General features: G+C 64.1%; 47 protein-coding genes (2 of these 47 only partly in view). 18 read left to right on the forward strand and 29 right to left on the reverse strand.

Going from position 1 to position 57,523, the window contains the following annotated elements; all coding sequences use genetic code 11:
• Together AC6JA3_RS04065 and AC6JA3_RS04070 are read right to left on the reverse strand one after the other, a co-directional pair.
• Window positions 1-903, reverse strand: partial view of a glycosyltransferase family 2 protein gene (locus AC6JA3_RS04065; RefSeq protein ID WP_026541968.1) — the 5' portion only. Its footprint begins 255 nt before the window's first position; only the first 903 of its 1,158 coding nucleotides appear in the window; its start codon is at window positions 901-903; the stop codon falls past the left edge of the window.
• A 304-nt stretch (window positions 904-1,207) separates the two neighbouring features.
• Window positions 1,208-1,378: a hypothetical protein gene (locus AC6JA3_RS04070; protein ID WP_202900181.1), complete on the reverse strand. Its 171-nt coding sequence runs from the start codon at window positions 1,376-1,378 to the stop codon at window positions 1,208-1,210.
• Window positions 1,379-2,587: 1,209 nt separating this feature from the next.
• Between AC6JA3_RS04070 and AC6JA3_RS04075 the strand changes: the two genes are divergently transcribed.
• Window positions 2,588-4,621 (forward strand): rhamnogalacturonan lyase, encoded by a 2,034-nt coding sequence (locus tag AC6JA3_RS04075; protein WP_347782635.1) that lies wholly within the window; start codon window positions 2,588-2,590, stop codon window positions 4,619-4,621.
• An 87-nt stretch (window positions 4,622-4,708) separates the two neighbouring features.
• On the opposite strand, the gene AC6JA3_RS04080 is transcribed toward AC6JA3_RS04075, so the two are convergent.
• The 4 genes from AC6JA3_RS04080 to AC6JA3_RS04095 are packed head-to-tail and all read right to left on the reverse strand — an operon-like array spanning window position 4,709 to window position 8,401.
• Complete coding sequence (locus AC6JA3_RS04080) at window positions 4,709-5,251, reverse strand: hypothetical protein (protein WP_347782636.1); 543 nt, start codon at window positions 5,249-5,251, stop codon at window positions 4,709-4,711.
• Between the two features lie 34 nt (window positions 5,252-5,285).
• Window positions 5,286-6,518 carry a metal-dependent hydrolase family protein gene (locus AC6JA3_RS04085; protein WP_347782637.1) on the reverse strand — a complete coding sequence of 411 codons (1,233 nt, stop codon included), beginning with the start codon at window positions 6,516-6,518 and terminating at the stop codon, window positions 5,286-5,288.
• Entirely contained in the window at window positions 6,519-7,007 is a 489-nt protein-coding gene (locus AC6JA3_RS04090) for a GAF domain-containing protein (RefSeq protein ID WP_051421620.1), read from the reverse strand.
• 5 nt (window positions 7,008-7,012) lie between these two features.
• Window positions 7,013-8,401, reverse strand: a complete 1,389-nt coding sequence (locus AC6JA3_RS04095) for an MFS transporter (protein ID WP_091552069.1) — start codon at window positions 8,399-8,401, stop codon at window positions 7,013-7,015.
• Between the two features lie 109 nt (window positions 8,402-8,510).
• On the opposite strand from AC6JA3_RS04095, the gene AC6JA3_RS04100 reads away from it, so the two are divergent.
• The gene (locus tag AC6JA3_RS04100) at window positions 8,511-9,389 is read left to right on the forward strand and encodes a MurR/RpiR family transcriptional regulator (protein WP_091552067.1); all 879 of its coding nucleotides are present in this window, start codon (window positions 8,511-8,513) and stop codon (window positions 9,387-9,389) included.
• Between the two features lie 257 nt (window positions 9,390-9,646).
• Here the strand turns inward: AC6JA3_RS04100 and AC6JA3_RS04105 are convergent, their stop codons facing one another.
• A complete protein-coding gene (locus tag AC6JA3_RS04105; protein ID WP_497919907.1) occupies window positions 9,647-12,433 on the reverse strand; it encodes an exo-rhamnogalacturonan lyase family protein in 2,787 nt (928 codons plus the stop codon).
• A 148-nt stretch (window positions 12,434-12,581) separates the two neighbouring features.
• Between AC6JA3_RS04105 and AC6JA3_RS04110 the strand changes: the two genes are divergently transcribed.
• The 3 genes from AC6JA3_RS04110 (at window position 12,582) to AC6JA3_RS04120 (ending at window position 14,113) form a co-directional block, all read left to right on the forward strand.
• Window positions 12,582-12,947, forward strand: coding sequence for an ArsR/SmtB family transcription factor (locus AC6JA3_RS04110; protein ID WP_347782639.1), 366 nt, complete (start codon window positions 12,582-12,584; stop codon window positions 12,945-12,947).
• A complete protein-coding gene (locus tag AC6JA3_RS04115) occupies window positions 12,944-13,432 on the forward strand; it encodes an SRPBCC family protein (RefSeq protein WP_026546932.1) in 489 nt (162 codons plus the stop codon). Before AC6JA3_RS04110 ends, AC6JA3_RS04115 begins: the two co-directional genes overlap by 4 nt.
• A gap of 102 nt (window positions 13,433-13,534) precedes the next feature.
• Complete coding sequence (locus tag AC6JA3_RS04120) at window positions 13,535-14,113, forward strand: adenylate kinase (RefSeq protein ID WP_347782640.1); 579 nt, start codon at window positions 13,535-13,537, stop codon at window positions 14,111-14,113.
• A gap of 15 nt (window positions 14,114-14,128) precedes the next feature.
• Here AC6JA3_RS04120 and AC6JA3_RS04125 read toward each other — a convergent pair whose 3' ends face one another.
• Genes AC6JA3_RS04125 through AC6JA3_RS04135 form a run of 3 tightly spaced genes read right to left on the reverse strand, consistent with a single transcriptional unit; the run spans window position 14,129 to window position 17,327 of the window.
• Window positions 14,129-14,896, reverse strand: a complete 768-nt coding sequence (locus AC6JA3_RS04125) for a glycosyltransferase family 2 protein (protein ID WP_347782641.1) — start codon at window positions 14,894-14,896, stop codon at window positions 14,129-14,131.
• Window positions 14,893-16,251: a PIG-L family deacetylase gene (locus AC6JA3_RS04130; protein WP_347782642.1), complete on the reverse strand. Its 1,359-nt coding sequence runs from the start codon at window positions 16,249-16,251 to the stop codon at window positions 14,893-14,895. The genes AC6JA3_RS04125 and AC6JA3_RS04130 overlap by 4 nt, the downstream gene beginning before the upstream one ends.
• Window positions 16,245-17,327, reverse strand: coding sequence for an acyl-CoA dehydrogenase family protein (locus AC6JA3_RS04135; RefSeq protein ID WP_347782643.1), 1,083 nt, complete (start codon window positions 17,325-17,327; stop codon window positions 16,245-16,247). Before AC6JA3_RS04135 ends, AC6JA3_RS04130 begins: the two co-directional genes overlap by 7 nt.
• Window positions 17,328-17,554: 227 nt before the next feature.
• Between AC6JA3_RS04135 and AC6JA3_RS04140 the strand changes: the two genes are divergently transcribed.
• A complete protein-coding gene (locus tag AC6JA3_RS04140) occupies window positions 17,555-19,852 on the forward strand; it encodes a SulP family inorganic anion transporter (protein ID WP_347782644.1) in 2,298 nt (765 codons plus the stop codon).
• 239 nt (window positions 19,853-20,091) lie between these two features.
• Window positions 20,092-20,688 carry a DnaJ family domain-containing protein gene (locus AC6JA3_RS04145; RefSeq protein ID WP_026541956.1) on the forward strand — a complete coding sequence of 199 codons (597 nt, stop codon included), beginning with the start codon at window positions 20,092-20,094 and terminating at the stop codon, window positions 20,686-20,688.
• Between the two features lie 80 nt (window positions 20,689-20,768).
• Here AC6JA3_RS04145 and AC6JA3_RS04150 read toward each other — a convergent pair whose 3' ends face one another.
• Both AC6JA3_RS04150 and AC6JA3_RS04155 read right to left on the reverse strand, forming a co-directional pair.
• Complete coding sequence (locus AC6JA3_RS04150) at window positions 20,769-22,091, reverse strand: ammonium transporter (protein WP_347782645.1); 1,323 nt, start codon at window positions 22,089-22,091, stop codon at window positions 20,769-20,771.
• A gap of 174 nt (window positions 22,092-22,265) precedes the next feature.
• Window positions 22,266-23,507, reverse strand: a complete 1,242-nt coding sequence (locus AC6JA3_RS04155) for an MFS transporter (RefSeq protein WP_431768456.1) — start codon at window positions 23,505-23,507, stop codon at window positions 22,266-22,268.
• 144 nt (window positions 23,508-23,651) lie between these two features.
• Here AC6JA3_RS04155 and AC6JA3_RS04160 point away from each other — a divergent pair, with 144 nt between their 5' ends.
• The 3 genes from AC6JA3_RS04160 to AC6JA3_RS04170 all read left to right on the forward strand — a co-directional run bounded on the left by AC6JA3_RS04160 (window position 23,652) and on the right by AC6JA3_RS04170 (window position 25,951).
• Window positions 23,652-24,383, forward strand: a complete 732-nt coding sequence (locus AC6JA3_RS04160) for a glutamine amidotransferase (RefSeq protein ID WP_497919908.1) — start codon at window positions 23,652-23,654, stop codon at window positions 24,381-24,383.
• A gap of 62 nt (window positions 24,384-24,445) precedes the next feature.
• Window positions 24,446-25,090, forward strand: coding sequence for a dihydrofolate reductase family protein (locus tag AC6JA3_RS04165; protein ID WP_347782646.1), 645 nt, complete (start codon window positions 24,446-24,448; stop codon window positions 25,088-25,090).
• A 93-nt stretch (window positions 25,091-25,183) separates the two neighbouring features.
• Entirely contained in the window at window positions 25,184-25,951 is a 768-nt protein-coding gene (locus AC6JA3_RS04170) for a phosphatase PAP2 family protein (RefSeq protein WP_497919909.1), read from the forward strand.
• 52 nt (window positions 25,952-26,003) lie between these two features.
• On the opposite strand, the gene AC6JA3_RS04175 is transcribed toward AC6JA3_RS04170, so the two are convergent.
• The 4 genes from AC6JA3_RS04175 to AC6JA3_RS04190 all read right to left on the reverse strand — a co-directional run bounded on the left by AC6JA3_RS04175 (window position 26,004) and on the right by AC6JA3_RS04190 (window position 30,051).
• Entirely contained in the window at window positions 26,004-27,632 is a 1,629-nt protein-coding gene (locus AC6JA3_RS04175; protein ID WP_497919910.1) for an FAD-dependent oxidoreductase, read from the reverse strand.
• Window positions 27,629-28,723 carry an alcohol dehydrogenase catalytic domain-containing protein gene (locus tag AC6JA3_RS04180; RefSeq protein WP_497919911.1) on the reverse strand — a complete coding sequence of 365 codons (1,095 nt, stop codon included), beginning with the start codon at window positions 28,721-28,723 and terminating at the stop codon, window positions 27,629-27,631. Before AC6JA3_RS04180 ends, AC6JA3_RS04175 begins: the two co-directional genes overlap by 4 nt.
• Window positions 28,724-28,731: 8 nt before the next feature.
• Window positions 28,732-29,043 carry a YciI family protein gene (locus tag AC6JA3_RS04185; protein ID WP_497919912.1) on the reverse strand — a complete coding sequence of 104 codons (312 nt, stop codon included), beginning with the start codon at window positions 29,041-29,043 and terminating at the stop codon, window positions 28,732-28,734.
• A gap of 111 nt (window positions 29,044-29,154) precedes the next feature.
• Entirely contained in the window at window positions 29,155-30,051 is an 897-nt protein-coding gene (locus AC6JA3_RS04190) for a LysR family transcriptional regulator (protein ID WP_497919913.1), read from the reverse strand.
• A 91-nt stretch (window positions 30,052-30,142) separates the two neighbouring features.
• On the opposite strand from AC6JA3_RS04190, the gene AC6JA3_RS04195 reads away from it, so the two are divergent.
• The 5 genes from AC6JA3_RS04195 (at window position 30,143) to AC6JA3_RS04215 (ending at window position 38,893) form a co-directional block, all read left to right on the forward strand.
• On the forward strand, window positions 30,143-30,949 hold the full coding sequence (locus tag AC6JA3_RS04195; protein WP_497919914.1) for an IclR family transcriptional regulator: 807 nt from the start codon (window positions 30,143-30,145) through the stop codon (window positions 30,947-30,949).
• A 242-nt stretch (window positions 30,950-31,191) separates the two neighbouring features.
• A complete protein-coding gene (locus tag AC6JA3_RS04200) occupies window positions 31,192-32,604 on the forward strand; it encodes an MFS transporter (RefSeq protein WP_254779410.1) in 1,413 nt (470 codons plus the stop codon).
• A 135-nt stretch (window positions 32,605-32,739) separates the two neighbouring features.
• Window positions 32,740-33,900, forward strand: coding sequence for a Gfo/Idh/MocA family protein (locus AC6JA3_RS04205; protein WP_497919915.1), 1,161 nt, complete (start codon window positions 32,740-32,742; stop codon window positions 33,898-33,900).
• A gap of 2 nt (window positions 33,901-33,902) precedes the next feature.
• Entirely contained in the window at window positions 33,903-37,133 is a 3,231-nt protein-coding gene (locus AC6JA3_RS04210) for an FAD-dependent oxidoreductase (RefSeq protein WP_497919916.1), read from the forward strand.
• Window positions 37,130-38,893, forward strand: coding sequence for an FAD-dependent oxidoreductase (locus tag AC6JA3_RS04215; RefSeq protein WP_347782656.1), 1,764 nt, complete (start codon window positions 37,130-37,132; stop codon window positions 38,891-38,893). The genes AC6JA3_RS04210 and AC6JA3_RS04215 overlap by 4 nt, the downstream gene beginning before the upstream one ends.
• Before the next feature lie 90 nt (window positions 38,894-38,983).
• Here the strand turns inward: AC6JA3_RS04215 and AC6JA3_RS04220 are convergent, their stop codons facing one another.
• From AC6JA3_RS04220 to AC6JA3_RS04255, 8 genes are all read right to left on the reverse strand, one after another.
• A complete protein-coding gene (locus AC6JA3_RS04220) occupies window positions 38,984-41,179 on the reverse strand; it encodes a transglycosylase domain-containing protein (protein WP_347782657.1) in 2,196 nt (731 codons plus the stop codon).
• Between the two features lie 107 nt (window positions 41,180-41,286).
• Window positions 41,287-41,787, reverse strand: coding sequence for a sensor histidine kinase (locus AC6JA3_RS04225; RefSeq protein ID WP_223943705.1), 501 nt, complete (start codon window positions 41,785-41,787; stop codon window positions 41,287-41,289).
• Window positions 41,788-42,227: 440 nt separating this feature from the next.
• A complete protein-coding gene (locus AC6JA3_RS04230) occupies window positions 42,228-43,889 on the reverse strand; it encodes a carbohydrate-binding domain-containing protein (RefSeq protein WP_347782658.1) in 1,662 nt (553 codons plus the stop codon).
• A 44-nt stretch (window positions 43,890-43,933) separates the two neighbouring features.
• Window positions 43,934-44,695: a polyphosphate polymerase domain-containing protein gene (locus AC6JA3_RS04235; protein ID WP_497920618.1), complete on the reverse strand. Its 762-nt coding sequence runs from the start codon at window positions 44,693-44,695 to the stop codon at window positions 43,934-43,936.
• 23 nt (window positions 44,696-44,718) lie between these two features.
• Window positions 44,719-45,468, reverse strand: coding sequence for a DUF4956 domain-containing protein (locus tag AC6JA3_RS04240; protein WP_347782659.1), 750 nt, complete (start codon window positions 45,466-45,468; stop codon window positions 44,719-44,721).
• A complete protein-coding gene (locus AC6JA3_RS04245; protein ID WP_347782660.1) occupies window positions 45,468-46,613 on the reverse strand; it encodes a GtrA family protein in 1,146 nt (381 codons plus the stop codon). Before AC6JA3_RS04245 ends, AC6JA3_RS04240 begins: the two co-directional genes overlap by 1 nt.
• Window positions 46,614-46,615: 2 nt before the next feature.
• Window positions 46,616-47,605 (reverse strand): phosphodiester glycosidase family protein, encoded by a 990-nt coding sequence (locus AC6JA3_RS04250; RefSeq protein WP_347782661.1) that lies wholly within the window; start codon window positions 47,603-47,605, stop codon window positions 46,616-46,618.
• Window positions 47,606-47,670: 65 nt separating this feature from the next.
• Window positions 47,671-48,258, reverse strand: coding sequence for a DinB family protein (locus AC6JA3_RS04255; protein WP_347782662.1), 588 nt, complete (start codon window positions 48,256-48,258; stop codon window positions 47,671-47,673).
• Between the two features lie 491 nt (window positions 48,259-48,749).
• On the opposite strand from AC6JA3_RS04255, the gene AC6JA3_RS04260 reads away from it, so the two are divergent.
• Window positions 48,750-49,064, forward strand: a complete 315-nt coding sequence (locus AC6JA3_RS04260; protein WP_497919917.1) for an MmcQ/YjbR family DNA-binding protein — start codon at window positions 48,750-48,752, stop codon at window positions 49,062-49,064.
• 85 nt (window positions 49,065-49,149) lie between these two features.
• Window positions 49,150-49,461 (forward strand): hypothetical protein, encoded by a 312-nt coding sequence (locus tag AC6JA3_RS04265; protein ID WP_497919918.1) that lies wholly within the window; start codon window positions 49,150-49,152, stop codon window positions 49,459-49,461.
• 103 nt (window positions 49,462-49,564) lie between these two features.
• Here the strand turns inward: AC6JA3_RS04265 and AC6JA3_RS04270 are convergent, their stop codons facing one another.
• From AC6JA3_RS04270 to AC6JA3_RS04285, 4 genes are read right to left on the reverse strand one after another with little or no spacing between them, the layout of a single operon-like run.
• Window positions 49,565-50,377, reverse strand: a complete 813-nt coding sequence (locus AC6JA3_RS04270; RefSeq protein WP_026546909.1) for a bifunctional allantoicase/(S)-ureidoglycine aminohydrolase — start codon at window positions 50,375-50,377, stop codon at window positions 49,565-49,567.
• A 14-nt stretch (window positions 50,378-50,391) separates the two neighbouring features.
• Window positions 50,392-51,654, reverse strand: coding sequence for a DUF6986 family protein (locus AC6JA3_RS04275; protein WP_347782665.1), 1,263 nt, complete (start codon window positions 51,652-51,654; stop codon window positions 50,392-50,394).
• A gap of 1 nt (window position 51,655) precedes the next feature.
• Window positions 51,656-53,269: a malate synthase A gene (aceB, locus tag AC6JA3_RS04280; RefSeq protein ID WP_347782666.1), complete on the reverse strand. Its 1,614-nt coding sequence runs from the start codon at window positions 53,267-53,269 to the stop codon at window positions 51,656-51,658.
• Window positions 53,270-53,287: 18 nt separating this feature from the next.
• Window positions 53,288-54,688, reverse strand: a complete 1,401-nt coding sequence (locus AC6JA3_RS04285; protein WP_091552026.1) for an NAD-dependent malic enzyme — start codon at window positions 54,686-54,688, stop codon at window positions 53,288-53,290.
• 221 nt (window positions 54,689-54,909) lie between these two features.
• Here AC6JA3_RS04285 and AC6JA3_RS04290 point away from each other — a divergent pair, with 221 nt between their 5' ends.
• Window positions 54,910-55,665 (forward strand): IclR family transcriptional regulator, encoded by a 756-nt coding sequence (locus AC6JA3_RS04290; protein ID WP_026546905.1) that lies wholly within the window; start codon window positions 54,910-54,912, stop codon window positions 55,663-55,665.
• A gap of 504 nt (window positions 55,666-56,169) precedes the next feature.
• Here the strand turns inward: AC6JA3_RS04290 and AC6JA3_RS04295 are convergent.
• Window positions 56,170-57,523 carry the 3' portion of a nucleobase:cation symporter-2 family protein gene (locus tag AC6JA3_RS04295; RefSeq protein WP_026541934.1) on the reverse strand. Its footprint extends 155 nt past the window's final position, so the window shows 1,354 of its 1,509 coding nt (coding positions 156-1,509); the start codon falls outside the window, past its right edge — the gene reads right to left on this strand; the stop codon is at window positions 56,170-56,172.

Genomic DNA, 57,523 nt, shown 5'->3' on the forward strand with positions numbered 1-57,523 from the left:
GCCGATCATGGACAGGAACTGTCGTCCCCAGTAGGGCCTGGTGATTTTTGTCCACCCGTACTGGACGCAGTTCTCAACAGCACCGCGCTTCCAGCGAAGCCGCTGTGCCCAGAGTTCACGCCAGGTGGGCATGACCTCCGTGACCAGCGTGCAATTCGAGGGTGACGCGATCCGGTAGCCGAGGGTCAAGAGTGCGAAGGAGAGCTCGTTGTCCTCAGTCAGCACCGAGGTATCGTAAACGCCGCCCTTGCCATTGCCGGGAGGAAGCGTGCCCTCCAGTCGGGCTGAAACCACGTCACGGAGTGTCTTGACCCGGAACAGTGCTGCCGTTCCGGTAACTACCAGGCACTTTCCGTGAAGGCGCTTCACATCGCGGGCGTAGCGGGCGTATTCGTTGCGCTGCAGGTGACCCACGAAACCACCACCGGGACCGCCGCTGAATACTCCGCCCACTGCGCCGAGGAGTTCGTCGGTCAACAGGTTCTTGGTGGCATTCTCGATGAAATTGAGGGCCAGTTGTGAGTCCGCATCCTGCACCAGGAACAAGTCCTCGGGGTCGGCGTAGGGAAGCAGCTCACTGAGGGCGAAGTTCAGGGCTCCGGCCTTCTTGTCCTTGTTGCCAACAGTCCGCATGACCTCGACGCCCTGGGCAAGCGCGAGAGTCTCGGTGTCGTCGGTGCAGTTGTCCGCCACCACGATGATGCGGTCCGGGCGGCGGGTCTGGTTGTTCAACGAGGTGAGGGTCTCGGTGATGCCGGCGGATTCGTTGTGGGCAGGAACCAGAACGGTGACTACGCCTCCGGCTGCACGGCGGGAGCCGCGGGGTGCGGTGGCCGTTGCCAGTGAGTCTGTGCCGGACGTTTGTTCAGCGAGTTCCCTGACTTCCGTGATTTCCGCGAGCATTGTGATCCCTCCGTTCGTGCGTTGAAGCGTTGACTCACTTAGAGTTCCAACGCCAACGCAAGATCCGCACAGGGAAAGCGTCAAGGAAATATCAAGTTTTGCTCAGGACTTGAGGAATGCCGTCACGAACGGCTCCAAAGGGGTACTAATGCCCAATTTCCGGCCGCTCTGCGGCTATCGACCCACCAACTTGCCTCACATCCCGGGGAAGGCGGTGGCCATTGCCTCAAGGCAGCAGCCTTTAACGCAAGAGGACGACGCCGGTAAGTTCCGGCGTCGTCCTCTTGCGTTGCGTGTGAGCTGCTTAGCGCGCGAGGCTCACAGTGAAGGTCTTCGGTCCGCTGAGGGTCACTTCGATTCCGCAGTTTTCTGCAGCTGCACGGTGTGAGAGGGACTGGATGGCGGCGTCGATGGTGTGGTCGATGGCCGACTTGTCCCAGATCTTCAGCGTGATGGAGTCAGTATGTGTCGTCATTGTCAGTACTTTCACTCAGGCCGTTAACAGCCCCAAGCCTCTTCGCCCGGGGCCGCATCCTCGTCGGTGAGGATTGCTGATTCAGCTTGTATGGGAACGAATTCCCTCATTCATGGTTCATGCTGCCCACCATGGTTGACAAGCGAATCCAGCCAAGTGTGACCGATTACACGTTGCTGGTTACGCTGTGTAACCCGTGCTGACGGTTCCGGGTACGCCCAGTGCTTCCGCGTTCAAGCGCTCTCTCACGTCCCCCATGTTTGGGCCGAACGCTCTTCCACGTCCCCCGGGTTTTGGGGGTGTCCATCTCTCACGTCCCCCGGGCCTGGGCCTAAGGTTCTTCCACATCCCCCGCGCCTGAGCCAAACGCTCTTCCACATCCCCGGGGTTGGGGTTTGAATCTGGGGGATGTGATTGGGGGTTGGAGTTCACCCCAGGGGATGTGATTGGGGGTTGGGGTTGGAACCTGGGGGATGTGATTGGGGGTTGGGTTGGAACCTGGGGGATGTGATTGGGGGTTGGGTTGGAACCTGGGGGATGTGATTGGGGGTTGGGTTGGAGCCTGGGGGATGTGATTGGGGGTTGGGTTGGAGCCTGGGGGATGTGATTGGGGGTGGGGTTGGAGCCTGGGGGATGTGATTGGGCGTTGGAGCTCAACCCAGGGGATGTGATTGGGGGTTGGAGTTCACCCCAGGGGATGTGATTGGGGGTTGGAGTTCACCCCAGGGGATGTGATTGGGGGTTGGGTTTGAGCCTGGGGGATGTGATTGGGGGTTGGGGTTTGAACCTGGGGGATGTGATTGGGGGTGGGGTTTGAACCTAGGGGATGTGATTGGGGGTGGGGTTTGAACCTAGGGGATGTGATTGGGCGTTGGGGTTCGAACCTAGGGGATGTGATTGGGCGTTGGAGCTCAACCCAGGGGATCTGATTGGGGGTTGCGGCTGGAGGAGCCTCGTCATAAGAGCCCCTGCCCCGGGGACAAAACCCGATCACACTTGTGAACAATAAACACCGAAATCTCACAGTCATTTCTTGTCAAACCCTTGACGGTGCCGTGGAACCGCTGGTAAACCTTGTGTGCGGAAAGCGTTTTCTGAGCTACGCCCCCCACCCCCTTATCCCGAATAAGTGGATCGGGCCGAAGTTGTGAAACGTTCCAACAATGAGCGCGCAGACCCACTGCCGCCTCGCATCAAAGGAGATGTTCTTTGGCCTACCCCTCGAAATGTTCCTACGGCACTCCTAGTGGTCGTGCATGGAAAGCAGTCCCGCTTGCGGCCTCGGCTTCCCTCGCTGCCGCCGCCATTGCACTGACGGGCGTCCCGCTCGCGCAAGCAGCCCCCACCCAACCCGCGCAGGCAGCGCAAGCCAACCTTCCCGGCGTCGTGCCTGCCGCGAAGGACCCGGCAACGCTCAAGCGCCAAGTGGAAAACCTCGACCGCGCACCGGTGGCCGTCCTGACTGACCAAGGCGTCACAGTCAGTTGGCGCATGCTCGGCCTGGACAAAGACAGCGTGGGCTTCCAGGTCCTGCGCGACGGCGTCAACATCACTCCCGAACCCGTCCGGAACGCGACCATGTTCCTGGACGCCGCCGGCACCGCAAACTCCAGCTACGTCATCAAGACGGTGGGTAATGGCCAAGGCCAGGACAAGCTCACCGAACCTGTGAAGCCGCTGGCGCAAAATTACCTGGCCATCAAGCTGGACAAGCCGGCAGATGGTGTCACGCCCGACGGCAAGCCCTATACCTACTCGGCCAACGATGCCACCGTGGCGGACCTCGACGGCGACGGCAAGTACGAGGTCATCCAGACGTGGTCGCCGTCCAATGCCAAGGACAACTCCCAATCCGGCTATACGGGCAACGTCTACGTAGATGCCTACAAGCTGGACGGCACCAAGCTGTGGCGCATCGATCTTGGGCGGAACATCCGCGCCGGCGCGCACTACACCCAGGTCCTGGCTTACGACTTCGACGGCGACGGCAAGGCCGAGGTTTCGCTCAAGACCGCCGACGGCACCAAGGACGCGGCGGGTACGGTGATTGGAAACCCCGACGCCGACTTCCGCAACACCGCTGGATACGTCCTGTCCGGTCCCGAATTCCTCACCGTCTTCAAGGGTGAGAGCGGCACCATCATGGACACCGTGGCCTACGAGCCCGAGCGCGGAGCGGTCACCGGTTGGGGCGACAACTACGGCAACCGGGTGGACCGCTTCCTGGCTGGCGTGGCCTACCTGGATGGCGAGCATCCGTCCATGATGTTCAGCCGCGGCTACTACACCCGTACAGTGCTGGTCACCTACGACCTCGTCAACGGCAAGCTGGTGAAGCGCTGGACCTTCGATTCGAACCAGGCCGGTGACGAATATAAAGGGCAGGGAAACCACAACCTCTCCGTGGCCGACGTCGACCAGGACGGCAAGGACGAGTTCGTCTTCGGTTCAATGACCATTGATGACAACGGCCAGCCGCTCTACAACACCAAGCTCGGCCACGGCGATGCCATCCACACCAGTGACCTGGATCCGTCGCGGCCCGGACTGGAAACCTTTGCCGTCCACGAAAGCATGGGCCAGAGCGGCAATCGCGGTGCAACATTCCGCGACGCCGCCACCGGCGAGGTGCTGTGGAGCATCCCGGCCATCAAGGACACCGGTCGTGGCGCAGCAGGGGACATCGATCCCCGGTACGCAGGGGCTGAAGGGTGGGCCATTGGCGGTTCTGCGGCATGGGATTCCCCTGTTGGCCAGCTGATGTCTGCAAAGGGCGAGCTGATTGCCGAGAAGATCCCGGCCGCCAACTTCCTGGCGTGGTGGGACGGTGACCTGCTCCGCGAAATCGTGGACCACGATTACGACGCCAGTGTGTCGCGGGGCGTGCCTACTATCTCCAAATGGAACTGGGAAACGGAAACCAGTGATCGGCTCCTGACCGCCGACGGCGCCCGCAGCAACAACACCACCAAGGGCAACCCGTCCATCCAGGCCGACATCCTGGGTGACTGGCGTGAAGAGATCGCGTGGCCATCAACGGACAGCACCGAGCTGCGGATCTACACCACCACGGCTCCCACCGAGGTGCGCTTGCGGACTCTGATGCACGACACCGTGTACCGGACGGCTGTTGCCCGCGAGAACGTGGCGTACAACCAGCCGCCACACCCGAGCTTCTTCATCGGTGAGGGTATGCAGGCTCCGGCGATTCCCGCCGTCGTCTATACCGGCACTGCCAAGTAAGCCCGGATGAAGAGCAACGCGGGGTCACTTAAGGCCCGTTACGGCGCCCGGAGGGGACCACAAGTGACCCCGCGTTGCTCTTGAAGGTCAGCGTTGGCCGGGGAGCCCGCCGCTCTGGGGCGGGATGAAGCCGAGCCCCGGGCCGTGGTCGTCATCATTGCGCTCCGCGGCGCTGCGGGTGTCGCTTTCCGCGGTTCCGTCCGAGTCCCCGTCCACGTCGGCCAAACCGTTCGTCTGGTCAAAGGGGTGGGTGATCGGGTCGACCTCCGGCGCCTCCCGGGAGGCCTCGACCGCTGGAGCGGCGCCGGGCGCCGCACCGGGCTCCGAAGCGGCCCGCTCCCGGGCGGCCTCGGCCGCCGGAGTCGCGCCGGCCGGAGCCGCGCCGGCCGGAGCCGCACCGGACTCCGACTCCGGCTCCTGGTTCTCGATGTACTCCCTGAACTTTTTCAATTCCGACTCAGCCTGCCTCTCAACAACATGGAGTTTGCCGCCCAGGTCCAGGATGCGTTGAAGCGCGTCCGCTGCCTGTAGGCCGCACTGATCGCAGCGATGACCAGTACTTGGCAACTTCCGTGGCCATGCTGCCCTCCTCGGCTCAATAATGATCAGTACCCTTACATTATTGACCATGGTGGAGGGTTAATACAGGCCCGGCAAGAGCGAATCAGTTGATGATCCGGCCATTCTGGACCAGGTATTCCAAGTGCTCGGAGATGTCGGCCAGCACGGCGATGTCCGCCACCGGATCGGCGTCCAGGACCAGCATGTCAGCATCGGCTCCCGGTGCAATCACACCGATTTCCCCTTCGCGCTCCAGCAGCTCTGCCGCCGTCGTGGTTGCCGAACGGATGGCGTCGATCGCCGGCTGCACCTTCCCCAGCAGCCTGAATTGCTCGTTCTGGTGGCGGTGCATGCCACCCAGGAGGTCCGAGCCGAACGCCATTTTGACGCCGGCTTCGTGCGCGCGCTCAATCGCTTCAAGGCCGCTGGTGAGGACGGAATCCACTTTGGCCCACATTTCCTCGGTGAGCCCGAACTCTTTGCCCTCTTCCTTCAGCGCCCAATACGTGACCAGGGTGGGAACCAGGAAGGCGTCCATTTCCAGGAACAGGTTGAGGCTTTGTTCATCCAGGAGGTTGCCGTGTTCGATCGAGCGGACGCCGGCTTCCAACGCGCGGTTGATGGCTTTGGCGGTGTAGGCGTGCGCGGCGACGTACCGGTTGGCGGCCTGGGCTTCTTCCACCGCGGCCCGCATCTCTTCCATGGAGTACTGGGTGGAATCGATGCGGTCCGTGGGGGAGGAGACGCCGCCGGACGCCATGATCTTGATGTGGTGGGCACCCTTGCGGATCTCGTCCCGGGCGGCGGCGCGAACAGCGTCAACGCCGTCGGCCACCCGGCCAATGCCGCAGCAGCCCCGGCCGTTGGGATCGTGGTCTTCACCGGGCAGGCGCATGTCGCCGTGGCCGCCGGTCTGGCTCAGGGCGTGGCCGCAGAAGTGGATCTTCGGCCCCTCCAGCAATCCCTCCTCCTGCGCCATCGCCAGCCCGAAGTCGGCGCCGGACAAGTCGCGGACCGTGGTGAAACCGCGACGCAGCATCGCCCCCATGATTTTGGCGGTCTGGGCGTAAACGTAGGACGGCGGCGTATAGGTCAGCGACCGGAAGTCGGCGCTGGAGGCGACCACATGGACGTGGGCATCGATCAGGCCTGGGATCACGAACTTGCCGGTGCCATCGATGACCCGCGCACCGGCAGGTGCCTCGGCGTTCGGTTCGACGCTGCTGATCTTCCCGTCAACGCTGACGACGTCGGCAGTTGAGTAGCTGCCGGCCGCAACGTCCAGGACGCTTGCGTTGCGGATGATCAGGGGAGTGCTTTCTGGGGCGGTGCTCATTTAGATGGTGTCCTTCGCGGGGGCTTCGGGGACTTCTGGGATTTCCGTGGGATGGGCTTCAAAAGCCTGGACGAGTTGGGCAAGGTTGGAGTTAACCACGTCGACGGCGGTTTCCACACTGTGTTGGGTGTATTTGCCTTCGGCGTCGAGGAGCGCGAGGACGCCCACTACGTTCTCCTGCTGGTCGAGGACCGGCACGTTGATCACGGCGCCGCAGCCGAGTTGCTGGATGAGTCCGGAGTCGGAGAAGACGTTCCGGAGCGCTTCCAGGTCCGGGGCGAGGAAAGGCTTCTTGTCTTCGATGACCGTTCCCAGCCAGCCGGGGGAGATCTCCACTGTTTTCTCACCTCCCACCGGGTACTCGGCCGGGTGGCTGGTGTAGAGCCGCTTGAGGCTGGAGCGTTGCGGAATCCACTGCAGGACTGTGAAGAGGACAACTCCGGGGTCCTGTTCCATGGCGTGGAAGGTCTGCTCGAAAACGGAGGTCATGGCGTTCACTTGCTTCCTGCCGCTGCGGGATCGTGTTCGGTGCGGGCGTTGATGTCCTCCAGGGACTTCCCTGCCGTGGAGGCGCCGAAGATCACTACGCCCAGGACGCCGATGGTCAGCACCACGGTGGTCATGGTGAACACTCCGCCGAAGCCAAGGGATGCGGCGAAGATGCCGATGATGGAGGGCGCAAGGATGCTGCCGATGCGGCCCACTGCGCTGGCCAGGCCGACGCCGGTGGCGCGCATCCACGTGGGGAAGAGCTCGGGGGTGTAGGCGTAGACGCCGGCGTAGGTGCCGTTGAGGAAGAAGGACAAGGTTGCCGCGGCGACCAGGATCATGCCGGAATCGTTGGACTGGCTCAGCCAGAAGGCGCTGATGGCCGATCCTGCCAGGTACAGGGCGATGGTGTTCTTCCGGTCGATCCGGTCGCACAGCCAGGCCGCTGAGAAATAGCCGGGGATTTGTGCCAAGTAGATGAGGATGGAGAACTCGAAGCTCTTGGTGATGGTGATTCCGCGGCCCACCAGCAGGGTGGGGATCCAGGAGAAGAAGCCGTAGTAGGAGAACGTGATCACGAACCAGATCAGCCAGATCACTGCTGTCCGGCGTCGCATGGCCTTGGACCACATGAACTTCAGGGCGTTCCAGATGTTGATCTTCTGTTCGTGCTTGACGATCTCTTCTTCCGCGGCGGGCAAGGGCTCCAGCGGCTTTCCGGTGGCTTTGATGACGCTTTGCTCAAAGCGGTCTACGACTTCGGTTGCTTCGGCCACGCGGCCGCGGCTGATGAGGTAGCGGGGGGATTCAGGCAGGCTGCGGCGCCACCATAGGAGAAGGAGGATGGGGATTGCGGTGAGGACCTGGGCCCAGCGCCAGCCGTCTTCGCCCAGGGGAACAACGAACCGGCCGATCAGTGCGGCGGCCACAAAGCCGAAGGAGAAGAAGCCGGCCAGGGTTCCAATGAACCATCCGCGGCGCTTTGGGGGAATGAATTCGGAGAGGAACGGCGCGATGATGACACTCTCGGCGCCTGCACCCAGTCCCGCAAAGATCCGTGCAATCAGGAAGATCTCGAAATTCGGGGCCATGGCTGCCACCACGGACATGAGGCAGTAAAAAGCCAGCGCCCACAACATGACCTTTTTCCGGCCGAAGCGGTCACCGAGCCAGCCGGCCAGGATTGCGCCGAAGAAGAAGCCGAACGGGGCGGCCGACCCTACCAGGCCCAGGCTGGCGGTGCTGAGACCCCAAAGTTCCTGGATGCGTGGGAGGAGGAAGGCCACAACGGCGCCGTCCATTCCGTCGAAGGAGTAGCCGAGGCCTCCAATGAGGAGAAGCTTGTAGTGTGGTCGACTGAGAGCCAGACGATCAAGGCGTGCTGTGAGAGACATTGGGGATTCCTGCCAAAGTGGGCCAAGTTGTACATTTTTAGGAATATGCACGGATCTGTGCAGAAGCGATGTATCGAAGTTACGGCCAAAGTGTGAGGTAGGTCAATAGGTGGAAGAAGATTTCGACTCGTCAACGTTGACCGAGTGGCTGGACAGCCGTGTCCAGGGACGCAAGCTCGCGGCACGCCAGATGCAGGTCATCGGCATCCTCCGCTCGCAGCCCCGGCTGGCCTCCTACGGCTCCGTCAGTGACATCGCCGCAGTGGCTGCCTCCAATGCCTCAACGGTCACAAGAACCGCGCAAACACTGGGCTTCAAGGGGTGGGCGGACTTCCAGTACGAACTCAGGTCCCGTTTCCTGGCATCCCTCAGCGCCGTGGAAGTCGCGGCGGAACACAACGGCCACCTGAGCAGTCCTGCACAGGCGGCAGTGTCCACGGACAGGGCAAACCTGGCTCATTTTGAGCGCACTTTGGACGCCGGAACACTGCACAACATTGCGAAGGCGATCGCCGGTGCGCGGCAAACCTTCATTGTGGCCGCGGGAAGTTACGCCATCCCCGGCAAGGCGCTGGAGCACAACGCGATCATTGCCGGCTACAACGTCAGGCTCCTGGATGCCGACGTCGCAGCCCTCACCAATGCCATTGCACGACTCGGTGCAGAAGACCTGGTGATCGCCATCAGCCTGTGGAGGGTTTACGACAGCACCATGCGCGCCGTGGAAATCGCCCACAATCTCGGCACGCCCATCGCATCGATCACCGACAGCGCGGGCTCACCGGTCGCAGTGCACGCCGATCACAGGATTGTGGTGCCCACCGAGGGCGCCGGCTTCTTCCCGTCCCTGACAGGTGCGGTGACCGCGGTCCAGGCGATCGCCGTCGAGCTTGCCTCCCTGGACCGCGAACGCTCCAACCAGAACATCGCCGCTTCGGAGCGGACCTGGGATCAGATGCGCATCATGCACCCGCGCTCAACTTCCTAGGGCCGTGTCTTCCTGACCCTCTTTGGGTCCACCGGGACCAAAAAACAACCCCTTCGGGTTACTTTGCGGCCGCGGCGGCGCCAAAGAAGGTGGGGAAGCAACAGAAATTACGACGCCGGGATCTCCTGCGGCGCATGGGCCGCCGTCGGCTGGTGCTGACCCGCCGCCGGGGGGGTACAGAAATTACGACGCCGGGACCTCCTGGGGTGGATGGGCCGCCGCCGGCTGGTGGTGTCCCGCCGCTGGAGGTACGGAGATTACGACGCCGGGACCTCCTGCGGTGCATCGGCCGCCCCAGGCTGATGGTCACCCGCCGGGAGGTGGTCACCGACCAGGGCCAGGTTCTGGATGACGGCCAAGCCGAACTGGGCGGTGTCGTTCGTGGAAACTGTAGGTGCCTCATCCACGGGCTGGAGTACGTAAGGCGGCAGGATCTTCTTCAGCGTGAAGGCCTCGGCATGGTTGAGGTTCTCCCCGCCCTCGGCAAAGCTCTCCCATGCCAACTCCGCCAGTTCCGGAGACCCCAACCGGGCCGCCGCATAGGCCGTCAGCCGACTGTGAGCCTGGGTGAGGTAGATACCGGCCAAGGGCTGGCCCACCTCCGCGATCTGCTCCTCCGGGGTGGCAAGGAACAGCCGGCAGTACTGCATCCAGGCCTCCTCGAAATCCTTGTCTGGCACCAGGCTGATCAGTTCGCTGCAGATTTCCACCAAACCGAACACGGCACTCAGGTGCGAGACGCTGATGGCTTCCCTGCCGGCGTCGAACCTTCCCGCATCCAGGTCGTAGAGCGCTTCACCGGTCAGGAAGCCGTACTTCAGGGCGCCGATGTCGGCCATGGTTCCCAGCAGCCGATCGCGGGAGCGCGGGTTGCCGGTCCGTTCCCAATCGGTGAGCCAGGTGGCGGCAAGCGAGCCCCAGTCCGTGCCGAGTCCCACGCCCAAGGCGCCACGGTCCGGGCGGTAGGTATCGGCGTCGGGCCTGACTTTCCGGACGGGATCCAGTCCGAGGAAATTCTGGTCGCTGTCCACGAGTTCGGTGAGGAGATCGCCCGTGCGCTCATCCGCGGTCAGGTAGTAGTGGAAGCGCCGGTAGGCGGGGGTGCTGATGCGCAACTGCTTGGCGCTGCAGCCCCAGTGCTGGACGTTGTGCCGTGACCCCAGGCCGCGCCAGGGCCCGAGGTGGTAGACGTCCACCTCACCGGTGTGGCGGGTCATGGCCTCGGCGTAGCGGAAAACGTCCCCGCGGCCCGTCCGGAGGTACATGTACCAGAGCCAAAGATCGGGGGAGAGCTCGGAGTTGTCCCAGGCGTAACCGCCAACGTCGTAGCGCCACACGTGCCTGTCGGTGTCATAGGTGTGCATGACGTCGCCGTAGTTCCAGAACCCGTACCAGCGGCGCTGCTCGGTCTGGCCCTGGTAGAAGTCGAACAGGAAGTCCAACTTGTCTTCCAGCTCTGCCCGGGCGGGGGTGCTGCGGTCCACGGGAGCCCAATCGCCGAACACGCCTGCTGCGTGCAGGTATCCGGGCGAGGGCTGCAGCATTGGCGGAACGGATGCCGCCTTGGCGTCCGCGGCGAGTGACTCCGTGCTGGGCGTTGCGTCGTAGGCGAAGAGCGTCAGCTCGTGCGTCCGGGCGATGCCCGTGGCGTTGCCGAAGCCTGGCTCATAGTCCTCATATGTGATTTCAAGGCCTTCAAGCTGGTCCTCGAACGTGTCCTGGCCCAGGCCGTCGTGATAGAAGCGAAGGTCCATCGGCTGGGCTTCGGGGGAGTAGAGCCATGCGGTCATCTTTGCTTCCGCGGTGGCTGCCCCGCGGATATCCAACTGTCCCGGATGCGATTGCCAGAAGTCGCGGATGCCAACGCCGAAGCCGCCGCGGACATCGCTCAGGGAGCAGAAGCCGGCCGCCCGGGTGCCGCCGGAAACCCCGACCCAGCCGTGGCCTGGGGCCGTCCGTTTACGCAGATCAAAACCGTCTGCGGTCAGCTGCGTGAGGGTGTAGTCGGTCCAACTCGGGATGAGGTGGAGTCGTTTCGAAACCAGCGGACTCCATTCACTCAACGGGGGAGTGGGCCGGCCGGCGATCTGTGCCGCGCGTACTTCCTCGCCCGGATCCCGGCGCAGGCCAGTCAATCCCCGGACAGCCTCCACCAGGAAGCCGCCGTCGGCCCCAGCAATCCTGATGTGCCGGTCATGCAGTTCGCTCTCGAGCGGCACAGTGAACTCGACGCCCAGCCCCGCCAGGAAATCCTGTTCGGCGTCGCCGTCCCAGATGAACGAGTGCATCATCCTGACGCTGCGGGCGCCTGCGTAGAAGTAGAAACGAACGGTGAAGGGGAGCCATTCTTTGCCGCCGTCATCGGCGCAGTGCCGGCCCTCGACCCGGACCACGGCGCGGACCGGGCCGCGCTGTTCCACGGTGACCTGTGTGGTGTGGCCGGTGAAGCCCGTGCGGGTGGTGGTGCCTGTTCCCTCCGCCGGCCCGGACTGCAGCAGGCTCACAAGGCGGCCGTCCTTGGCCACTACGTTGCCATCGCGGCGGAGTTCGGTGAACAGGGTGTCGCTATTGCTGGTGATGACCATGTCCAGGGTGCCAGTGGAGACCGTGACGGAGCCTCCCTCTTCGGTGACGGTCACCGTGCCATTAGCGGAGCCTTCGGAGCCGGAGCCTTCGGAGCCGGAGCCCTCCGCGACTCGGCGTTCGGAATTCGCGTGAACGGAACTTGGGCCTTCCGTATCCGGACGCTCGACGGCAGCTGCCAGACCGGCGTCGTGCGTTTCAGTTGGGAAGCTCACCTGATAGGCGCCGGCGGGTTGATCCGTGGCTCCGATGGCAATGCCGGCCCACTTGAGGGATCCGTCGGGCCAGGTGGCGAGAGGCCATGTTTGGGCGCTGATGGTGCTGCCGCTGGAGTCGTGGACCCTGAGGACACCTGCGTCCTGCACTGTGCCGCGTTGGAACGGCACGCCCCACGTCGTGCCGCCGCTGAGTGCGGCGGGCGGTTCGCCATCGATCCACGTGATCGGGGCGTGCTGAGTCATGGTAAATCCACCTAAGAGTCTGGGAAAACGCTTTCTTTGAGACGTTTCAACAACTTACCCGTGCTGCGGCACAGTCGCAAGGGGTGGCCGGGCGGTGATCAGGTGAACCCCTTGACCCACCCCGAATGCCGGCGTATCGTACAACCAAATGGTTGTAGATCAGCTCAGTAGAAATCCCTCCGGAGACGTCGAACTCGATCGCCTGTTCCAGGCCCTGGCCGACGCCACCCGCAGGGACATCGTGGCCCGGGTGACGGCAGGGGAGTACTCGGTCTCAGGGTTGGCTGCGCTGTACGCCATGAGTTTCGCGGCCGTCCAGAAGCATGTTGCGGTCCTGGAACGGGCCTCCCTGGTGACCAAGGAGAAACGTGGGAGGGAGCAGATTGTGCGGGGAAACCATGATGGACTGCAAAAAGCCCGGCACCTGTTGGACCAATTCGAAATGATCTGGCGGCAGCGGGCCAGCCGGATCGCGGACATACTCGCTGAAGATAATGAAAGGGATCTGCCATGACTGTTGTCAGCGTAAACAAGGATGCTGAGGCCCTGAGCTTCACCATCGTGGCCGAGTTCGACGCCGATGTGAAGCGTGTGTGGAGGATCTGGGAAGACCCGCGGCAGCTGGAACGCTGGTGGGGGCCGCCTACCTGGCCGGCCACGTTTGAAACCCACGAGTTCACCGCCGGGGGCAAGGCCGCCTACTACATGACCGGGCCGGACGGAACCAAAGCCCACGGTTGGTGGAAGTTCACGGCCATCAACGCCCCGGACCACCTGGAATTCGACGACGGCTTCGCCGACGAGCACGGCGAGCCGGTAGATGACCTCGGCATCACGCACGCCACGGTGAAGCTCGAGCCCCTGGACAACCGCACGCGCATGACCATCACCTCCCGCTTCGACTCCGAGGAGCAGATGCAGAAGATGGCCGAGATGGGCATGGAAGAAGGAATGCGCGAGGCAATCGAGCAGATCGATGCGCTGCTGGGCGCCAACTAGCCACTGAACCAAAAGCAAAAAGAAGCCGACGACGGCGGGTGCCTCCCGTCGTCGTCGGCGTATTGTTTAAGTCCCGGCCGCCTCTCGAAACGGACCAGTGACATGGCGCGACTGATCATCATGGGCCCTCCAGGTTCCGGCAAAGGCACCCAAGCCGAACACATCGCGCGGCACTTCGGGATCCCGGCAATTTCAACCGGGGACCTGTTCCGCGAGCACGTTCGGAACAAGACAGGGCTGGGGGCCGAGGCCAGCGGGTACATGGACCAGGGTGAGTTCGTGCCCGACCATGTCACCACGGCCATGCTGCGCCAACGGCTTGACGACGGGGACGTTGACGCCGGTTTCCTCCTGGACGGCTACCCGCGGAATGTTCTCCAGATCGGCGCCTTGGACGAAATACTCGCTGCGCAGGGCCGGGGCTTGGAAGTGGTGCTCGCCTTGGCCGCCCCGGACGAGGAATTAGTGGCGCGAATGCTTCGACGGGCCCAGGAGCAAGGCCGCGCCGATGACACGGAATCGGTGATCCAGCGGCGGCTTGAGCTCTACCGGGACGAAACGCACCCTGTTCTGACCGCCTACTCGCAGCGCGGAATCCTGGTAAACGTCGAGGGGGCGGGTGATCGGGAGACGATTACTGCGGCCGCGATCGCAGCGGTGGAGGGGATTTTGGGCGGTTAGCCATTCGTCCTGTGGTCAGCCCCTGGCTGCGGCAGGAAGTTCGGCGCCCAAGCCGCGGAGGTAGGCCGCGAAGCCTTGCGGTGCCCGGGCTTCGGTCCTGCCCGAGGTCACCACCCGGATGCTGTCCGTGGACGTTACCGTGAAACCGTGGCGGCGAAGACGCTCCACTAATCCACGATCCTCGTGGGAACGAACCAAAGGAAATCCGCCCGCCGCGAGGTAGGCCGAAGCCCTGATGCCCAGATTGGCTCCGTAAATGTGGGAGTGGTCCTCGCGGAACGGGTGCAGCGCCAGCCAGCGTCCCAGCACCGCGGGGTCCACATCGGCAGGGTCCGGTTCCACCGAGCCCAGGACGGCGTCGGCGCCGTTGTTGGCAAGATCGACCTGCCGTACCAGCCAATGACGGGGGACTGTGGAATCGGCATCGGTATTCGCGAGCCAAACGGTTTCGGGTCCTGCTCCGGTTTCAGTCCCGGGGTGTTGGAGGCCGTCCAGGGCAGTCCGCACGCCATAATCGCGGCTGGCCCCTGCGCTGCGCAGCTTCACGGTGACATTGCGGAAACGGGGATCGCCGGCGCTGAAGGCAGTGCAGATCTCCTTGGAGTTGTCCGTGCAGTTATCCAGGACCACCGTGACTGAAACGCCCACCCCGGGGTGCTCCACTTCAAGAGTGTCCAGTGCACTGCGCAACCCGCTGAGCGCCCGGCCCAGACGCTGTTCCTCGTCATGGGCGGGCATCACAACGGCCACGTTCCTGATGCCTGCCGGCGGTGCTTCGGTCATGTCGAGCTGTCCGGCGCCACCAGGACTTCCACCATGAAATCCTTCTCCTGGTAGAGCCCATGGGTGGGCCAGCGGAGCTGGGTGCGGGTCAGGGCGTGCACGGATTCCGCGTCGAGCTCCCAGCCTGAGATCGGGTGCCGCCAATGACACAAAAGCAGTGTTCCGCCGGGCGTAGTTGAGGCCTGAATTCTTGTTAGCAGTTCGCTGAGCTCTTCCCGGGACAAGTAATAACCCGTCTCGGACAGAACCACCAGATCGAATGTGCCATCAGGCCATTCATGCGGCATGGTGAGGTGCTTGACCTCCGCTGACGGGTAGTTCGCGAGGCGCTCCGCTGCCTGGGCCAAGGCTGCGCTGCTGGCGTCCACTCCCAGGAAATTCCGGCAGCGTTGCGCCAGTTCCTCACTGAGGGTGCCAATCGAACAGCCGAGCTCCAGACCGGACTCGTAGCTCTCCTGTGGCAGGGCCGCCATGGTGAGGGCCCTCTTCCGGCGCTCATACCAGCTGGTGGTGTAGCTCCACGGGTCCGTGTCCCGGGTGTGGACCTCATCAAAGATCCGCTCAGCGTCCGCGGCGCTGTTGTTCCCCGCCGTGGAAGGATGCCAGGCGAACGTTTCCCACGGCCTGGTGAAGTGCTCCAGGAAGGTCGCGGACAGCAGCGTCTCGTCGCCTGCCTTTTCGGAGAGCGGCCCGGTCTGTGAGGCGTGGGCGTGCATGGCGGTCGCTTTGGCGTGTTGTTCTGCCGGGCCCAGGGGCAGGCGTACCCATTCCTTCCACGCAGAGTCTTCAGTTCCTGCCCACAACCAGTACCAAATGGGGTACTCCAACAGGCCGAAGCCGCGTTGTGTTGCTACTCCGGCGGCTACGCTGCCCAGGGTGTCGTGGTCCGTATGGCCGTCGGACCGGTAGGGACCCACGATCACCACGTTCTGGGGTGAATGCCCCGCGGTGCTCTCCGCAACCGCTGCGGCGATCCGATCAGCAGAGGCGGCCAGTTTCCCGTCAGGGAATTCCAAATACCGCCACGTCGCCCCCGGCACCAGCCCGGACATCGCTGTGCCGAACTCGGCGAGCCTGACAGCGGCAAGCTGTTCCGGCGTCGTGGTTGGCGAATCCGGGTGCGAGGCCTCGCCTGCGGTGCACAGGATGATCTCTACTGCCGCGCCGGCCGCCTGCAGTTTGGCCAGGAGGCCACCGGCCCCGAGTGATTCGTCGTCCGGATGCGCAGCCAGCACTATGAACTTCATAGCCGCCAGCTCGGCTGTGTCCAGTGGGAGTTCAGGGAGCGCAGCCACGCCCGAAGCCGCCCAGTCCTGTTCCGGCGTGCCCACGTCGGCGTGCGTGAAAGCTACCATCCACAGTCCCCTTTCAAGGTCAGGGCGCCCAGCTGGGCATCGTCCCGCATGGCGTGGTGCTGCCTGATGTACAGCGACAGGTCCGCCATCCGTTTGCCGTACGCCTCGTTGAATGCCAACGGAGCCGGCCCGAGGTTTTGAGTCACTACCGTTTGGACGCGCTCGACGGCGGCCGCAACAGTGCCGCGGACACGGAGCGCTTGGCTCCAGGCGCTGGGGGAGTTGCTGTTGTGGCCGTCTGGAGTTTCCGGCTCGCCGGTGTCTATCCGCTCGGCGGTTTGGGCGAGGTACCCGGTGACGGATGTGAGGATTCGGTCCACCTCACCCAGGGAGGCGAGGGCCACCTGGTCCGGTTCCCTGCCGTTGTCCGCGCCCTTCGCCAGCGCGGTCCTGAAGTCCCGCGCCACAGCCACGGCTCCGCCAAGCCAGCATGCAGCAACTCCCATGCCACCCCAAGCGAAACCGGGACGGGCGAAGTACCACCCTTCACCGCCGACAGGGGTTGCGGGGACTTGGTCGAAGTGGACGGTGCCACTGGGGATTTCCTGCAGCCCTCGGCTGGTCCACAGCGGTGTTTCGCAGGAAACCCCGGGGTTTTTCAAGTCCACGGCAAAGGCGGCCCGACTGTTGTGCCCGGTGTGGGCTGTGATCACTGCACCATCCAGTTCTGCGGCCAGGGAACACCACGGCTTGGACCCGTTGAGGACGTAGTTTCCGGCGTCGTCGCGCTTTGCCTCGAGCTTCAGGCCGGGGCCTTCGGCGGCGAAGACTCCCCAAGCGCCCTCGGGTGTGGCGGGGTGGGCGGCTTGGGCGAGGATGGCAAGGGCATCCAGGTGTGGCTCAAGCACCCTCCCGGCGGCCACATCCACTGCGGTCACAGACGCGAGCAACTCCCAGAGCTTGGCGGTGTTGCCTTCGCCGGGCTTCGGGGCTGTGTGGCCGATCTCCTTGGCCAATGCCAACAACGCCGGAACGTCACCCACCGCGGCCTGGACCTGTTCCAGCATGGGTTCGAGCGCCTGCAGTTGAACGGGTTCGGAACTGATGCGTACAGGCCTGGCTTCGGGTTGACTCATGGAGCCAAGCCTAAACTAAGGGGCCTTAGGTTATGGGTGCGCCAAGCAAAAGAACGACGGCGACCCGCGAACGCCCCAACGCGCTCCACCCCGATAAAAGTTCCTCTGGGTCCCAAGATGAAGCGCATCTTCACAGCTTTTGTCATGCTTGTCACATCTTGTTGTCATTAACCGTGACAGTTTCCGTAGCTTGGAGGGGTCAGCATTCCCGAGCTCAAGGACCACCCATGCCACAGCCCAACGATTCCGCTACCGTTCCCACCGACTCGCACAGCCCGCCGGGTACCAACCCGGGCAAGGGAACAGCCAAGCCCAGCTTCCTCAGCAACCTCGGCGCGGACCTTCCCGCGTCCCTCGTAGTTTTCCTCGTAGCACTCCCGTTGTCGCTGGGCATCGCCGCCGCCTCCGGAGCCCCTGTCATGGCCGGTCTCATCGCCGCAGCCGTGGGCGGCATCGTCGCAGGCAGCCTGGGCGGCTCCCCACTGCAGGTGAGCGGCCCCGCCGCCGGGCTGACCGTCGTCGTCGCCGGTCTTGTGGACGAATTCGGCTGGGCGGTGACCTGCGCCATCACAGTGGGTGCCGGCGTCGTGCAGTTACTGATGGGTGTCAGCCGTATTGGCCGGGCCGCGTTGGCAGTGTCGCCCGTGGTGGTCAAAGCGATGCTCGCCGGCATCGGCATCACCATCATCCTGCAGCAAGCCCACGTGTTGCTCGGCGGGCAGGCCGCAGGGTCCGCGATGGAGAACCTGACAGCCCTTCCCGCGGCCATCACCAATGTGGAGCTCCACTCGGCGTTGCTTGGCCTTGCCGTGGTGGCCATCCTGATGGCCTGGAAATACTTGCCTGCGGCGGTGCGGAAAATTCCCGGGCCGTTGGCCGCCGTCGTCGCCGTGACCGCCTTGGCCGTTGCAGTGGCACCAAACGTTGAGCGCATCAGCTTCAGCGGCTCCATCTTCGATGCCATCGCACTACCAAGCCTGCCGGACGGCAATTGGCGGGCCGCGTCCATGGCCGTCATCACGGTGGCGCTGATCGCGAGCATCGAATCTCTCCTGTCCGCGGTGGCCGTCGACAAAATGCACGGCAGTTCCCGCACCAACCTCAACCGCGAGCTCGTAGGCCAAGGTTCCGCCAACGTTGTCTCGGGCATGCTCGGTGGCCTGCCGGTGACCGGCGTGATTGTCCGCAGCGCCACCAATGTTGAAGCCGGCGCCAAGAGCCGCTCATCTGCCATCCTGCACGGTGTCTGGGTCCTGGTGTTCTCTGCCCTGTTCGCCGGACTCATCCAACTCATTCCGTTGTCCGTCTTGGCCGGCCTGCTGCTGGTCATTGGCGCGAAGCTCGTCAAGGTCGCCGACATCCGCACGAGCCTGCGCACCGGTGAGCTCCTTGTCTACAGCGTCACCCTCATCTGCGTGGTGGTCCTGAACCTGCTCGAAGGCGTCATGATCGGCCTGGCCCTGGCCGCCCTGTGTGTGCTGTGGCGGGTGCTCCGGGCACAGATCCACGCCCACGCACCCGCAGGTTCCGGCCTGCCGTGGCGCGTGACCATCGCCGGCTCGTGCAGTTTCTTCGCGCTGCCCCGGCTCAACCGCGTCCTGCACTCCGTGCCCGCCGGCCAGGACGCCGTGGTGGAACTGAACGCCGACTACCTCGACCACGCCTTCCGTGAAGCACTTGTGGCCTGGCAGAAACAGCACCGCAACACCGGCGCCTCCGTGGTCCTTGAAGAACACGGAACCACTGCTTTCACCGATGCCGAGGACAACACTCCCCAGCGGCAGGACCTGCGCGAATTCCCCCTGCCGCCGCGCACGTCCTGGTTGCCTTCCGCTGAAAAAACAACAGCAGACGACGACGGCGGGCAGCCGCCGCTGCGGTCCATCCTCCTGGGCATCGACAAATACCATCGCCGGCACGCAGACAAGGTCCGTCCACTGGTCCAAGACCTGACGGAAAGCCAGAATCCGGACACCTTGTTCGTGGCGTGCGTCGACTCCAGGGTCAACCCCAACCTGATCACCAGCAGCGGGCCGGGGGATCTGCTCACGCTCCGCAACATCGGCAACGTGGTGTGCAGTGACGGCCGGGACGCCTCCATCGATTCCGCGTTGTCCTTTGCGGTCAAGGCGTTGTCCGTGGATTCAGTTGTTATTTGCGGCCATTCCAACTGCGGTGCCATGAAGGCCGTCATAGCTGACGCTGAGGGTTCAGCGGCTGCCCTGGGCGCCGGTTTTGATCAGTGGTTGGAGCACGCGCGGCCCAGCTACTCGGCTTTGCTCGCCGGCCATCCCGTCGCCCGCGCAGCCGAGGTCGAGGGGTACAGCCGGCTGGACCAACTGAGCATGGTGAACATCGCCATGCAGCTCCGCAAGCTGGAGGACCACCCCGTCACCGGTCCGGCGTTGGGTTCAGGCCAGGTCCAGGCCACTGGGTTGTTCTACGACATCTGCACGGCCCGCGTTGTGCTGGTGACGGCGGAGGGCATTGAACAGCTGGATCCGGGCATGGCTGTGCGCGCCTGATTCCGGCTGAGGCTCCACCGGCTGTGCCTCCTCTGGCGGTGCCTGATTCCCGCCGTACCTCCACCACCTGCATTGGCCTCCGACCGGCCCCCGCCACGCCCCATTTACGGCGTGGCGGGGGCCGTGGCGGTTTCAAAGTGGGTGGTGGGGGTACCTCCTTAAACCAAGCCGACGTGCGGAATACTGGAATGAGGATGTCCGGCAGGCGAGGGGCTGCCGTGTGAGGAGGTGGCGGGAAAATGAACGCCGGGAACAACGCCTTCAGGCGCAAGCTTGAGCGCGGCGCGGAACTGCGGGCCGTGCGGTCCTGGGGCGGCAACGCGGAAGAAGACGCCGAGCTCGAAGCCGCCGACGCCGAGGAACGCGAGAAGCGCCGGAAAGTAGACGACGCCGCAAGGGTTGAGTACCTCATCCGCGACGCCATGAGCCAGGGCAAGTTCGACAACCTCAAGTACGCCGGCAAACCAATCCCCGGACTGGGGGAGCATTATGACCCCGACTGGTGGGTCAAAGGCCTCATCCAGCGCGAACGCCTGAGCGGGATCGGACCACCCGCCATCCTGCTCCGCATCGAGGACGGCGAACTCGAGGCCAAACTGGATCAGCAATACACGGACAAGCAGGTCCGCGACATCCTCGAGGACTTCAACAAACGCGTCATCGAAGCCCGGCGGCAACTCCAGGGCGGCCCGCCAGTGATCACCAAGCTCCGCGACGTGGACGCCGAGGTTCAAAAGTGGCGGGAGCGCAGGGCAGCTGCAGCCCCGCCTGAGCCTGAGCCGGAGCCCCAGGGCAAACGGACGTGGTGGCAGCGCCTCTGGAACGGCTCCGGCTAACCCAACCGGGGCGAGCACAAAACAGTAGCCGACGGCGGGACTCACGTTCCGCCGTCGGCTGCTGTTTGTTGAGCGTGCCGTCAGGCGAAGCTGTCTTCCTTGGCCCCCGGAGCTGGAACGGGCTTCCCCCCGATGAGGGCCGAGAGGTGCGCCTGCTGCTGGCGGAAGTGGCCGTGGGCGGTGAGGCCGAACTCGTAGGCGGACTCGGCGTGCTGGGTGAGGTCCACGCCGGTGACTTCGTGCTCAAGGGGAACCCGGAATCCAATGGCCTTGTGAATCATCCGGCCGATGACCAGCGTTCCGATACCGGAGAGGGCGATGGTGACCAGGACCGCCACGGTCTGTGCGATGAGCTGCTGCGGACCGCCGTCGTAGAGGAGCCCGCCGCCGACGCCGTCCACCGGCAGGGCGAGGAAGCCCAGGGAAAGGGTGCCGATGACGCCTGCGCCGAAGTGGACGCCCACCACGTCAAGGGAGTCGTCGAAGCCGAACTTGTACTTCAGGTCGACGAATACTGCACACGCGGCACCGGCTACGAGGCCCAGTGCCAGGGCAGCGAGCGGGCTGATGTTGGCGCAGGACGGGGTGATCGCCACCAGGCCGGCCACCACACCGGACGCTGCACCCAAGGATGTGGGGTGACCGTGGCGGACCTTTTCCACAACAAGCCAGCTCAGCATTGCCGCAGCAGGTGTGACCAGGGTGTTGATCCAGATGAGGCCGGCCTGCTCCGCTGTGGTGGCGGCACCGCCGTTGAATCCGAACCAGCCGAACCAGAGGATGGCTGCGCCGATCATGATGAACGGGACGTTGTGTGGGCGGTGGTTGGGGTCTTTGGCGAATCCGTGACGCTTTCCCACGATCAATGCGAGGACAAAAGCGGCGGTTCCGGAACTGACCTCAACCACTGCGCCACCGGCAAAGTCGATGACCTGGCCGAAAATCCGGGTAAGGGCGCCGTCTGCGCTCATGAGGCCACCGCCCCAGATCATGTAAGCCAGCGGGCAGTAGACAACCGTGACCCAGATCGGGACGAACAAGGCCCAGGCGCTGAACTTGGCGCGGTCGGCAATTGCGCCGCTGATGAGGGCCACGGTGATGATGGCGAAGGTGGCAGCGAAACCTGCCTTGATGAGGTCCGGCGAGCCGATCAGGTCCTGCAGGCCGAAGTGCGCGAAAGGGTTGCCGAACAAGCCGAGGAAGCCGTCGCCGGTGGTCATCGAGTAGCCCCACAGGACCCACACCACGCCAACGATGCCAGCCGAGATGAAGCTCATCATGATCATGTTCAGTGCAGCCTTGGCGCGGGTCATGCCACCGTAGAACAGGCCGAGGCCTGGGGTCATGAACAGCACCATTGCCGCCGACAACATCATCCAGACGTGTTGCGCAGAGATTTCCACCTGCGTTCCCTTCTCATTGAGCCTGTCCGAAACGGGGCCGTTGTTTCCGGCCCACATCAACCCCCCGATCAATATTCGGTGAGCTATGTTTCCGACTCAGAAGAGCTAAGTTGCAGGTAAGTTACAGAAATCGTCCGTTCGTGAAGATCACGTCACTGGCGTGTTTCGAAAATGTTAACGGCGCTTCTCCCGACCCCCGGCAGGGTAGCCGCCGCGACGACTCGCAACGATGATCACCAGGGCAATCGCGGTTGGCACTGCGGCAGCCAGGGGTACCAGCTGTGCGCCCACAGTGGTCAGGGCGAATGCCCCGTAGACGGCGCCCACGGCGATACCCAGCTGGATGGTCACCACGGTGAGGCCGTTGGCAGCATCCTTGTGCTCGCCGCCGGCACGGAGAATCGCAGCCTGGTTGTAGATGCCCACCGCGCCGAACGCGATGCCCCAGAGCGTCATCAGTCCAAACGCGCCCACCCACGTGCCGCCCAGCGCCGGCAGCAGGGCGAATGCAACAACCAAGAGTCCGACGGCGGCAATCACCGAGGTGCGCGGCCGGGAGTCCGCTGTCATGCCGGCAATCCAGATACCCACCAAACTGGCAATTCCCACCACGGAAAGGGACAGGCTGGTAGCCGATTCGGGAAGCCCCGAGGCCAGGAGGAACGGAGCAACATAGGTGAAGAGGGTGAAGTGCGCCAGCAGCAGGAGCGGCCAGGCAATGGCGATCGCAACCACGCCGGGGAGTTTCATGGCCGCACGGAGGGACGGGGTCTTTTGGCTGGCCTGGTCATGGGCGCCGGGGAGCAGCCACAAGGCCAACAATGCCAGCAGGACACCCACCCCGGCCAGGACCAGGAAGGAGGTCCGCCAGCTCATGAGGGAACCCATCAGGGTTCCAATGGGAGCACCGACGGCCAGCGCGATGCTGTTGCCGCTGAAGACCACGGCCATGGATTTACCCACGGAGTGTGCGGGGACAATGCGGGCTACATATGGTGCCATGCTGGACCACAACATGCCATGGGCGATGCCGCCAAGGAGCCTGGCGCCAATGGCCCATCCCAGGGTGGGGCTCAGGGCGAGGAGGACATTGCTCAGCGCAAATGCCAGCACCGTGGCAATGAGGAGGGTCTTCCGCGGCAACCTGCCTGCCAGGAACCGGGACAACGGGAGTGCCGTGAAGACGATGATGGCCGCATAAACCGCGGTCAAGGAACCCACGGCCGACTCGTCCACACCCAGGTCACGGCTGATTTGGGGGAGCAGGCCGGAGGGCAGGAGTTCAGTGGTCACCGCGGTGAACCCGGCCGCGGCGAGGACCAGAAGCCCACCCCAGGGGATCTTCTTCGGTTGCTGCGTTTCAGCAGTCGACGCCTTGGCTGATGGCGTTCCGACGATCACGGGGTCCTGCGTCAAGAGATGGCTCCTCGGGGGATGGTTATTTCATGGGGTTCCTACAACGTTATGCAGCGCCGGCGATGCGAGGGAGTCTCTGTCAGAAACCCCCTCCAACCAGCAACACACTTTGTCAGGCAGGCATTCCTCGCGCAGACTGGGCGTGTGAAGCCCTTCCTCTTGCTGGCCACCCGCGCCGAAGACGCCGCAGCCGATGACGAGTACCAGGCGTATCTGCGCTACTGCGGCCTGGAACCGGAAGAACTTGTCCGCTTCCGGTTGGAATCCGAGCCGTTGCCGCCCCTTGATCTCGCCGACTATTCCGGAGTAATCGTCGGCGGCAGCCCGTACACCTCCAGTGATCCTGTGGAGGAAAAGAGCGCAGCCCAAGTCCGGGTGGAGGCGGAACTCTCGGAGCTGTTGGACCGGGTTGTGGCCCAGGATTTCCCGTTCCTGGGCGCTTGCTATGGAGTTGGAACGTTGGGCGTTCATCAAGGAGCCACCATTGACCGGCGCTTTGGCGAACCTGTGGGGCCAACGGAAATCCAGCTCACCGCTGAGGGTGCGCGTGACCCCATGCTTCGCGGCGTTCCCCAAACCTTCGATGCTTTTGTGGGCCACAAGGAAGCATGCAGCGAACTCCCCGGACACGCAGTGCTGTTGGCAAGCTCGGCTGCCTGTCCTGTTCACATGTTCCGCATCAAGAACAACCTTTACGCCACGCAGTTCCACCCTGAACTGGATGCCGACGGCCTGATCACGCGCATCAACATCTACAAGAACGCCGGATACTTCCCACCCCACGAGGCTGACGAACTTATTGCCGTCGCCCGGAACTCCGGGGTGACTGAGCCCATGCGGGTGCTCAGGAACTTCACGGAGCTCTACGCGCGCTGAATCCGGTGGTGTCGCCGGCGCCACACCATACCCCCGCTTCACCGAACCGAAGGAATGACGACATGACCCGCGTTCGCATGGACCTGTTCACCTCACTGGACGGATACACCCCTGCCGATCCCACTCCGGACCAGCCCATGGGTGCTGACTGGGGGCGCCTCACTGAGTCCTATGCCGCCACCCGGACCTTCCGGCAGAAGGTGTTCGGCGATACCAGCGGCGCTGGAACCACAGGACTGGATGATCGCCACGCAGTCTCCTTCTTTGAGGGCGTCGGTTCCGAGATCATGGGCGCCGGGATGTTCGGACTTCACGCGTTTGCCGATGACCCGGACTGGAAGGGCTGGTGGGGTGACAATCCGCCGTTCGGAACCCCGGTCTACGTACTCACCCACACAGCACCGCGTCCGTCGATCCCGATGTCGGGAGGAACCACCTTCCACTTCCGCAACACCGCAATCGAGGAGGTGCTCGCGGAGGCCAAGGAAGCGGCAGGTGACCTGGATGTCCGCGTTGGCGGTGGTTACGGGACGGCCCGGGACTTCCTGCGTGCCGGCTTGGTTGATGAGATCCACCTGACGATCGCTCCCATTTTCCTGGGTCGCGGCAACCGGCTGTGGGATGACCTGCGCGCATTCGAGCTGACCCACAAAGTGACATCCGAAGTGGCCGAAAGCGGCACCATCCACGTCACCCTGACCCGCTAAAACCACCTCCCTGGTGGAACGGGAAGGGAGTATGTTGAACACGCGGGCTTCGGATGTCCAGGATTTGGTATCGCGCGCACTCGCGGAGGGTCAATGAGCGGTAGTCGTCACAGTGCAGGGATACTCAGGCTTCTGGACCGAAAGCTCACCGTTCAGGAACGGGAGATCACCGAGCCCACACGGAAGCGGCTGTATGTTGCCGCTTTGGTGCTGGCGATGGTTGGTGCCGGGTTTTTCTTGCTCCTCCTCACCGGGGTCCAGCAGAAGACGTTCGTGGCGGGCGTCGATGGTCCGGTCAATTCGTGGTTCGACAACCAGCGGTCCCCGGCGATGACCGTCACCATGGCCGTCCTTGCCACTGTTTTCGGCCCCGTTGCCATGCCCATCATTGTGGTGGCCTCCACAGTGGTCTGGATGTTCCGGGCCCGCCACGCCTGGCGGCCTTTGTTGTTGGCCGGCGCGATGCTGACCGGCGTGATCCTTGCCCAGGTCATTTCGCGTCTGGTTGACCGGCCCCGGCCACCGGTGGAACAGATGCTGCTGGGTGGGGACACCACGTACTCGTTTCCCTCCGGTCATGTACTGGGGGCCTCGGACTTCCTCTTAGTGGGCGCGTTCCTCGTCCTGTCCCGCGGCCGCCACGGGCCAGGGGCCGTAGTTGCCGGATTCAGCGTGGCCGTTGCGGGGATCCTCACCCAGGCAGTGAGCCGGCTGTACCTCGGCTACCACTGGCTAACGGACACCCTGGCATCCATATCCCTTTCACTGGTGGTCCTTGGTGCAGTCATTGCGCTGGACACATGGCGCACCACCCGGGTGGCACGGGCTCCGGCCACCCAACCCTCAACCGAGGACCCCTGACCCCACCCCCAGCGGCGCCCACGCCCAGCGGCGCACACACCTACACCTTGCGCTACGCCAGCCGGGCCGCGAGATCTTCCCCCACGGCGAAGGCGCGGGTGATCGCAGAGCCAAGGGTTGCGCCGCCGCCGGGGTAGTTGTTGCGGAAGACGCCGGCTGAGACGTTCCCCGCGGCGTAGAGCCCCGGGATCGGTGATTGCCGGTGGTCCAGGACCCGGCCACTGAAGTCCGTGGCCAACCCGCCCGATGTCCCCAGCACGCCGGCCCGAATGGGAACGGCATAAAACGGCGCAGCCAGCAAGGGGGCCAGGCACGGGTTGGGCAGGTTCCCGGCGTCACCCAGGAATCGGTCTTGTGGCGATGCACCGCGCCCGAATTCGGTGTCCGCGCCAAGTGCTGCGTCTGTATTGAACCGGGCAACCGTGGCATGGAGGCCGGCCGGATCGATGCCCAGTTCCCTTGCCAGGAGTTCCAGGGTGGGTGCGGACGCCATCCACTCTGCGGGTTCGCCCGGCACTGAGCCCGCCACCGGATACTTGCCAAGGTAGTCCGCATCAAACACCAGCCAGGCCGGATTGTTCTGCTGCCGTCCGGTGTGTGGGTTGATGGACGCAAAGACCCTGCCGGCATCGTGGTAATTGAGGGCCTCATTGACGAATCGTTTGCCGTCGCTGTTCACCGTGATGGAGCCCGGAAGGGTCATCTCCACGTTTCCCATGCGGCCTGACCGCTGCCCGTCGTACAGATGGGCCGGCGTCGAAATGACCGGAACTCCCCACACCGCGGACATGTCCTCCACCGCGGCGCCGGCCTTGAGGCCGAGCACCAAGCCGTCGCCCTCATTGGACGGGGCGCTGATGGGGGTTACCGGATACGGAAGGAACGCGCTGCGAAGCCGCGGATTCCATTCGAAGCCACCAGAGGCAAGCACGACGGCGGTCGCTGACACCCGCGCGCCCGCGGAGGTTCCGCCGAGGCCCACCTCCCACCGGTCACCCGTCCGCGACAAGTCCTCCACAGGACTGGACACCACGATCTGCACGCCCCGATCCAGGGCGCTCGCCGCCAGGCTCCCCACCAGCGCGCCACCCATGGTCCGGATTCCCGCAGAGGCCCGGTGTTCCAGCAGCGCGGGATCAGCGGCGCGGCCGTTGAGCTGATCCCGTTCGGTCATGGTGAGCAGCGGAAAGTACGACGACGGCCGGACCAACTCCGAAAGCCCGGGGTAGTCCCGGGGGTCGAAGGCGTTGTTGTCCAGGCCCCTGCCACCATTGGCCGCCCCTTTCCACTCCATGTGGTAATCCGGGCGGGCAATGGGAACCATGGAGACTTTGGTCTTGCGGTCGAGGAACTCCACAGCCCGCGGCGCAGAGGCCACGTACCACTGGATTTCCCCGGCCGTCATCACATGGCCTGCCGCCTCGGTCAGGTAAGCGACGCCGTCGGCCTGGCTGTCCTGGTACCCGGCACCTTTGGCGAGGTGGTTGTCCGGCGCCCACATCACGCCGCCACCAGCAGCGGTGGTGCCGCCCAAAAGCGGGGCCTTCTCCACCACCAGGACGCTGAGCCCGGCATCGGCTGCACGGACGGCGGCAACCAGGCCAGCGGCGCCGCTGCCCATGACCACGACGTCGTAGCGTCCGTTGAGCTGGTGGGGTGCGGTGATGATTGAGGTGCTCATGCGGGGCTCCCAGCAGGCATCTCGATCAGGATCTTACCGATCTTTTCTGTCCGGCCCTGCAGGAGTTGGTAGGCGTTCTGCAGCTCGGAAAACGGGAAGCGGTGGGTCATGAGCGTGCGGGCCTGTCCGGGGTGCCGGGCCAGCAGGGCGAGCCCCTCCGGAATGAGGTTCAAGCTCATCCGGCTGCCCAGGAGATCCAGTTCCTTGTAGGGAATGTCCTTCATGGAGACGTTGGCTAGCCGTGGCGAGATGCCTACCTGGACAATCCGGCCCGCGCTGGCGACCAGCCTGATGGCATTCTCCAGGGAGGAAGGAACCCCCGTGGCTTCAATGACCAACTGCGGTCCGTATCCGTCGGTCAGAGTGTCCAGGCGATGCGTTTGGTGCTCATCCGGGAAGTCGGTTCCCGGGGCCACAAGCAGGGTGTCTGCTGCGCCGAATTCCACTGCAAGATCCAGTCGGTGCTGCTCAGTGTCGGCACAGATGACCTTGACGCCCAGTTCCGTCAGATACAAGGTGGCCAGCAGCCCAATGGGGCCGCTTCCCAGCACCAGCGCGGTTTCGCCGGGCTCGGGTCGCCCACGGTTGACGGCCTGCATGGCAATCGAGGCAGGCTCGCCCATGGCGGCGATGTCCAGCGGAAGATCGTCCGGTACAGGGCACAGCTTTTCCACCGGGACGCTGATCAGTTCGGTAAATGCCCCATTCGAATAGCAGCCCAGGCAGCCCACGTTCTGGCAGACGTTGTACCGGCCTGTGCGGCAAGGGCGGCACTGGCCGCAGTAGATGATGGGGTTGACTGCTACGCGGTCGCCGATGCTGACGCTGAAAGCGGTGCCTGTGGTGGTGGCTCTGCCGGTGACTCCCGCATCGCAGGGGACCTCCGGTCCAAGGGCCTCGACTATGCCGGAGAATTCGTGGCCTTGGATCAACGGGAGTTCCGTGGGGTAGTCGTCCTCCCAGATATGGAGGTCGGTTCCGCACAGCGTGACGTTGTGGACCCGGACCAGGGCGTGGCCCGGTTCAACGGTGGGATCGGGGGAGTCCTGAAAGGAAATGGTCTCTTTGGCGACAGTGATCGCGGACAACACGGCTGGGCTCAGTTCTGCGCGGTTGCAGGCTCAGGGGCATCCGCACCGAAGAAGATGTTCCACTGCTGAACTGTCCGTTCCTCAATGAGGCCGGACTGGTGGAACGGGTCCTGGTCCATGAGGGCTTCGACGTCCGCTTTGGTTTCGCCGGTAAGGATCAGCAGCGCCCCAGGTGATTCCTCCGGGCCGAAGGGGCCGCTCTTGAGGAGGCGGCCGCCGTCGAACTGGGCCTTGAGGAATTCCACATGGGCAGGGCGGACGGCATCCCGGCGGGCGGACGTAGCGTCGGAGTAGGTGTATGTAACGGCAAACGTGGGCATCGGGTTGTCCTCTTCATTGAGTGGTGGTGGTTTCCCTCAATGCTGGGCAACTCATTAGGCCTTGTCCAATACTTAGTTGGTCTAAAACTATGTGTATAAACTACATAGTCTCTAGTCCTTCGGAGCGGGGAGCACGTCTTCGGCCACAGCGAGCGCAGCCCGGACCGCGGGCGTCGTTGCTCCCGGGTTCCAGGCGAGCCCGGAAAACAGCAGCACGTCGTCGCCTTCCAAAGGCAGGAATACGATGCCGGCGGGCATGATCCCCTCGATGGAGGCGGGCATGACGCTGATGCCAACGCCACCGGCCACCAGGGACAACGCAGTGTAGGGATCGGAGACTTCCTGGCTGATCCGGGGTCGGAAGCCAGCGGCGGCACACGCGGCGAAGGTGACTTCGCGCAGGGTGGAGCCTTGGGCGGCGGGCATGGTGATGAACGGATCACCGGCCAGCTGCGCCATGTGCACGGAGGCCTGTCCAGCCAGGGGATGGTCCGCGGGCAGGGTGACCCCCAGCCGCTCTGTGGCGATGCGACGGGTGGCCAGCGCGGGGGCGTCGATGGGGAGGCCGATGAAGGCCAGATCCAAGGAGCCGTTGCCCAGCTGCTGAAGGGCTTCCTGGGTGAGCAGGCCTCCATGCAGCGTGACGTCGAGTTGCGGGTAATGCTGCCGCAGGGCCCGCATCAGTGGGGGCAGTGTGGCATGGTTCAACGCGCCGGAGAAGCCGATGGCGAGTTTTCCGTAGATGGTCCCGGTCCCGGCGCTGACGGCCCTCCGCGCCAAGTCCACTTCCTCAAGGATCCTGCGGGCATGCGGCAACAGCGAGTGGCCTGCCGTGGTCAGGGTGACGGACCGGGTGTTGCGTTCAAACAGCGGTGCGCCCAGACCCTTTTCCAGCTTCTTGATGGTCTGGCTCAACGGTGACTGTGCCATGCGAAGCCGCTCTGCCGCCCTGCCAAAGTGCAGCTCCTCAGCTACTGCCAGGAAGGCCTCAATTTGCCGCAGTTCCACGTTGCCTCCCGGATTTTGCGCTCCAGTGCAAGGCTATATTGGGTTTCGAGGTCCGCGATGCAGCCGACCGGAAAAGCACTACGGAGGCATCATGGCCAACTCGGCGTCGGGGGAGTCCGTGATCGAACGCGTCGTGAAGATCATGGACGCGTTTTCAAAGGGCCGTCCTTGGCTTCCCTTGAAGGACATGGTCCGGATCACCGGTTTGTCCCGCAGCACCGTCCACCGCCTGGCCATGGACCTGGCTGCCAACGGACTCCTGGAGCGCAATGCCGAAGGCGAGTTCGGCGTGGGAATGAAGATGTGGGAGTTGGCCTCCCGCAGCAACCCCCTGGAAGAATTCCGGCGCCGTGGTTTGCCGTTCCTGGAAGGTGTCCACGCCGCTGTGCAGGAGCACGTTGCCCTCTCCATTCCGGACGTGGAGACCAACAGTGTGCTCTATCTCGAGCGGCTGGACCGGCATGGGACCGTCATGAACCTGGCACAGGTGGCAGGCCGGCTGGATATCCACACCACGTCCTCCGGAATGGCCATGATGGCGCACATGCCAGGCTGGGTGCAGGATCGTTTCCTTGCAGGAAAGCTGGAGCAGACAACGCAGGCCACGGAGATCGACCCGGTAAAGATCAGGAGCCACCTGGCCCTGATCCGCGAGCGGGGCTACGCCCGGTTGGTGGGTGTCCTGATCGAGGAGAACACGGCCTATTCCGTGCCGGTCTTCGGCCAGGGCCAAACCGTCATAGGTGCCATTTCCGTCGTCGTGCCTTCTGTTGAGGAGGACGCCGGACTGATCCTTCCGGTCCTGGTGGCCGCAGGCCGCGGTTTGTCCCGGACCATGGGTGCTGAACGGCGCCCCTACGGTTCCCGTCCATGGTTGTCACACCCCGGAGCTGAATAGCCAGCGAACGGGACCTGTCCCGTTCAACGGGAAGTTGCACCGCGCCATGTGACCTGGGTCCTACAGTCGATTCCAGAGGAACAATCGCCTGTGATCTGGAGCACAGCTACGGGAGTCGTTATCAACGGCCACCGGGCGGGCTGCACAACAAAGCAGCAGCCGGCGACGAGGCCTCGTCCAATTCTTTGCCGGGCAAGGCACCATGGCGGTGCCACTCCCGCGGCACTCAATGAGGAGACAGTATGGGACACGTGCAGCAGCACACGCCCTCGGACGTCAACAACGCGGCCTCGCCGCTTGGCACACAGCCGGCCGGAACAGGCCGGGATGGCACACAGCCAGCCGGAACAGGCCCGGATGACCACGTCAAAATGCCCAAGAAGGCGGCGCTCGCCTCCTTCCTTGGATCCACCCTGGAGTATTACGACTTCTTCATCTACGGCACCGCCGCAGCCCTGATCTTCCCCAAGATCTTCTTCCCCGGCGGGGACCCCGTGGTGGCGTTGCTCGGAGCCATGGCGACGTTCGGCGTCGGCTATCTTGCCCGGCCATTGGGCGGGCTGGTGATGAGCCACTATGGCGACAAGATCGGCCGGAAGCAGGCGCTGATGGTCACTCTCGTGATTATGGGTATGGCCTCGATCGGCATCGGATTCCTGCCCACCTATGGACAGCTGGGCTATTGGGCAACTGCGTTGTTGCTGCTGGGCCGGCTGGCCCAGGGCTTCTCTGCCGGTGCTGAAGCCGCAGGCGCCTCTACCCTCACCATGGAGCACTCGCCCGAAGGCCGCCGCGCCTTCTTCACCAGCTTTGTGATGACCGGGTACGCCTCGGGAATGGTGTTGTCCACCATCGTTTTCATCCCGCTGGCAGCGCTGCCCGAAGACCAGCTCCTGAGCTGGGGTTGGCGCGTACCGTTCTGGCTTTCGGTAGTGGTCCTCGCCGTCGCTTACTGGATCCGAACCCGGCTGGATGAACCACCGGTGTTCGAAGAAATCGTGGAGAACGAGAAGCCCAAGGCCATTCCCGCCGTCGCCGTCATGAAGACCCAGTGGCGCGATGTCCTGCGCGTCGGTGTGGTGATGCTGTTCTCCGTCATGCAGACCACCTTCACTGTGTACGCCCTGGCCTACGCCACCGGTCCCGCCGTGGGCATCGACCGCACCCTCATGCTCACCGTGAACGCCGTAACCATCGGCCTGTCCATGGTGACCATCCCGATCTCGGCCATGATCTCGGACCGCATCGGCCGCAAGAAGGTCCTCCTGGTAGGAGCGCTCGGTTGCGCACTGACCACCATCGGCTACTTCTGGGCCATCAGCGAGCAGAACATTGCCCTGATCTTCCTGTTCGGTTTCCTCAACATGACCGTCTTCTACTCCTGCTGGAACGGGGTGTGGACTGTCTTCTTCCCGGAGATGTTCCCGGCAGCGGTCCGCTACTCCGGCATGGCGATCGGCAGCCAGATCGGCCTGATCCTGGCCGGCTTCGCACCGGCCATCGCAACCCTCCTGGCCCAGCCCGGACCGAACGGTTGGTGGCCCGTAGCGGGCTTCACCATCCTGTGCCTGGTGGCTTCGGCCATCGCCATCATGACGGCCCGCGAAACCTACAACGTTCCGCTGGAGGACCTCGGCAAACCGCGGATCAAGTAGGCACGCCCCGGCAGAACAGAACGCACGACGCCGGGCGGCGGCTCCCAGCCGCCCGGCACCGTCCCTTACCAATACATCCAAGCAACCGACTCGCCCAAGCAACCGACTCATATGTCCCGAAAGTTGGATCACCCCATGATTTCGCCAGCACCGGCACCCCGCATCTTCCGCGTAGGAATCGCGGGTTGCGGCGCCATTTCCCGCAACCACCTGGAAGCCTTCAGCGCCTTGGACAACGTCCGCATTGTGGGCGTCTGCGATGTGGACCCGGACCGGGCCTCGGCTACGGCCGCGAGCTGGGGAGTCCCGCACGCGGTCACCAGCGTGGACGAACTCCTGGCACTGGACCTGGACATCGTCTCCGTCTGCACGCCGCACCCCACCCACGAAGAAGTGGTGCTCCAGGCTGCGGCCGCAGGAGTGAACGTCCTCTGCGAAAAACCCATTGCCACCAGGCTGGACTCTGCCGAACGCATGGTGGCTGCCTGCAATGAAGCCGGGGTCCAGTTGGGGGTCCTGTTCCAGCGCCGTTTCTGGCCGGCGTCGCAGAAAATCCGGGCAGCGATCGACGACGGCACTCTTGGCAAAGCGATCATGGCCCAGTGTTCAGTGATGCTCCACCGCGCACCCGACTACTACAACCGCGACGCCTGGCGTGGCACCTGGGAGAGCGATGGTGGCGGGGTCCTGATGTCCCAGGCCGTCCACCAGATCGACCTCCTCCAGTGGTACCTCGGGGATGTCGCCGAGGTCTACGGGAAGGTCAACACCTACCGCCACGGCGACTATATAGAGGTGGAGGATTCCGCGACGGCGGTGATCACCTTTACTTCCGGGGCCATGGCAACCCTGCAGGCATCCACAGCGGTATCGCCCAACCTCGGGATCCAGCTCCGCATCACCGGTGAAACAGGCGCCTCGGCATCCCTCACGGAATTCCCGGAAGGCAGCGATGGCCGCCTGGACCTGTGGGCGGCGGATGGGAGGATCGTCGTCGAGCCTGTACATCCCGAAGGCGTGGAGCCCAACGTGGACCTGTCCATCATCAACGGCCAGCTCATCCCGTTCCACAAACTGCAGGTGCAGGACTTTGTCCAGGCCCTGGAGAGCGGCACCGAGCCGGCCATTACCGGCCAGGATGCGCTGAAGTCGCTGCGGATCCTGCTTGCTGTTTACGAATCCTCGCGCACGGGCGAGCCGGTCCGCTTTGCGCCGGCCCACCCCGCCCACACAGCCATTCCCTCCGCCCGGCCAGCGATCAGCCGGCTGGGAAGTCCCGTGAAGGTGGCGGGCTGACCATGGAAACGTCACCATCAGCAGCCTCACCATCAGCAGCCTCACCATCAGCGGCATCGCCCCTGACCCTCGGCCGCAACGGCCGCACCCCACGGACCCTCCGCAACCGGCTGGCTTCGGCTCCCATGGAACGCAATTACGGAACCGCGGATGGTTACATCACCGAGCAGTACATCGACTACCTTGTAACCCGCGCCAAGGCGGGCCTGGGCATGGTCACCACCGAAGCCACCTACGTCCGGGCGGACGGCAAGGGCCGGACGCACCAACTTGGACTGCACACCGACCAGATGGTCCCGGGCCTGCGCCGCCTCACCGACGCCCTGCACGCCCAAGGTGCCCTGGCCGCCGTCGAACTCAACCATGGCGGCCGCACCGCGCAGTCCGCAGTGTCCGGGTTCCAGAACCTCGCGCCGTCGCCGGTTCCGTGCGCGACGGCGGGTGGAGAGGTTCCGCTGGAACTCACCGCTGCCCAGTGCTACGAACTCGTTGACGCGTATGCTGCTGCGGCCCGCCGTGCGGTTGCCGCCGGGTTCGACGTCATCAACCTCCATGGCGCCCACGGGTACCTGATCCACCAGTTCATGTCGCCGATTTCCAACCACCGGACGGACGAGTTTGCCGCCCCGGAGTTCTTCATGAACCTGGTCATTGACGCTGTTCGAGAGGCCGTGCCGGATACGATCGTGGGCATGCGCGTCTCCGTGGTGGAAGGCCCCGCCGACGGCATCAGCGCCGAACAGCAAGTTGCCATCATCGCCAAAGCCAACCTCGACAAGCTCGACTTCCTGGACCTTTCCGCGGGCAGTTACGACGCCGGCGAATGGATCGTCCAGTCGGGGGAGTGGAAGCCCGGCATCCTTGCCGATTACGCCAAGGCCTACCGACGGTTCGGACTGCCGCTGGGGATGGCCGGCCGGCTCAACAGCCCGGAAATCATTGAAGAAGTACTGTCGGAGGGCACCTGCGATTTCGTCAGCCTGGCCCGTGCCATCCATGCCGATCCTGCTTTTGTTGGCGGTGTCCTGCGGGGCGAACGCTACCGGCCATGTATCGCGTGCAACGTCTGCATCGACAACCTCGGACTCGGGCAAGTCACCTGCACCGTCAATCCTGCTGTCGGCCGGTCCCGGGTACCGGTTCCCACCCCGGCCGTCCGTCCGGATTCCACAGTGCTGGTGGTCGGTGCCGGTCCTGCCGGGCTCACCGCCGCCCGCGAACTCGCCCAAGCCGGTGCCCGTGTGACGCTGGTGGACCAGGGGTCGCGGACCGGCGGGCAGTTTGCCCTGGCTGAACGCATGAGGTCCACGCCGGACTTCCACCGCTTTGCCGACTGGTCAACGTTGGAAAACGAGCGCCTGGGCGTGGACGTCCGCTTGGGTTCCCGCGTTGACACCTCCGACGCCGGTGCGCTGGCCCGTGACTTTGGAGCCGACGCAGTTGTTATCGCCACCGGGGGTCGTTTGCCGGCAGCCGGGTTTGCCGGCAGTGATTCGCCTCGCGTCCTGGATATCCGGGAATGGCTGGCCGCTCATCCGGAAGTACTCGACGGCGGTGCTGCCGCTGCTGCCGCTTCGGGGGGTGCGGCCGTTTCGGATGGTCCGGTGGCTCCGGGTGGTCCGGCCGCTGCGGCTGGCTCGGCCGATTCGGAGGGTCCGGCCGCTGCTGCCATTTCGAATGGTCCGGCCGCTGCGGCTGGCTCGGCCGATTCGGAGGGTCCAGCCGGTTTGGGTGGCTTGGCCGCTTCGGGTGGTCCGGCCGCTGCTGGGGGCTCGGTCGTTCCGGAGGCAGTGACCATCTGGGGTGCCGATGCTGTGGCGATGAGCGTGGCCGACACCCTGGCTTCCCGGGGAACCGCGGTGACGATCATCGGGCCCCAGGAGTCGTTGGCCCCGGAGTCAGGCCGCCGGGCCAAGATCCTGGCAGTGCCGCGACTGGAAGCCAACCCGCGGGTGCGGATCTTCCTGTCCAGCACCATCGAGGAGTTTGACGGCAACCGCGTCCGCATCAGCCGCGAAGGTGTTGAGGACCAGTGGGTCGAAGCCCCGGGTGAGTTGCTGGTCTCACGATCCGTACTTCCCGTGGAAGGATCTGCCACTGTAGAGGCATGGAAATCCGGGGACGGCGTGGCCTCCATCCCTGTAGCCATGGCCGGGACCGTCGTCGATCCGTCTCCGGCCATCGTGTCCAACGCAGTCAAGAGCGGATACGACGCTGCGCAACGGATTGCTGCTGCTTTGGCTGCCGGTCCTGGCAGCGATGGTACCGAGGTCGCTGGAAACGTGCCGGTTCGCCGGAGCTTTTCGGCGATCTCGCAGCGTAGCGGCGATCCCGGTGCCGCAGAGTCCCACCAAGCCGGTGACTCTGCCCCCATTGCCCTTCCACCCCTTGGCACACCGATACGCCGGCTCGGGCTCGCCCAGTTGTCCCTGGTGGGAACCGCGCCCCCGGACTTGGTGACCATCGCCGGCCAGGCCGGGTTCGACTTCATCGGAGCCCGCGTCCGCCCGGTGACCGCCACGGAACGGTCCTACAACCTTCAGCCGGGCTCGCCCATGCTAAGGGAAACCCTGGCGCGGATGGCTGACACCGGGATCACTGTGGAAGACATCGAATTCCTGCTCCTGGACGGAACGGGCTTGCAGAACGGCGTTGACCAACGCGAAGCCTGGTTGCGGATGATGGAGGCAGGCCAGGCTCTGGGCGCATCCACGCTGACTGTTGCCTGCGCCGATCCTGATCTGGACCGATTTGGGGACCACCTCGCGCAGATGACGCAGGACGGCACCGCATACGGGATCGTCCCCACGCTGGAGCCCATTTCCTACCAGAAGGTCCGGTCAATCCCGCAAGCCGTGGAGCTCGCCGATTTTGCCGACTGCAAAATCGTGGTGGACGCGCTCCATTTCAACCGCTTCGGCGGCACATGGGCAGAACTCGAAGACGCTGCAGACCTGGTTCCCATGATCCAGCTCTGCGATGGACCGGCCACCCCGCCACCGGGCAAGGAAGGGCTGATCCTGGAGTCCCGCTTGGAGCGGGGTGTACCGGGGGAAGGCGCATTCGATCTCACGGCCATGCTCGCCTCCTTCCCCCCAGTGGTCCCCGTCAGCGTCGAGACCCCCTCTGGAAGCCGGGTGGCCGCCATGGGCGAACTCGCCTGGGCCAAACAGCTGAAGGCGGCAGCAGACTCTGTCCTCAATACCCCCGCATTTACCTGGAGTACCTCATGAACAGCACCCCTTCCCTCCCCACCCAGGACTGCGATGTCCTCGTCATTGGCTCCGGGGCGGGCGGCCTCGCTGCGGCTGTGACAGCGGCCTATCACGGACTGAAAGTCATCGTCGTGGAAAAGGCCGATGTTTGCGGCGGCGCCACGTCATGGTCCGGGGGATGGGCTTGGGCTCCCGGTAATCCGCTGGCGAAAGCCGAAGGCGTCACCGAAGAGAAGGAAACCTTCAGGACCTACCTCCGGGCAGTCCTCGGCGGAGATTACCGGGAAGAGAACGTGGAAGCCTTCCTGGAAGCGTCACCACACATGGTGGGATTCTTCCAGGACAAGACGTCCTTGCAGTTCGTCGCCGGCAGCAGGATCAACGACATTTACGGCAAACTTCCCGGCGCGGGCACGGGCCATCGCTCCGTGGGTCCCAAACCCCTCAATGCCCGGGCCATCAAACCTGCCCTGCGTGCCAAGATGCGCCACCAACTGTACGAGACGTCCTTCCTGGGCATGGGAATCATGGCCGGTCCGGACCTCAGCAAGTTCCTCTCGGCATCGAAGGGCAACCCCGCCGGGATCTTCCACGCGGGGTGGCGCTTCGCTTTCCACCTCCTGGATGTGCTGGTCCACCGCCGCAACATGCAGCTGGTCAATGGCACGGCCCTTACCGGCAGGCTCATGAAGTCAGCTGATGACCTGGGTGTCGATATCCGCGTTTCCACTCCTGCCACAGCGTTGCTCAGCGACGACAACGGCAAGGTGACCGGCGCCGTCGTGCGTTCGCCTGAAGGTGAGCTTCACATCAAGGCTGGACGCGGCGTCGTGCTGGCGACCGGCGGCTTTCCCAACGATGTCCAGCGCCGCAGGGAACTGTTCCCCAAGACCCCTACCGGCCGGGAGCACTGGACCTTGTCGCCGGATGAAACCACGGGCGACGGCATCAGCCTTGCCACCTCCGTGGGTGCCCGTTTCAGGACAGACGTGAAGTCGCCCGCCGCGTGGTGTCCGGTGTCGCTGGTGCCGTACCGCAACGGCCGGACCGGAGTGTTCCCGCACATCATGGACCGTGCCAAGCCGGGCAGCATCGGGGTCCGTGCGGACGGAAAACGGTTCGTGAACGAAGCCAATGGCTACTACGACTACGTGGAGGCGCTCCTGGCAGCGACGCCGGAAGGTGCCACCGTTGAGTCGTGGCAGATAGCGGACAGCCGGTTCGTGCGCAGGTTCCCGCTGGGAATGGCCAAACCCTTGCCCGTCCCGCTGTTCCCCTACCTACGATCCGGGTACCTCATTAAGGGCCGGACGTTGGAGGAGCTTGCCACGAAATGCGGAATCGACCCCGCAGAGTTGCGCCGCACGGTGGAGAGGTTCAATGCCAACGCGCGCGACGGCGTCGACCCTGACTTCGGGCGCGGCGGGACGGCCTTCAACCGCTACGGCGGTGATCCCGGCAACCAGCCCAACCCGTCACTAGGCACCCTGGAGAAGGGCCCGTTCTATGCGGTGCGGGTGGTTCCCGGGAGTTTCGGCACGTTCGCCGGGATCGACACGGATGGGACGTCGCGCGCGCTCACCAGCGACGGCGACCCCATCCCCGGTCTCTACGTCACCGGCAACGACCAAGCCAATGTCATGGGTGGCCACTATCCGGCCGGCGGCATCAACCTTGGCCCGGCGCTGACGTTCGGATACATCGCAGGCCGCCACCTCGCGGGCGTGGACAACTACGAAGACGACGGCACGCGCGCGGCCGCCGAGGTCACGCTGTAGCGAGACGTTGTGAGGCCTGCTGTGCAGGGTTTGGCACGCGGATTGCGTGCAGAGCAGGCCTCGCAACGCGGGGTGATTGCTGTGTATTTCCTACCCTCCTGTCAGGCGCGGGACGGCCGGAACAGTAGTCACAGGCGCCGGTGCCGGCGGGGGAGCGGGCGCCGCGAAAGGACCACTCGGGTACATTGCGGTGGCTTCCATCATGTAGTTGGCCCACTGCGGACCGGCGATCATGTAACCGTCCAAGGACTTATAGAACTTGCCGTTAATGGTGACGTTTTGTCCGGCGCGCTGCTGTCCCGCCGTCGTGTCCCCAAAGAACGACGCCGTGGCAAGGGTGGTGGTGTAACCGGCAACCCAGGTGGCGCCGTTGTTGTTGGACGTGCCGGTCTTGGCCGCGACGGGTACTTGGCTTTGGACCTTGGGATTGATGTAAACGCCGGAGCCCATCTTCAGGACGTCCTGGAGGACCGCGTTGACACCGCGGGCCACAGCCGGTTTCACGGCCTCCCTGCACTCGGGTTTTTGGGCTTCGAACTGGCGGCCTTGGGAGTCGCTGATCCCGGTGATCGCGATGGGTGCGCAGTACGTGCCGTCATTGGCGAAGGTGGCGTACGCGCTGGCAAGGACCACCGGTGCCACGCCGATGGAGCCCAGCAGGTTTCCAATCTGGTGCATGTTCACCGGAGCGTTGTCGAGACCGCTGTGAAGACCCACTGTGTCCACCATTTTTTGGATGCCGCAGAAGTCCAACTGGGCTGCGGTGGCGAAGGTTGCAGTGTTGATGGAGTTGTAAAGGCCGTAGTTGATGGGCATGGGCCGGTAATAGCCTGCGTCGTTATTTTGCAGGTCATCGTCGGCGCCCAGGTTCTGTGCTTTCTGGGCGCTGCTGTAACCTCCCATCACCTTGCCGCAGCTGGAGCGCCAGGGGAAACCCACCGGATAAACCCTTCGCGAGGCGTCAACTACGGCCGTGGGGTTCTTGCCTTCGTTGAGCCATTCGGCGTAGATGAACGGCTTCATGGTGGATCCCGGTTGGAATCCTCCCGCGCCGTTGAGGTCGTATCCGTTCGCGTCCTTGGCGTCCACGTTGAAGTTCAGTTGGGTGTCGTATTTGCCTTCCTGGGGTACAAACACCGTGTTCTGGGCCATGGCCAGGATCTTCCCGGTGCCGGGCTGCACGGTGGTCATGGCCGCACCCCATTTGTCCGGATTATCCCCGGCCGAGGCGTCCACTTGGGCTTGGGCAGCGGCCTGGAGCCTGCTGTCCAGGGTGGTGGTGATGGTCAGTCCACCCCGGTAAAGCAGGCGCTCGCGCTCGTTGACGGTGGAACCATAGGTCTCGTCGTTGAGGATCAGGTGGGAAACGTAGTCACAGAAGTAGGTGGCGATCGCGGCACCAGCGCAGCCTTGACGCGAAGGGGTGACGTTCAGTTCTATGGGCGTTGCCACTGCCACGCCATGGTCCACTGCCGTGATCTTGCCCTGTTCCAGCATCCGGTCCAGGACAAGGTTGCGGCGCTTCATTGCGGCATCGGGATCCACTGTGGGGTCGTAGATGCTGGGGCCGTTGACCAGCCCGGCGAGCAGCGCGGCCTGTGGCAGGGTCAGATCCTTCGCGGACGTGCTGAAGAAATAGCGTGAGGCAGCTTCAATGCCGTAGGCGTCCCGGTTGAAGAACACGATATTCAGGTAGCCCTCAAGGATTTGGTCCTTGCTGAACCGCTTTTCCAGTTCGAGGGCAAGCTTGATCTCGCGGAGTTTGTCCCCCATGGTTTTCTGGCCGCTGAGCACCACATCTTCAGGGCGCCCTTCGGAAAGCCGGGACTCGTTGAGCACGTTGGTGACGTATTGCTGGGTCAAGGTGGAAGCACCTTGCCGGGTGCCTTTGGTCAGGTTGGAGGTCAGTGCACGGATGATGCCCTGGGCGTCCACGCCGGCATGCTCGTAAAAGCGGTTGTCTTCAATGGCCACGATCGCCTCGCGAATAAAGGGCGACATCTGGTCCAAAGGGACCTTCACGCGGTTCTCGGCGTAGAACGTGGCAATGTGTTGGCCGTCGGCCGAGACCAGCGTGCTGGAAAGGGAGGGGGAATCGACGTTCAGTTCGCTGGGCAGGTCTTCGTAGAACCCGATCGATCCACCCACGGTAGTGCTGGTGAATGCCACCACAGGGACTACCAGCCCGGAGATCAACACCCCGCAGAGAATGCTCACGAAGAAGTACCCGAAGACCCTCAGGAGGACCTTGCCGAGACCTGATTTCGGACTCTGGTTGTTCGCCATTTTCGTGCCAATCCGTCGGGATGTCAGGCTGAAAAGTAGCTACAGAATACGTCCGGCATCGCTATTGGGCCATGGTTGGAAGCCCAAAAAAGGGTCCCAAATCGGACTCAATCCAGCGGCAGGGTGACCCTCACACTGGTGCCCCGCCCAAGGGCGGAGTCGATGTCTACTGTCCCGCCGGCGTCGTGCACTGCGATGGACATCAGCAGCAGGCCGAAACCGTGCCGCCGGCCACTGGGTGCTGCGTGGATTTCGAATCCGCTGCCGTCGTCAGTGATAGTGATCTGGATTCCGTGGTAAACGGCGTTGAGGCGAACGGTGAGTTCCGTGGCGTTGGCGTAGTTGAGGGTGTTGCTGAAGGTCTCCTGGGCCACGTGGTAGAGCAGGGCGGCGGCCGAAGAGGAGATCTCGATGCCATGATGCGGGGTCTGCCAGTGGACGGCGATGCCGGTCCGGCGCAGCGGCGCGGCAAGGCGGTCGATGCATCCTGCGACGCCCAGCGCGTAGAAATCCACGGGGTGCTGGTCCTGGATGATGCCCTTGACGGCAACTACCTCACTGAGTGCTGATGACTGCTCCATTGCGTCCCCCACATCGTTGTCTTTCATACTTGGAATTCGTTGCCGAAACCCCCCGGTATGGGTGTTCCGACTGATTCCAGCGTGGCGCCGCTTTATCAAGGAACGTTTCCGTTTGGCTCAAGTTCGCATCAAGTTTGCGGGGGAGGCTTGCGGGGGCCCGTCTCCTCCTTTCGCACGAACCAAAACAGCGCCCGACGACGGCAGGCGAGTGTCGTCGTCGGGCGCTGAAGGGTGTGGGCTACCTCCTCTGGTCCAGGGCGGTGAGCATCAGGCGGCACGCACTTGGGACCGGAAGTTCATCCCTGCCGAACGACGTGTGGCTTCGCTACCCACTTTCGCCGTTCAGCTCGCTCAATGAAAACCAAAAAGGTTGATTTCAGCCAGCAAAACAGTGAAAAGGGGTAACGAAGCCACAGGATTCCAACAGGGCCAGCTCACCCAGGCGGGAAGAGGTGCTTCCCTCGAATTCACAGGTCGTATGCCATCGGCCACTGGTGGGAGTCGGGCCTACCGGCGGCCGCCACCCCACCAGGGCCCTGGGCCTGGGTGTACTGGCCCGCAGTCACCGTGCCCTGCTTCTGGGCCCCGTCAGTGGTACCCGTGGTCAGGCCCGCCCCGGCATCGGCGCTGCCCCCGGTGTACACCGTGTAGCTCTCACCGTCGGTGATGGCCGGGGAAGAGAAGACCAGCGATGCAGTGGTCTTTGTGGTCACGAATGTGGCAACCGCAGCACCGGACGAATCAACAAGGTGCACCGGAGTGCCGGCCGATACGGACGAATCGAAGGTCACTTGCACCCCTGACTGCGTGGACGAGGTGCCAGGGGTGACCGCCATGCCTGCACTGCCGGCTGCTGCGACGGTTCCGCCACTTACTACCAGCTCGCCGTTTACATCCAAAGCCCCGTTGCCGTCGTTGGTGGGGCCGTTGACCACCACTGTTCCTCCCGAGATGGTGGCGCTGCCGTTGGAGTCCAGGCCGTCGCCCTCGGAGTTGATGGTAAGTGTTCCACCGGATACGTCCACGGAGTAATCGCCTGCCGCCATCTCGCCGCCACCCATGCCCCCGCCAGCTGGTCCGCCCATACCGCCGCCCATGCCAGCGGCGGCGCCCGCGTCTGTGGACGCTGCGGTGGATGAACCGCCCGAGGCGTTCACGCCGTCGTCGTTCGATGTAACGGTGACCTCGCCGCCGGAGATGGCGATGTGCTGGGCTTCGAGTCCCTCCTCCGACTCGGCCACGGTGACGGTTCCGCCGGAAACTGTGAGGGTGTTGAACGCTTTCACGCCGTCGTCGCCTGCATTGACGGTCAGCGAGCCGCCGCTGACCAGCAGCCAGCCGCGGCCTTCATCGGCGTCGTTGTCCGCTTTTACGCCGTCCCCGCCGGCGGTCACCTGGTAGGCGCCGTCCAGCAGGACGGTGTAGTCCTTGCCGCGGATGCCGTCGTCCACCGCGTCCACGGTAACCTTGCCGGCTGCCATCACCAGGCCGTCCTTGGACACGATGCCGTCGTTGGATTTCCCGTTGACGGTGAGGGAACCGGTGCCGGCGATGGTGAGGTCGGCCATGGAGAAGAGCGCTGCGTTGGGGGCGTCATCCCCTTGGTCGGCATAGGTGGTGGCGTCGGTCAGGGTGTTGGTGCTGCCGGCTTCCAGATACACGATCGCCTCATCCGCGCTCTGCACAACAAACGGCGAACCTGCCGAATTGCCCAGCTCGACGCCATCGAGGATGATCCGCACGGTGTCTTCCTCGCCCGCCGCTACGACGATTTGGCCATCGCCCAGTGAGCCACTGAGGCGGTACGTTCCTGCCGCGCTGATGGTGACGGTATTTCCGTCTACGGCCACGCCGGTGGAGGCCGACGACGTCACTTTGCTGCCGTCGTCGGCCAGGCTCACAGCCACTTCAGTGGCAGCATCCCACGTGAGGTCGTCGCTGTCGTAATGGGTGTCTTCCTCGATGGTGGCGGCGGAGACTGCCTGCTGGGTGGAGGTGGTGCTTGAGTTGCCGGTGTTGCTGGAGGTGGTGCCGGTGGACGATGAGCTGGTGGCGGCCGTGGAGCAGCCTGCCAGTGACACGGCCAGGGCTACGGCGGCAACGGAGAGGGCAGTACGGAAAGAGCGCATGGTGGGTTCCTAAGTCTGTGGAGGGAAGGTCAGCGGACGGGATGTCAGCAGGCGGGACGCAGGGGCATCCTGTGGCGGAGTGTTTGGTTCCAACGGTTGGCCGGAAGCGCGGGATGAAGTGCTGCCATGCCGGTGGCGAACTTCGAGATGCGGCAAGGCCGGACGCCGTGTGCCCAAAGGTGCCGGTCCAGCGGGCCAGGGGCGGAACCGGATTTCGTCTCCACCACCACAGCGTTGTCCAGCATCCAAGGCTGGCCATCGGGACTCTGCCAGGTGACGTCGGAGTCGATGGTGGCCCTGCTTCCGGACCCGGGGAGGAACAGTGTGGTGCGGTCATAGCGTGTGGACAGCACAGCGTCCAAGGGTCCAAACCCGGCATCGCCTATCGTGGCGGCCAGAGTCTCATTCACGTACGCCAAACCTTCTTCGGTCAGGCGCTCGCGGTCGCTCAACTGGTACGGAATCCGTTCCTTGACCGTTGCGTCGCGGGCACCTTCGGTTTTCACTTCCAGGAAGCTGACCCCGCTGTCCAGGTAGGTTCGGGTGCGGATCTTGAACCGTCGCCGCCGGCCACGGGCAGCCAGCATGTAGCTGTCCAATGCCGGGGTGTCGAAATAGACGGAGTCGTAGGAGAAGGTACGGTTCCCGTCCATTTCCAGCACCCGGGCCTCCGTGGTGAACGTACTGAGGATCGCCCGGGCCGTTGCCGACGGCACCAGATACTTGCGGTCAACCCGGGTCAGCAGCCCGGCTTCCGTGGTGAGTTCTTCAAGTCCGACGGCGGGTAGTTGGCCCAGTTGCGGCATGACCGGTTGGGCCTCGACGCGGCTCACGCTACACCAGCCGTAGTGGGTGTGGACGGAGTGGGGGTGGACGGCTGGGTGGGTGCGGGCGGAATGGGGGTGGACGGCTGGGTGGGTGCGGACGGCTGGGTGGGTTGCGCCCTGTGTAAGGGCTGCGCCGGCAGTTCCCGGGGTGCCGGAGAGAGCGCCCCGGAGGGCTGGTCGAAGCCCAGATCCGAGCGTCGGGACTGCTGCGGGCGCACCGCGTACCGGACATCAACGATCGTCTTGTCGTTGACCATGTCCAACTCCTGGATGGTGGCCGAATGCACGGTGCCGTGGAGGACTTCCTCCAACCGGGCGTAGAGCTCGGGCTCGCTATTGATGGCCCTGTCCAGGACCACTGTCTGGTGCCGGTAGGCGGGCAGTACCCGTGGGTTGTCTCCAACGAACATCACCAGGAGGACCAGTGCCATGAGGGCCAAGGTGAGCCAGAGTGGCTCCACGCCGATGCCTGCGATCAGGCCGAGGGCCAGTGCCGAGAAGTAGTAGGCCACCTCGTGCTGGGCCAGTTCCGTGGAGCGGAGCCGGATGATGGAGAGAACACCGAACAAGCCAAGTCCCAGACCAACGCCGGCAGCCGAACCGGACAAGGCCGTGGCCACTGCCAGGACGCCCACGTTCATGCCCAGGTAGGAGACCACCAAATCACGGCGCCGGTGGCGGCGCAGGTAGAGGGCCAGCGTCAATATAGTGATGGCGGCCAGGTCTGCCGCGATGAGGATGATGGTATTCATCAGTTGCTCCGGAATCTCTTGGGGGATTGATCTCCACTTTTCCCGGGCATGCTGTGCTGAAACTGTGCCGGGACCAAGGCGGGGATATGTGTTTCGGTGCCATCGGTTTCCGATGCTGCGGTGCGGGCCCTGCGGATGAACAGGAATCGCTGCTGTACGCCGTAGCTGACGCCCAACAAGGCCGCCTCGGTCAGCAATTTGGCCGGCATATCCGGGAGGGCAAGGGAAGTGAGGGTGGCCATGGCGGCGTAGTTGGCTGACAACAGGAAAACCACCAGGGCCACATAGCCAGCAGCCGCGGCACGCAACGAGGCGTCTTTGCCGTGCTCAAAGACCAGCCGACGATTCACCAGGAAGTTCACCGAGGCACTGACCAGCCGGGCACCCACAACTGCCAGCAGCAGCGAATCGGTGACGGCGCTCAGCACCAGGAACATCACCGTGTCCACCACGAACGCGGATAACGAGGAGCCCAGGAACTTCAGCAGCGGCGCGTAGATCCTCAGGGAGTCGGCCACGGGCCTGAAATGCGATCCGGAGTTGTTGTCCAGATAGACGGTGGCGATTTCCGCGGACTCGATGCCGTAGCCTGCCTGTTTCGCTTCCAGCAGCAGGTTCAGTTCGTATTCGTAGCGTTGGCCACGGACTGTCAGCAGCCAAGGGAGCATATCGGCCCGGTATCCGCGCAAGCCCGTTTGTGTATCAGCAACCCGTTGCCCTGTTGCCAGCCTGAACAGGCCGCGGGTCACTGTGTTGCCGAACCTGCTGCGGGCCGGGACACTTCCAGTGAAGTTCCGGCATCCAAGGACCATCGCCGCTGTGACATGACGGACGCGATCGGCCACGGCCAGGATGTCGGCCACGGCGTGCTGGCCGTCGCTGTCCGCGCAGACAACGTCCTGCCCCGGGAACCGTTCGGCTATGAAAGCGAACCCGCTTTTGAGGGCGTGTCCCTTCCCGCCGTTCACGGCGTAACTGAGCACATGGCACCCAAGCCCGGTGGCGTCGTCGAACGTTTGTTGGTAATCCGGTCCGGAGCCGTCGTCCACCACCACCATGGTCAGCCATGGATCGGCTTCCTGAAGGTTTCGGACAAGTGCGGTGAGCTGGTGGTCCGGCTCGTAGGCCGGTATCAGGATGATCATGGCTACTGGGCGATGTAGAGGATGTCGGAGGTGCCACGCTCTTTGTTCTCTCCAAGCGGGTTGTTCACCAGGGAGCCGTTGAAGTACATGGTGGAGGAACCGCCGCCGTCGATGTTGTAAGCGGTGGTAGCGCCGAGGTCCTTCATGATCGCTGCCAGTCCGGTCATGGTCACGCCTGCTGAGTAGCCGGGGCTGCGGCCGTCCACCACCACGAACACCAGATGGTTCTCATCGATGACCCCGACGGCGGTGCGGGGCTGCTCACCCTGGATGGAATGGTTGCCGAAGTTGGTATCAACCTCCACGTCCTCGATCCCGGAGGCGATCTCCCCGTTGTCCAGCAGTGACGGCCCGAACGAGAGCGTGTTCCACACGCCGTCGGCGACGAGTTGCTCAGCGCTGGTGGTGGTCTCGTCATAGACCTTGACGGTCCCGTCCTTGTAGAAAGCCAGGCCCTGCCGTGCGCCCTCATCCCGGTACACCACGCCGTTGCGGATCACGATGCCCGTGTCCCTGAAACCGTAGTAATCACCGTTGATGGCGAAGATGGCGTTGTGGTCCTGGGCGATCGCGGAGGTGGTTTCGGTGATGTTCTCGCCATAGGTGTCCTCGGCGAACGCCGACTTCAGCGTGCTTGCATCATCAAGCACGACGTCGGCAACGTAGTAGGTGACGGTGTCGTCGCCGCTGCCGGTGGTCACCGTGGAGACGGTGACGCCGGTGTCGCCCGAGGTGTAGGAAGTATCGGTGACCACGGCGGCCGCAGGCGACGCATCAGCAGAGGTGGCGTCCGTCGTCGAGCCGTTTGTGGTGGTGCCGGTATGGCTTGCCTCGTATTCGGAGACGTTGGTGATCTCAGCGTGCGGAACCACGAAGCGGTCCAGCGCCCAGGCAGCGGCACCGCCGGCAGAAAGAGTGACCGCCAGAACGGCGGAGATGACGGCGCGCCGTGTCCGGCCGCCCTTACGGTGTTCAGTCTGTGGAGGAGTCATGCCTCATTTCTACGGAGCGAGGCTACGCAGGAGGTTTGCCCGACTTATGCGTGGGCTGTGAAGGTTCAGAAGCCGCGACGGTCGGCGTCCCGGGCTGCTTCCTCGATCCGGAACCGGTGCGCAGCCCACTCCTCGGAGTTACGCGTGGGAATGTTCGGATCGCCTGGCCTTTGGCCTGCGGAGCCGTCGATGAGTTCCCTGATGATGTCCGCGTGCCCGGCATGCCTGGCCGTTTCCACGCACATGTGGACAAGTATTTGGTGGAGGGTCACGTTCTTCTTCTCCTCCGACCACCAAGGCACAACGCCCGGAGCGTCCAAGGGAAGGGACTCGATGGTCTCATCGCTGTGCTTGGCCGAGAAGTGGTGCAGCTCCAGGATCTCCTCCCGGGTCTCGGTAACAGGCACCCACATATCGGAATCAGGCTCGGCATCCTCCGCCAACCACGGCAGCTCCCTGCCGCTGGGGCGTCCGAACGTCACCCCGAAATAGTCCAGCTCCACGCTGGCCACATGCTTCACCAAGCCCAAAAGGTTGGTTCCTGTGGGAGTCAGGGGCCGCCGGGCGTCGTACTCGCTGAGGTTCTCCACCTTGCCCAGCAGGTCCGCGCGGCGCAGGCGCAAGTAACCGAGCAGCATCGCTTTGTCATCCATGGGGAGCACTCTACCGAAGGGGTGTGACGGTATTGGGGCTCCGCCTCCAGATGGAGGGGCTCCGCCGCGACCGTGAGTTGGTGTTCGACCGCGAGTTCGTGGGAACCCTGCCGCGACCGTGGGTTCGTGGGAACCCTGCCGGATCGCCGGAACTTACACAGGGGGCTGGCAGCCTCCCCGGGGACCGCGCACGTTTCCCGCGACTTGGCAGACCAGCCGAAGGATACGACGCCGGTGCTAGCGCGGGCTTTTGTCGATGACCTTGAGGGCCTCACTCTGGGCATGGGCAAATAGCGGACTCTGGTGTCATCGCCGGGTTCGCCGGGTTCGTCGGGCTCGCCGGGTTCGCCGGGCTCGCCGGACTCTCGTGTCACCGCGGGGCTCGCCGCGCTCGCGGGAAACGCGCGAGATCGCAGGGAAGCCTACGGCCATTTCACAGCATTCCCGCGAACTCGCTTGTCGCAGCCAGCCTGACGATGCCAGAGTGAACCATGGCCACAGAAGAGGACGTCCGGCGCATCTGCCTGAGCATGCGAGGCGTAACAGAGCGGCCCAGCTGGGGACAACCGGCATGGTTCGCCAAGACCCTGATGGCACGCATCTGGGAAGAGGGCGTGGGCACGGTGAAAACCGATGAACGCGATGCGCTCGCAGCCATGGAACCGGACACGTTCTTCTGGACGCCGCACCATGAGCAGTCACCCCAGCTCGTGCTGGTCCGGCTCGAACGAATCGGCACGGACGAGCTCGATGAGTTGCTGCAGGAGTCGTACAGAATCGCCGGCGGCCCGGGCAAACCCAACTGAGTGACAGCACATGGTCCATTGAGCGCTCAATGGACCATGTGCTGTTACCCAGTTGGGTGCACGCACGCAGGTTAGACTCGGGCGCATGGGGGATAACAACACACTTGGGGAACACAACCAACCGAAGCCGGGACGCAAACTGGCAACCGTCGTCGTGCCTTTGCTGGGGCTGGCCGCGGTGATCGTGGGGCTGATCGTGGCGTTCAGCAACCAAAGCACGGACTTTGGCTTCGTTGCCTATGCGCCGTTGAGCGACACGCTCTTCCTGGGCAACGGTGTGACGATGGTCAGCCAAGCCAGTCAGGTGGGGCTCGCTGTGACGGTCCTTGGCCTGCTGATGCTCGCCTTCTGGGCCGGGCTCAGAATCGGTCGACGCGGAACTCACCAAAACAGCTGAGTTCGCCGGACCCGCACCGAAACCGCCGGAAAACGACGAAATCGCCGGAGAGCTCCAGCGAACTGGCAGCTTTCCGGCGATCTCGGCAAACCCAAAGCGAAGACTAGGTGAGCTTCACCTGGCGGTTCATGTCCTTGTACAGCAGGTAACGGAACTCGCCCGGACCGCCCGCGTAGCAAGCCTGCGGGCAGAACGCGCGCAGCCACATGAAGTCGCCGGCCTCCACCTCAACCCAGTCGTTGTTGAGCAAGTACATGGCCTTGCCTTCAAGGACGTACAGGCCGTGCTCCATGACGTGGGTCTCCGGGAAGGGGATCACACCGCCGGGCTGGAAGGTGACGATGTTGACCTGCATGTCGTGCGCGAGGTCGCTGGAGTCCGTGAAGCGCGTGGTCTTCCAGACGTCGTCCGTGTCCGGCATGGAGGTGGGCTCCACGTCCTTCTCGTTGGTGACGAAGGACTTGGCCTCGAAGCCTTCAAGGCGCTCGTAGGCCTTGCGGATCCAGTGGAAGGAGACGATGTCGTCGGACACGTTTTCCAGGCCCCACTCGGCACCGGCAGCGAGGTAGGCGTAGCCGCCCTCTTCGAGGTGGTGCAGTTCGCCGTCGAGGGTCAGGTTGACCTGGCCCTTGGTGACAAAGATGACGCCTTCAACGCCGGACTCGAACTCCGCCTTGGGAGCCCCGCCGCCCGGTGCGATCTCCACGATCAGCTGGGAGAACGTGGTGGCGAAGCCGGAGATCGGCCGCGCGATGATCCACGAGCGAGTGTTGGAGAAGCCCGGCAGGTTGCTGGTGACGATGTCCGTCATGACGCCCTTGGGGATCACCGTGTACGCCTCGGTGACGATCGCCCGTTCCGTGGTGAGGTGGGTCTGAGGCGGCAGGCCGCCCTGCGGGTAGTAGTACTTGCCCATGCGAAATGCTCCTATCAGTGGGAAGTCGGTTGTGCGAGCCGCGGGTGCGCCAGTGCGGTCAGCTGTGAAAGTTCGACGCCGGCAAGCGCCTTGACCTCGTCGGTCCCCACTGCGCCGCACTGGACGCCGCGGAGGACGAAGCCGGCAAGGGCGCGGGCGGTGGCGGGCTCGTCCATGACACCGCCTTCTGTGCGCTCCACATAGTTGCGCAGGCGCAGGGCGGCGGCGGGCAGTCCTTCGCGGTAGAAAGCGTACGACGCCGAGAAACGGCTCGGCAGCTGGGCGGCGTGGAGATCCCAGCCTTGGTAGTAGCCGTTTTCCAGGGACCTGCGGACCAGTCGGCCGTGCAGCTTCCAGGCGTCTTCCACGGCATCGCCGACGGGGATGATGTTGGTGGAACCGTCGGACAGGCGAATGCCCGTTCCAGCGACCGCGAGCTGCATGACTTCCTTGGCGAAGTCGGCCACGGGGTGCTCCATGGACTGGTATTCCGCGGAGATCCCCAAGGAGGCGCTGTAGTCGTAGGTCCCGTAGTGCAAGGCACTGATACGGCCCGGAACAACGTGGGGGAGCTGGGCAACGGGTGAGGTTCCGTCAGCACCGATGATGAGCTGCGGGGTTTCCACCTGCACTTCAAAGCGGAGCCGGCCGGCGGGAAGTCCGTGGACTTCCTCAAGGCGGGACACTGCGAAGTCCATGGCCTGCACCTGGGCCACCGTGGTGACCTTGGGCAGGGTGAGGATCAGGCCGGCCGGGAGTTCGCCGGCCTGAGCCAACGTGGAGACGAACAGGTCCAGCGTCTTCAGGCCACGTGCGCGGGTGGGGGCTTCGAAGCACTTGAAACGGATGCCGATAAACGGCGGAGCTGTTCCGGCCGCAACTGCGGTAGCGACAGCCTTGGCGGCAGCAACGGCGTCGGCGTCTTCAGCCTCATCGCCGCGATCGCCGTAGCCGTCTTCGAAGTCCAGCCGAAGGTCTTCGATCGGTTCAGCAGCCAGCTTGGAAGCTACCCGGGAGGCAACAGCGGCAGCGAGATCGGACTCCTGGCCCAACAGCCGGCCCAGCTTTTCCAAGCCGCCGTGGGCTTCCGCCGTCGCGAGTGCCTGCGCGCCCCAGTCCGCCACGAAGGTGGGCGTGAAGCGGTCGGCCGGGATGTAGACGGTGTGGATGGGCTGGCGCGAGCCGTCGTCGCCGGGGTAGTTCCGGTCCAGCAACTGGTCAGTCGCTTCAAGCTGCGACTCGATGTGGGCCAGGTCAGAGGAAGAGAATGAGCCCATCTCAGCCCACCAGCTCGTACGCCGGCGTGGTGAGGAAGTCCGTGTAATCGTCGGACAAACAGATGTCCTCGATCAGCTTGGAGGCAGGCTCGTAGTACTTCGCGAAGTTCTCGTCGCCGAATTCGATGCGCAGGCGCTCGGTCTCCTCGCCCAGGATGCGGGTAACCAGTTCGCGGGTCACGGTGTTGCCCGTGTCCGCCAGGACGGACTTGTTGCGCAGCTGCTGCCACACCTGTGAACGGGAGATCTCCGCGGTTGCGGCGTCTTCCATGAGGTTGTGGATGGCAACCGCGCCGCTGCCTGAAATCCAGACGCCCGTATAGGCGACGGCGACGTACAGGTTCAGCCGCAGGCCGGCTTCGGTGACGGTTCCGCCGGCGGAGGCGACGTCGATCAGCTGCTCCGCGGTGACGTTCACCTCGGGGCGCTGCTTGTCCAGCTGATTCTTCTTCCCGCCGTTGGCAGGGTCACCCAGTACGGAGTCGAAGACTTCGCGGCAGGTGGGGACCAGGTCCGGGTGGGCAACCCAGGAACCGTCGAAGCCATCGTTTGCCTCGCGGGTCTTGTCGGCGCGGACCTTGTCGAAGGCTGCTGCAGTGACGTCCGGCTGCTTGCGGTTGGGGATGACGGCGGCCATGCCACCCATGGCGAAGGCGCCGCGCTTGTGGCAGGTCTTGACCAGGAGTTCGGTGTAGGCGCGCATGAACGGAGCCGTCATGGCAACGGTGGCGCGGTCCGGGAGGACGAACTCTTCGCCGGCATCACGGAAGTACTTGATGATGCTGAACAGGTAATCCCAACGGCCGGCGTTCAGGCCCGATGCGTGGTCGCGCAGTTCGTAGAGGATCTCGTCCATCTCGAAGGCGGCCGGAATAGTCTCAATGAGGACCGTGGCGCGGACGCTGCCCTGCGGGATACCGAGGAAGTCCTGGGCGAAGACAAAGACGTCGTTCCAGAGGCGGGCCTCCAGGTGGCTCTCCATCTTGGGCAGGTAGTAGTACGGGCCCTGACCGTTCAAGAGCAGCTGCTTGGCAATGTGGAAGAAGTGCAAGCCGAAGTCCACCAAGGCACCCACGGCGGGTACGCCGTCGATCAGCAGGTGGTTCTCCTCCATGTGCCAGCCGCGGGGGCGGGCCACCACAACGGCCAGGGGAGCGTCGGTGCGCAGGCGGTATTCCTTGCCCTCGGGCGAGGTGTAGGCCAGGGTTCCCTGGGCGGCGTCGCGGAGGTTGAGGATGGCATCGATGACGTTGGGCCACGTGGGCGTGCTGGCGTCTTCGAGGTCCGCGAGCCACACCTTGGCGCCGGAGTTCAGGGCATTGATGGCCATCTTGGCCGGGGTTGCCGGGCCGGTCATCTCAACCCGGCGGTCCTGCAAAGCTGCCGGTGCCTCGGCGACCTTCCAGTCGCCGTCGCGGATTTCCTGGGTCTCCGGGAGGAAGTCCAGGCGGCTGGTGTCGGCAACTTTCTGGCGCTTGACGCCCCGGGCCTTGAGGAGCTCGTTGCGGGTGCCGGCGAAGCGCTTGTGCAGTTCTTCGAGGAAGGCCAATGCCTTGGGGGTAAGGATTTCCTCGGCGCGATCGATCGGCCGGGGATCGGTGACTGTGATAGCCATGTGAGCGGATTCCTTTTTCTAGAGTGCGCTGGCGGCGTTGGCGTGCGCAGCATTGGCTACGGCGGTCGCAACGTCGGCGGCAACATGGGGATCGAAGACGCTGGGGATAATGTAACTCGCGTTGAGCTCATCGTCAGCCACCCGGTTGGCAATCGCCTCGGCGGCGGCCACCAGCATGTTCGGGGTGATGTCTGAGGCCCCGGCGTCCAGCAGCCCGCGGAAGAAGCCCGGGAAGGCCAGCACGTTGTTGATCTGGTTCGGGAAGTCGCTGCGGCCGGTGGCCACCACGGCTGCGTGCTTGGACGCAACTACGGGGTCGATCTCCGGCGTCGGGTTGGCCATGGCGAACACGATCGAGTCTTCGGCCATGGAAGCAACCTGCTCTTCGCCGATCACGTGCGGGGCGGAGACGCCGATGAAGACGTCCGCACCCTTGAGGGCGTCGTGCAGGGTTCCGGAGAAGCCTTCTTCGTTGGTGTTCGCTGCGATCCAGCTGCGGTGTTCGTCGCCGTATTCCTCACCGGAGTGGATGGCGCCGGAGCGGCCTGCGGCGATGATGTGCTGCGCGCCCTGGGCCTTGAGGAGCTGGATGATGGCCGAGCCGGCAGCGCCGACGCCCGAAACCACGATCTTGACCTCGGAGAGCTTCTTGTCCACAACACGGAGGGCGTTGACCAGGGCCGCGAGCGTGACGATCGCGGTGCCGTGCTGGTCATCGTGGAACACCGGGATGTCCAGCTCTTCGCGGAGGCGGTTCTCGATTTCGAAGCAACGCGGAGCGGCGATGTCTTCGAGGTTGATGCCACCGTAGACCGGGGCCATGGCCTTGGCGATCATGATGATTTCTTCGGTGTCCTGGGTGTCCAGGCAGACCGGCCAGGCGTCCACGTTGGCGAACTGCTTGAACAGCGCAGCCTTGCCTTCCATGACGGGAAGGGCAGCGGCTGGGCCGATGTTGCCCAGGCCCAGAACGGCCGAACCGTCAGTGAGGACGGCGATGGTGTTGCGCTTGACCGTCAGGTTGCGGGCAGCGGCCGGATCTTCCGCAATGGCCATGCAAACACGGGCGACGCCGGGAGTGTAGGCACGGGAGAGATCGTCGCGGTTGCGCAGGGCTACTTTGGGGACGACCTCGAGCTTGCCGCCAAGGTGCATGAGGAAGGTGCGGTCCGAAACGTGCTGGACGGTGACGCCGTCGAGCGCGTTCAGGGCATCCTTCACGCGGGCTGCGTGGTCGTCATCGGTGGTGTTGCAGGTGACGTCAACAACGATCGTCTCGTGGTGGGATTCCGTGACGTCCAGCGCGGTGATCGCTGCACCGGCTGCGCCGACGGCTGCTGCCAGTTCGCTGGTAGCGGTGAAGCTCGACGGTGCGGCGACGCGCAGGGTGATCGAGTTTCCGGGGCTCGGATTCGCCATTGAAATTCCTCCTGTAAGGCCCGTTCCCGGGCCGCCGTTCCAAACTAAATGTTTTCGTATTATGGATATTATTATCTACAAAGTGGAAACACAACCCCCAGCTTGGTCATGATCGGTGTCATCGCGCAGCTTGGCGCTGTGCTGTATGTTGGGTGTTCTAAGCAATTCTTTTCACGATGCGGATAAGAGTTGTCGGAATCTGAGTCATTGGAGACAAGGGAATGGCTGAAAAAGCCTCCGGAGGCGTGCAGTCCGTTGAGCGCGTCTTTGAACTGCTGGAACTGATCACGGATGCGGGCGGCGACGTCACACTGAGCGAGCTCTCGTCATCCACTGACCTCCCCCTGCCCACCATCCACCGTCTTTTGCGGACCTTGGTGTCCCTTGGCTACATCCGCCAGCTGCCCAACCGCCGCTACGCCCTGGGCCCCCGGCTCATCCGGCTCGGCGAAGGCGCCAGCAAGCAACTCGGTGCCGTGGCACGCCCGCAGCTGAAGACCTTGGTGGAACGCCTCGGTGAAACTTCCAACATGGCTGTGTTGGATTCCGACATGGTCATCTACGTGGCCCAGGTCCCCTCCATGCACTCCATGCGCATGTTCACCGAGGTTGGCCGCCGCGCCCACACGCACGACACCGGCGTGGGCAAAGCCATCCTCGCCCAACTGGACGACGAAGTTGTCCGCGGCATCGTGGCCCGCACCGGCATGCCCACACCCACGGCCAAGAGCATCGGTGACATCGACTCCCTGCTCGCGGACCTGGCGTTGATCCGTGAGCGTGGCTACTCCATTGACGAGGAAGAGCAGGAACTCGGCGTCCGCTGCTTCGCCATGGCCGTGCCCAACGCACCCACGCCTACCGCGATCTCCGTCTCCGGCCCGATCACCCGTGTTGACCAGAGCTTCGCCGACCGCGCCGTGCCCATGCTGCGCGAGGCCGCCATGGCGATCTCCGCGGAGCTCAACCAGAACTAGGCTGTACTACCCGCGCCCCCTGCGCGAGATGGCAAAAGATGGCAATGTTTCCCCAAGACATTGCCATCTTTTGCCATCTGGGAGTGGGTTTTGAGCGGGCGGCCCTCTTCAGCGTGGCGTTCACGACGGGCGGATGCGCAGGCCGTTTCGCGCTGAAGTGCGGCTTCCCGCGCCACTCTTTAGGCTCGACGGCGGTGGTCACCCGGATCGGTTGGCTAATCCGGGGTCCGACGGCGGTGCTCACCCGGATCGGTCGGCTCACGGGATCAACTCCGACGGCGGTGCTCACCTGGGTCAGTTGGCTAACCCGGGGTCCGACGGCGGTGGTCACCCGGATCGGTCGGCTCACCCGCGTCAACTTCGACGGCGGCTGCGCAGGTGGGCACCAACCAAGGTGAGGGCCGCCGCAGAGGCCGGTGCCGGCGTCGTACGCTTCACCCAAGCCGACAAAAGGCGGCAACGTCCCCCAAGGAAACGTTGCCGCCTGCTGTCGCTGCGGAAGTGCTAGTGCTCTGACGCGCTGGAGGTCTTGAGCGGGACTTCGTTGCCGTCGGCGTCGATCAGCTTGCCGTTCTCGAACCGGTCGCCCTCGCTGAGGCACTTGATGTCCTCTTCGCTGACGATCCTGTCCGTGCCCGCGACGAACACCGACTGGTTGTCCGAGTTGCCGGCCTTGAAGTGGTTGAAAAGGATGTTCAGCAAGATGGCCATGACCGCGGCCGAGCTGATGCCGGAGTGGAAGATCGTGGCGAACCAGGACGGGAACTGGTCGTAGAACTTCGGGGCGGCAATCGGGATCATGCCGAAGCCGATCGACGCCGCCACGATGATGAGGTTCATGTTGTTCTTGTACTCGACCTTGGCCAGGGTACGGATACCGCTGGCTGCCACGGTACCGAAGAGAACGACGCCGGCGCCGCCCAGGACGGGGGTCGGAACCGCTGCAACAACCCGGCCCAGAATCGGCAGGAGGCCCAGGATCACCAGGATCAGGCCGCCGGCGCTGACGACGAAGCGGCTCTTGATGCCCGTGATGGCAACGAGGCCGACGTTCTGGGCGAAGGCGCTCTGCGTGAAGGAGTTGAACAGCGGGGAGATGGCGCTGGAGAGCATGTCTGCGCGAAGGCCGTCGCCGATGCGGCGTGAATCAACCTTGGTGTCAACGATCTCGCCCACTGCGATGATGTCTGCCGAAGTCTCGGTCAGGGTCACCAGGATGACGATGAGCATGGAGATGATCGCGGCGATTTCGAAGGTGGGAGCACCGAAGGCGAACGGCGTGGGGAATGCGACGATGTCGCCCTGGCCAACCTTGGAGAAGTCAGCCATGCCGGCCACCAGGGCAATGATGGTGCCGATGACCATGGCCAGCAGGATGGAGAGCCGGGAGATGGCGGCGTTGCCAACCTTGCTCAGGAGAAGGACGATGCCCATGGTTGCTGCTGCCAGGCCGATGTTGGCCATGCTGCCGTAGTTATCTGCCTTGGCGTTGCCGCCCATGGCCCAGTTGGCGGCTACCGGCATCAGCGTCAGTCCGATGGTGGTGATCACGGTTCCTGTGACCACCGGCGGGAAGAACTTGATGATCTTGGAGAACAGGGGAGTGATCGCCAGGCCAATCAGCGACGCCACAATGACTGAGCCGAATACCGCCTGGATCCCGCCGCCGCCTTGGACGATCGCCACCATGGTGGAAACGCCCGCGAACGACACGCCCTGGACCAGTGGCAACTGCGAGCCGAAGAACGGAATGCCCACGGTCTGCAGGATGGTGGCCAGGCCGCCAACGAACAAACAGGCGGCAATGAGGAGGCCGATGTCCTGGGAGGACATGCCGGCCGCTGCGCCGATGATCAGC

The organism is Arthrobacter sp. TmtSoilC79, assembly GCF_059739405.1.

What these genes read in the sequence shown, in the direction of transcription:
- AC6JA3_RS04140 (WP_347782644.1), top strand. Translation starts at nt 17,555, where the DNA reads ATGCCACAGCCCAACGATTCCGCTACCGTTCCCACCGACTCGCACAGC.
- AC6JA3_RS04285 (WP_091552026.1), bottom strand. Translation starts at nt 54,688, where the DNA reads ATGGCGAATCCGAGCCCCGGAAACTCGATCACCCTGCGCGTCGCCGCA.
- AC6JA3_RS04230 (WP_347782658.1), bottom strand. Translation starts at nt 43,889, where the DNA reads ATGCGCTCTTTCCGTACTGCCCTCTCCGTTGCCGCCGTAGCCCTGGCC.
- AC6JA3_RS04085 (WP_347782637.1), bottom strand. Translation starts at nt 6,518, where the DNA reads ATGAGCACCGCCCCAGAAAGCACTCCCCTGATCATCCGCAACGCAAGC.
- AC6JA3_RS04270 (WP_026546909.1), bottom strand. Translation starts at nt 50,377, where the DNA reads ATGGGCAAGTACTACTACCCGCAGGGCGGCCTGCCGCCTCAGACCCAC.
- AC6JA3_RS04255 (WP_347782662.1), bottom strand. Translation starts at nt 48,258, where the DNA reads ATGGATGACAAAGCGATGCTGCTCGGTTACTTGCGCCTGCGCCGCGCG.
- AC6JA3_RS04240 (WP_347782659.1), bottom strand. Translation starts at nt 45,468, where the DNA reads ATGAATACCATCATCCTCATCGCGGCAGACCTGGCCGCCATCACTATA.
- AC6JA3_RS04115 (WP_026546932.1), top strand. Translation starts at nt 12,944, where the DNA reads ATGACTGTTGTCAGCGTAAACAAGGATGCTGAGGCCCTGAGCTTCACC.
- AC6JA3_RS04165 (WP_347782646.1), top strand. Translation starts at nt 24,446, where the DNA reads ATGACCCGCGTTCGCATGGACCTGTTCACCTCACTGGACGGATACACC.
- AC6JA3_RS04185 (WP_497919912.1), bottom strand. Translation starts at nt 29,043, where the DNA reads ATGCCCACGTTTGCCGTTACATACACCTACTCCGACGCTACGTCCGCC.
- AC6JA3_RS04170 (WP_497919909.1), top strand. Translation starts at nt 25,184, where the DNA reads ATGAGCGGTAGTCGTCACAGTGCAGGGATACTCAGGCTTCTGGACCGA.
- AC6JA3_RS04250 (WP_347782661.1), bottom strand. Translation starts at nt 47,605, where the DNA reads ATGACTCCTCCACAGACTGAACACCGTAAGGGCGGCCGGACACGGCGC.
- AC6JA3_RS04225 (WP_223943705.1), bottom strand. Translation starts at nt 41,787, where the DNA reads ATGAAAGACAACGATGTGGGGGACGCAATGGAGCAGTCATCAGCACTC.
- AC6JA3_RS04135 (WP_347782643.1), bottom strand. Translation starts at nt 17,327, where the DNA reads ATGAGTCAACCCGAAGCCAGGCCTGTACGCATCAGTTCCGAACCCGTT.
- AC6JA3_RS04120 (WP_347782640.1), top strand. Translation starts at nt 13,535, where the DNA reads ATGGCGCGACTGATCATCATGGGCCCTCCAGGTTCCGGCAAAGGCACC.
- AC6JA3_RS04110 (WP_347782639.1), top strand. Translation starts at nt 12,582, where the DNA reads ATGGTTGTAGATCAGCTCAGTAGAAATCCCTCCGGAGACGTCGAACTC.
- AC6JA3_RS04210 (WP_497919916.1), top strand. Translation starts at nt 33,903, where the DNA reads ATGGAAACGTCACCATCAGCAGCCTCACCATCAGCAGCCTCACCATCA.
- AC6JA3_RS04205 (WP_497919915.1), top strand. Translation starts at nt 32,740, where the DNA reads ATGATTTCGCCAGCACCGGCACCCCGCATCTTCCGCGTAGGAATCGCG.
- AC6JA3_RS04195 (WP_497919914.1), top strand. Translation starts at nt 30,143, where the DNA reads ATGGCCAACTCGGCGTCGGGGGAGTCCGTGATCGAACGCGTCGTGAAG.
- aceB (WP_347782666.1), bottom strand. Translation starts at nt 53,269, where the DNA reads ATGGCTATCACAGTCACCGATCCCCGGCCGATCGATCGCGCCGAGGAA.
- AC6JA3_RS04235 (WP_497920618.1), bottom strand. Translation starts at nt 44,695, where the DNA reads ATGCCGCAACTGGGCCAACTACCCGCCGTCGGACTTGAAGAACTCACC.
- AC6JA3_RS04130 (WP_347782642.1), bottom strand. Translation starts at nt 16,251, where the DNA reads ATGGTAGCTTTCACGCACGCCGACGTGGGCACGCCGGAACAGGACTGG.
- AC6JA3_RS04175 (WP_497919910.1), bottom strand. Translation starts at nt 27,632, where the DNA reads ATGAGCACCTCAATCATCACCGCACCCCACCAGCTCAACGGACGCTAC.
- AC6JA3_RS04220 (WP_347782657.1), bottom strand. Translation starts at nt 41,179, where the DNA reads ATGGCGAACAACCAGAGTCCGAAATCAGGTCTCGGCAAGGTCCTCCTG.
- AC6JA3_RS04215 (WP_347782656.1), top strand. Translation starts at nt 37,130, where the DNA reads ATGAACAGCACCCCTTCCCTCCCCACCCAGGACTGCGATGTCCTCGTC.
- AC6JA3_RS04125 (WP_347782641.1), bottom strand. Translation starts at nt 14,896, where the DNA reads ATGACCGAAGCACCGCCGGCAGGCATCAGGAACGTGGCCGTTGTGATG.
- AC6JA3_RS04265 (WP_497919918.1), top strand. Translation starts at nt 49,150, where the DNA reads ATGGGGGATAACAACACACTTGGGGAACACAACCAACCGAAGCCGGGA.
- AC6JA3_RS04105 (WP_497919907.1), bottom strand. Translation starts at nt 12,433, where the DNA reads ATGACTCAGCACGCCCCGATCACGTGGATCGATGGCGAACCGCCCGCC.
- AC6JA3_RS04095 (WP_091552069.1), bottom strand. Translation starts at nt 8,401, where the DNA reads ATGTCTCTCACAGCACGCCTTGATCGTCTGGCTCTCAGTCGACCACAC.
- AC6JA3_RS04260 (WP_497919917.1), top strand. Translation starts at nt 48,750, where the DNA reads ATGGCCACAGAAGAGGACGTCCGGCGCATCTGCCTGAGCATGCGAGGC.
- AC6JA3_RS04200 (WP_254779410.1), top strand. Translation starts at nt 31,192, where the DNA reads ATGGGACACGTGCAGCAGCACACGCCCTCGGACGTCAACAACGCGGCC.
- AC6JA3_RS04070 (WP_202900181.1), bottom strand. Translation starts at nt 1,378, where the DNA reads ATGACGACACATACTGACTCCATCACGCTGAAGATCTGGGACAAGTCG.
- AC6JA3_RS04275 (WP_347782665.1), bottom strand. Translation starts at nt 51,654, where the DNA reads ATGGGCTCATTCTCTTCCTCTGACCTGGCCCACATCGAGTCGCAGCTT.
- AC6JA3_RS04080 (WP_347782636.1), bottom strand. Translation starts at nt 5,251, where the DNA reads ATGGTCAATAATGTAAGGGTACTGATCATTATTGAGCCGAGGAGGGCA.
- AC6JA3_RS04290 (WP_026546905.1), top strand. Translation starts at nt 54,910, where the DNA reads ATGGCTGAAAAAGCCTCCGGAGGCGTGCAGTCCGTTGAGCGCGTCTTT.
- AC6JA3_RS04145 (WP_026541956.1), top strand. Translation starts at nt 20,092, where the DNA reads ATGAACGCCGGGAACAACGCCTTCAGGCGCAAGCTTGAGCGCGGCGCG.
- AC6JA3_RS04245 (WP_347782660.1), bottom strand. Translation starts at nt 46,613, where the DNA reads ATGATCATCCTGATACCGGCCTACGAGCCGGACCACCAGCTCACCGCA.
- AC6JA3_RS04090 (WP_051421620.1), bottom strand. Translation starts at nt 7,007, where the DNA reads ATGACCTCCGTTTTCGAGCAGACCTTCCACGCCATGGAACAGGACCCC.